General features: G+C 39.5%; 69 protein-coding genes, 2 rRNA genes and 2 other annotated features (1 of these 73 cut by a window edge). All 71 genes read left to right on the forward strand.

Annotated elements, in window-relative coordinates:
* A 23S ribosomal RNA gene (locus MHB70_RS26300) occupies nt 1–1678 on the forward strand (it extends 1244 nt beyond the left edge of the window).
* A 49-nt stretch (nt 1679–1727) separates the two neighbouring features.
* Nucleotides 1728–1843 (forward strand): 5S ribosomal RNA (rrf, locus tag MHB70_RS26305).
* A 208-nt stretch (nt 1844–2051) separates the two neighbouring features.
* Nucleotides 2052–2513 carry a transcriptional regulator CtsR gene (ctsR, locus tag MHB70_RS26310; RefSeq protein WP_001244560.1) on the forward strand — a complete coding sequence of 154 codons (462 nt, stop codon included), beginning with the start codon at nt 2052–2054 and terminating at the stop codon, nt 2511–2513.
* A 170-nt stretch (nt 2514–2683) separates the two neighbouring features.
* Nucleotides 2684–3232 (forward strand): UvrB/UvrC motif-containing protein, encoded by a 549-nt coding sequence (locus tag MHB70_RS26315; RefSeq protein WP_000128388.1) that lies wholly within the window; start codon nt 2684–2686, stop codon nt 3230–3232.
* A 4-nt stretch (nt 3233–3236) separates the two neighbouring features.
* Entirely contained in the window at nt 3237–4301 is a 1065-nt protein-coding gene (locus MHB70_RS26320) for a protein arginine kinase (RefSeq protein ID WP_000050835.1), read from the forward strand.
* Between the two features lie 22 nt (nt 4302–4323).
* The gene (gene clpC, locus MHB70_RS26325) at nt 4324–6759 is read left to right on the forward strand and encodes an ATP-dependent protease ATP-binding subunit ClpC (protein WP_000971171.1); all 2436 of its coding nucleotides are present in this window, start codon (nt 4324–4326) and stop codon (nt 6757–6759) included.
* Nucleotides 6760–6854: 95 nt separating this feature from the next.
* Nucleotides 6855–8231, forward strand: coding sequence for a DNA repair protein RadA (radA, locus tag MHB70_RS26330; protein WP_001085199.1), 1377 nt, complete (start codon nt 6855–6857; stop codon nt 8229–8231).
* A gap of 3 nt (nt 8232–8234) precedes the next feature.
* A complete protein-coding gene (gene disA / locus MHB70_RS26335) occupies nt 8235–9308 on the forward strand; it encodes a DNA integrity scanning diadenylate cyclase DisA (protein ID WP_000392164.1) in 1074 nt (357 codons plus the stop codon).
* 160 nt (nt 9309–9468) lie between these two features.
* Nucleotides 9469–10572 (forward strand): PIN/TRAM domain-containing protein, encoded by a 1104-nt coding sequence (locus tag MHB70_RS26340; RefSeq protein ID WP_000919680.1) that lies wholly within the window; start codon nt 9469–9471, stop codon nt 10570–10572.
* Between the two features lie 16 nt (nt 10573–10588).
* Nucleotides 10589–11269 carry a 2-C-methyl-D-erythritol 4-phosphate cytidylyltransferase gene (gene ispD, locus MHB70_RS26345; protein WP_000288308.1) on the forward strand — a complete coding sequence of 227 codons (681 nt, stop codon included), beginning with the start codon at nt 10589–10591 and terminating at the stop codon, nt 11267–11269.
* A gap of 116 nt (nt 11270–11385) precedes the next feature.
* Nucleotides 11386–11862, forward strand: a complete 477-nt coding sequence (ispF, locus tag MHB70_RS26350) for a 2-C-methyl-D-erythritol 2,4-cyclodiphosphate synthase (RefSeq protein WP_000488380.1) — start codon at nt 11386–11388, stop codon at nt 11860–11862.
* An 89-nt stretch (nt 11863–11951) separates the two neighbouring features.
* Nucleotides 11952–13409 carry a glutamate--tRNA ligase gene (gltX, locus tag MHB70_RS26355; protein ID WP_000415160.1) on the forward strand — a complete coding sequence of 486 codons (1458 nt, stop codon included), beginning with the start codon at nt 11952–11954 and terminating at the stop codon, nt 13407–13409.
* A gap of 47 nt (nt 13410–13456) precedes the next feature.
* Nucleotides 13457–13705 (forward strand) — a binding site (T-box leader).
* Nucleotides 13706–13851: 146 nt separating this feature from the next.
* The gene (cysE, locus tag MHB70_RS26360) at nt 13852–14517 is read left to right on the forward strand and encodes a serine O-acetyltransferase (protein WP_000476498.1); all 666 of its coding nucleotides are present in this window, start codon (nt 13852–13854) and stop codon (nt 14515–14517) included.
* A complete protein-coding gene (gene cysS, locus MHB70_RS26365) occupies nt 14498–15895 on the forward strand; it encodes a cysteine--tRNA ligase (RefSeq protein ID WP_000152285.1) in 1398 nt (465 codons plus the stop codon). Before cysE ends, cysS begins: the two co-directional genes overlap by 20 nt.
* 2 nt (nt 15896–15897) lie before the next feature.
* Nucleotides 15898–16305 (forward strand): Mini-ribonuclease 3, encoded by a 408-nt coding sequence (locus tag MHB70_RS26370; RefSeq protein WP_000564265.1) that lies wholly within the window; start codon nt 15898–15900, stop codon nt 16303–16305.
* Nucleotides 16302–17045: a 23S rRNA (guanosine(2251)-2'-O)-methyltransferase RlmB gene (gene rlmB / locus MHB70_RS26375; protein ID WP_000093760.1), complete on the forward strand. Its 744-nt coding sequence runs from the start codon at nt 16302–16304 to the stop codon at nt 17043–17045. The genes MHB70_RS26370 and rlmB overlap by 4 nt, the downstream gene beginning before the upstream one ends.
* A gap of 3 nt (nt 17046–17048) precedes the next feature.
* Nucleotides 17049–17561 carry an NYN domain-containing protein gene (locus MHB70_RS26380; RefSeq protein WP_000997879.1) on the forward strand — a complete coding sequence of 171 codons (513 nt, stop codon included), beginning with the start codon at nt 17049–17051 and terminating at the stop codon, nt 17559–17561.
* Nucleotides 17562–17628: 67 nt separating this feature from the next.
* The gene (locus MHB70_RS26385) at nt 17629–18288 is read left to right on the forward strand and encodes an RNA polymerase sporulation sigma factor SigH (RefSeq protein WP_000387198.1); all 660 of its coding nucleotides are present in this window, start codon (nt 17629–17631) and stop codon (nt 18286–18288) included.
* 130 nt (nt 18289–18418) lie between these two features.
* Complete coding sequence (gene rpmG, locus MHB70_RS26390; RefSeq protein ID WP_012260172.1) at nt 18419–18565, forward strand: 50S ribosomal protein L33; 147 nt, start codon at nt 18419–18421, stop codon at nt 18563–18565.
* 23 nt (nt 18566–18588) lie between these two features.
* A complete protein-coding gene (secE, locus tag MHB70_RS26395; protein ID WP_001241321.1) occupies nt 18589–18768 on the forward strand; it encodes a preprotein translocase subunit SecE in 180 nt (59 codons plus the stop codon).
* 131 nt (nt 18769–18899) lie between these two features.
* Nucleotides 18900–19433: a transcription termination/antitermination protein NusG gene (gene nusG, locus MHB70_RS26400; protein WP_000415793.1), complete on the forward strand. Its 534-nt coding sequence runs from the start codon at nt 18900–18902 to the stop codon at nt 19431–19433.
* Nucleotides 19434–19600: 167 nt separating this feature from the next.
* Nucleotides 19601–20026, forward strand: coding sequence for a 50S ribosomal protein L11 (rplK, locus tag MHB70_RS26405; RefSeq protein ID WP_001085872.1), 426 nt, complete (start codon nt 19601–19603; stop codon nt 20024–20026).
* Between the two features lie 179 nt (nt 20027–20205).
* Nucleotides 20206–20898: a 50S ribosomal protein L1 gene (gene rplA / locus MHB70_RS26410; RefSeq protein ID WP_002093855.1), complete on the forward strand. Its 693-nt coding sequence runs from the start codon at nt 20206–20208 to the stop codon at nt 20896–20898.
* 49 nt (nt 20899–20947) lie between these two features.
* Nucleotides 20948–21092 (forward strand) — a sequence feature (ribosomal protein L10 leader region).
* Nucleotides 21093–21131: 39 nt separating this feature from the next.
* Entirely contained in the window at nt 21132–21632 is a 501-nt protein-coding gene (gene rplJ, locus MHB70_RS26415; protein WP_000048718.1) for a 50S ribosomal protein L10, read from the forward strand.
* Between the two features lie 67 nt (nt 21633–21699).
* Nucleotides 21700–22059, forward strand: a complete 360-nt coding sequence (rplL, locus tag MHB70_RS26420; protein WP_000159737.1) for a 50S ribosomal protein L7/L12 — start codon at nt 21700–21702, stop codon at nt 22057–22059.
* A gap of 74 nt (nt 22060–22133) precedes the next feature.
* Complete coding sequence (locus tag MHB70_RS26425) at nt 22134–22733, forward strand: class I SAM-dependent methyltransferase (protein WP_000763276.1); 600 nt, start codon at nt 22134–22136, stop codon at nt 22731–22733.
* Between the two features lie 291 nt (nt 22734–23024).
* Entirely contained in the window at nt 23025–26558 is a 3534-nt protein-coding gene (gene rpoB / locus MHB70_RS26430) for a DNA-directed RNA polymerase subunit beta (protein WP_000147560.1), read from the forward strand.
* Nucleotides 26559–26595: 37 nt separating this feature from the next.
* Nucleotides 26596–30207: a DNA-directed RNA polymerase subunit beta' gene (gene rpoC, locus MHB70_RS26435; protein WP_000567945.1), complete on the forward strand. Its 3612-nt coding sequence runs from the start codon at nt 26596–26598 to the stop codon at nt 30205–30207.
* 112 nt (nt 30208–30319) lie between these two features.
* Complete coding sequence (locus tag MHB70_RS26440; RefSeq protein ID WP_000121831.1) at nt 30320–30568, forward strand: 50S ribosomal protein L7ae-like protein; 249 nt, start codon at nt 30320–30322, stop codon at nt 30566–30568.
* Between the two features lie 114 nt (nt 30569–30682).
* Complete coding sequence (gene rpsL / locus MHB70_RS26445) at nt 30683–31105, forward strand: 30S ribosomal protein S12 (RefSeq protein WP_001142341.1); 423 nt, start codon at nt 30683–30685, stop codon at nt 31103–31105.
* A gap of 29 nt (nt 31106–31134) precedes the next feature.
* Nucleotides 31135–31605 carry a 30S ribosomal protein S7 gene (gene rpsG, locus MHB70_RS26450; RefSeq protein ID WP_001137492.1) on the forward strand — a complete coding sequence of 157 codons (471 nt, stop codon included), beginning with the start codon at nt 31135–31137 and terminating at the stop codon, nt 31603–31605.
* Between the two features lie 206 nt (nt 31606–31811).
* Nucleotides 31812–33890, forward strand: coding sequence for an elongation factor G (gene fusA, locus MHB70_RS26455; RefSeq protein ID WP_000196385.1), 2079 nt, complete (start codon nt 31812–31814; stop codon nt 33888–33890).
* Between the two features lie 117 nt (nt 33891–34007).
* Entirely contained in the window at nt 34008–35195 is a 1188-nt protein-coding gene (tuf, locus tag MHB70_RS26460; protein ID WP_001029617.1) for an elongation factor Tu, read from the forward strand.
* A gap of 397 nt (nt 35196–35592) precedes the next feature.
* A complete protein-coding gene (gene rpsJ / locus MHB70_RS26465; protein ID WP_001040595.1) occupies nt 35593–35901 on the forward strand; it encodes a 30S ribosomal protein S10 in 309 nt (102 codons plus the stop codon).
* Nucleotides 35902–35935: 34 nt separating this feature from the next.
* Nucleotides 35936–36568, forward strand: a complete 633-nt coding sequence (gene rplC, locus MHB70_RS26470; protein WP_000160209.1) for a 50S ribosomal protein L3 — start codon at nt 35936–35938, stop codon at nt 36566–36568.
* 25 nt (nt 36569–36593) lie between these two features.
* A complete protein-coding gene (gene rplD / locus MHB70_RS26475; protein WP_001127258.1) occupies nt 36594–37217 on the forward strand; it encodes a 50S ribosomal protein L4 in 624 nt (207 codons plus the stop codon).
* Nucleotides 37217–37507 (forward strand): 50S ribosomal protein L23, encoded by a 291-nt coding sequence (gene rplW / locus MHB70_RS26480; protein WP_001205558.1) that lies wholly within the window; start codon nt 37217–37219, stop codon nt 37505–37507. Before rplD ends, rplW begins: the two co-directional genes overlap by 1 nt.
* Before the next feature lie 28 nt (nt 37508–37535).
* On the forward strand, nt 37536–38366 hold the full coding sequence (gene rplB, locus MHB70_RS26485; RefSeq protein ID WP_000511583.1) for a 50S ribosomal protein L2: 831 nt from the start codon (nt 37536–37538) through the stop codon (nt 38364–38366).
* 60 nt (nt 38367–38426) lie between these two features.
* Nucleotides 38427–38705 (forward strand): 30S ribosomal protein S19, encoded by a 279-nt coding sequence (rpsS, locus tag MHB70_RS26490; protein WP_000124454.1) that lies wholly within the window; start codon nt 38427–38429, stop codon nt 38703–38705.
* Between the two features lie 17 nt (nt 38706–38722).
* Nucleotides 38723–39064 (forward strand): 50S ribosomal protein L22, encoded by a 342-nt coding sequence (gene rplV / locus MHB70_RS26495; protein ID WP_001148024.1) that lies wholly within the window; start codon nt 38723–38725, stop codon nt 39062–39064.
* Between the two features lie 3 nt (nt 39065–39067).
* Nucleotides 39068–39727 (forward strand): 30S ribosomal protein S3, encoded by a 660-nt coding sequence (gene rpsC, locus MHB70_RS26500; protein ID WP_000529958.1) that lies wholly within the window; start codon nt 39068–39070, stop codon nt 39725–39727.
* A 1-nt stretch (nt 39728) separates the two neighbouring features.
* Nucleotides 39729–40163 (forward strand): 50S ribosomal protein L16, encoded by a 435-nt coding sequence (gene rplP / locus MHB70_RS26505; RefSeq protein WP_000928969.1) that lies wholly within the window; start codon nt 39729–39731, stop codon nt 40161–40163.
* Nucleotides 40153–40353 carry a 50S ribosomal protein L29 gene (gene rpmC, locus MHB70_RS26510; RefSeq protein ID WP_000855718.1) on the forward strand — a complete coding sequence of 67 codons (201 nt, stop codon included), beginning with the start codon at nt 40153–40155 and terminating at the stop codon, nt 40351–40353. Before rplP ends, rpmC begins: the two co-directional genes overlap by 11 nt.
* A 20-nt stretch (nt 40354–40373) precedes the next feature.
* Complete coding sequence (rpsQ, locus tag MHB70_RS26515) at nt 40374–40637, forward strand: 30S ribosomal protein S17 (protein WP_000004106.1); 264 nt, start codon at nt 40374–40376, stop codon at nt 40635–40637.
* A gap of 43 nt (nt 40638–40680) precedes the next feature.
* Nucleotides 40681–41049 carry a 50S ribosomal protein L14 gene (gene rplN / locus MHB70_RS26520; protein WP_000615912.1) on the forward strand — a complete coding sequence of 123 codons (369 nt, stop codon included), beginning with the start codon at nt 40681–40683 and terminating at the stop codon, nt 41047–41049.
* A 38-nt stretch (nt 41050–41087) separates the two neighbouring features.
* A complete protein-coding gene (gene rplX, locus MHB70_RS26525) occupies nt 41088–41399 on the forward strand; it encodes a 50S ribosomal protein L24 (protein ID WP_000558200.1) in 312 nt (103 codons plus the stop codon).
* Nucleotides 41400–41425: 26 nt separating this feature from the next.
* Nucleotides 41426–41965, forward strand: coding sequence for a 50S ribosomal protein L5 (gene rplE, locus MHB70_RS26530; RefSeq protein WP_001080829.1), 540 nt, complete (start codon nt 41426–41428; stop codon nt 41963–41965).
* A 33-nt stretch (nt 41966–41998) separates the two neighbouring features.
* Nucleotides 41999–42184, forward strand: coding sequence for a 30S ribosomal protein S14 (gene rpsN, locus MHB70_RS26535; protein WP_001085700.1), 186 nt, complete (start codon nt 41999–42001; stop codon nt 42182–42184).
* A gap of 29 nt (nt 42185–42213) precedes the next feature.
* Nucleotides 42214–42612 (forward strand): 30S ribosomal protein S8, encoded by a 399-nt coding sequence (gene rpsH, locus MHB70_RS26540; protein WP_000245511.1) that lies wholly within the window; start codon nt 42214–42216, stop codon nt 42610–42612.
* Between the two features lie 32 nt (nt 42613–42644).
* Entirely contained in the window at nt 42645–43184 is a 540-nt protein-coding gene (rplF, locus tag MHB70_RS26545) for a 50S ribosomal protein L6 (protein WP_000086552.1), read from the forward strand.
* Between the two features lie 31 nt (nt 43185–43215).
* Nucleotides 43216–43578 (forward strand): 50S ribosomal protein L18, encoded by a 363-nt coding sequence (gene rplR / locus MHB70_RS26550; protein WP_000628818.1) that lies wholly within the window; start codon nt 43216–43218, stop codon nt 43576–43578.
* 21 nt (nt 43579–43599) lie between these two features.
* On the forward strand, nt 43600–44100 hold the full coding sequence (gene rpsE / locus MHB70_RS26555) for a 30S ribosomal protein S5 (RefSeq protein WP_000554646.1): 501 nt from the start codon (nt 43600–43602) through the stop codon (nt 44098–44100).
* 13 nt (nt 44101–44113) lie between these two features.
* Nucleotides 44114–44296 carry a 50S ribosomal protein L30 gene (gene rpmD, locus MHB70_RS26560; protein WP_001085231.1) on the forward strand — a complete coding sequence of 61 codons (183 nt, stop codon included), beginning with the start codon at nt 44114–44116 and terminating at the stop codon, nt 44294–44296.
* 33 nt (nt 44297–44329) lie between these two features.
* Entirely contained in the window at nt 44330–44770 is a 441-nt protein-coding gene (rplO, locus tag MHB70_RS26565; RefSeq protein ID WP_000766083.1) for a 50S ribosomal protein L15, read from the forward strand.
* Nucleotides 44770–46071 carry a preprotein translocase subunit SecY gene (gene secY / locus MHB70_RS26570; protein ID WP_000490120.1) on the forward strand — a complete coding sequence of 434 codons (1302 nt, stop codon included), beginning with the start codon at nt 44770–44772 and terminating at the stop codon, nt 46069–46071. Before rplO ends, secY begins: the two co-directional genes overlap by 1 nt.
* 54 nt (nt 46072–46125) lie before the next feature.
* A complete protein-coding gene (locus MHB70_RS26575) occupies nt 46126–46776 on the forward strand; it encodes an adenylate kinase (RefSeq protein WP_001048990.1) in 651 nt (216 codons plus the stop codon).
* Nucleotides 46776–47522 carry a type I methionyl aminopeptidase gene (gene map / locus MHB70_RS26580; protein WP_000582534.1) on the forward strand — a complete coding sequence of 249 codons (747 nt, stop codon included), beginning with the start codon at nt 46776–46778 and terminating at the stop codon, nt 47520–47522. The genes MHB70_RS26575 and map overlap by 1 nt, the downstream gene beginning before the upstream one ends.
* A gap of 68 nt (nt 47523–47590) precedes the next feature.
* The gene (gene infA / locus MHB70_RS26585; RefSeq protein WP_001029884.1) at nt 47591–47809 is read left to right on the forward strand and encodes a translation initiation factor IF-1; all 219 of its coding nucleotides are present in this window, start codon (nt 47591–47593) and stop codon (nt 47807–47809) included.
* A gap of 35 nt (nt 47810–47844) precedes the next feature.
* Nucleotides 47845–47958 (forward strand): 50S ribosomal protein L36, encoded by a 114-nt coding sequence (rpmJ, locus tag MHB70_RS26590; RefSeq protein ID WP_000868344.1) that lies wholly within the window; start codon nt 47845–47847, stop codon nt 47956–47958.
* A gap of 21 nt (nt 47959–47979) precedes the next feature.
* Nucleotides 47980–48345: a 30S ribosomal protein S13 gene (gene rpsM, locus MHB70_RS26595; RefSeq protein WP_000090793.1), complete on the forward strand. Its 366-nt coding sequence runs from the start codon at nt 47980–47982 to the stop codon at nt 48343–48345.
* A 24-nt stretch (nt 48346–48369) separates the two neighbouring features.
* Complete coding sequence (gene rpsK / locus MHB70_RS26600; RefSeq protein WP_000101797.1) at nt 48370–48759, forward strand: 30S ribosomal protein S11; 390 nt, start codon at nt 48370–48372, stop codon at nt 48757–48759.
* Nucleotides 48760–48940: 181 nt separating this feature from the next.
* Complete coding sequence (locus tag MHB70_RS26605; protein WP_000569643.1) at nt 48941–49885, forward strand: DNA-directed RNA polymerase subunit alpha; 945 nt, start codon at nt 48941–48943, stop codon at nt 49883–49885.
* A gap of 35 nt (nt 49886–49920) precedes the next feature.
* On the forward strand, nt 49921–50283 hold the full coding sequence (gene rplQ / locus MHB70_RS26610) for a 50S ribosomal protein L17 (RefSeq protein ID WP_000331490.1): 363 nt from the start codon (nt 49921–49923) through the stop codon (nt 50281–50283).
* A gap of 103 nt (nt 50284–50386) precedes the next feature.
* The gene (locus MHB70_RS26615; protein WP_000711788.1) at nt 50387–51229 is read left to right on the forward strand and encodes an energy-coupling factor ABC transporter ATP-binding protein; all 843 of its coding nucleotides are present in this window, start codon (nt 50387–50389) and stop codon (nt 51227–51229) included.
* The gene (locus tag MHB70_RS26620; RefSeq protein WP_000406524.1) at nt 51205–52086 is read left to right on the forward strand and encodes an energy-coupling factor ABC transporter ATP-binding protein; all 882 of its coding nucleotides are present in this window, start codon (nt 51205–51207) and stop codon (nt 52084–52086) included. The genes MHB70_RS26615 and MHB70_RS26620 overlap by 25 nt, the downstream gene beginning before the upstream one ends.
* Nucleotides 52074–52868, forward strand: a complete 795-nt coding sequence (locus tag MHB70_RS26625) for an energy-coupling factor transporter transmembrane component T family protein (RefSeq protein WP_001186520.1) — start codon at nt 52074–52076, stop codon at nt 52866–52868. Before MHB70_RS26620 ends, MHB70_RS26625 begins: the two co-directional genes overlap by 13 nt.
* Before the next feature lie 14 nt (nt 52869–52882).
* On the forward strand, nt 52883–53626 hold the full coding sequence (gene truA / locus MHB70_RS26630) for a tRNA pseudouridine(38-40) synthase TruA (RefSeq protein WP_061529774.1): 744 nt from the start codon (nt 52883–52885) through the stop codon (nt 53624–53626).
* 152 nt (nt 53627–53778) lie between these two features.
* On the forward strand, nt 53779–54216 hold the full coding sequence (gene rplM / locus MHB70_RS26635; protein WP_001260795.1) for a 50S ribosomal protein L13: 438 nt from the start codon (nt 53779–53781) through the stop codon (nt 54214–54216).
* A 21-nt stretch (nt 54217–54237) separates the two neighbouring features.
* Complete coding sequence (rpsI, locus tag MHB70_RS26640; RefSeq protein WP_000079986.1) at nt 54238–54630, forward strand: 30S ribosomal protein S9; 393 nt, start codon at nt 54238–54240, stop codon at nt 54628–54630.
* Nucleotides 54631–54792: 162 nt separating this feature from the next.
* Nucleotides 54793–55221 carry a DUF2521 family protein gene (locus MHB70_RS26645; RefSeq protein WP_001101000.1) on the forward strand — a complete coding sequence of 143 codons (429 nt, stop codon included), beginning with the start codon at nt 54793–54795 and terminating at the stop codon, nt 55219–55221.
* Nucleotides 55222–55287: 66 nt separating this feature from the next.
* Entirely contained in the window at nt 55288–56001 is a 714-nt protein-coding gene (gene cwlD, locus MHB70_RS26650) for an N-acetylmuramoyl-L-alanine amidase CwlD (RefSeq protein ID WP_000822443.1), read from the forward strand.
* The last annotated feature ends 123 nt before the right edge of the window (nt 56002–56124 follow it).

A 56124-nucleotide genomic window follows, 5' to 3' on the forward strand; every position in this document is an offset into this window, starting at 1 on the left:
CTAAGTGCAGTGAAGTCAGACCGGAAGGACTGGTGGAGCGCTTAGAAGTGAGAATGCCGGTATGAGTAGCGAAAGACGGGTGAGAATCCCGTCCACCGAATGCCTAAGGTTTCCTGAGGAAGGCTCGTCCGCTCAGGGTTAGTCAGGACCTAAGCCGAGGCCGACAGGCGTAGGCGATGGACAACAGGTTGATATTCCTGTACCACCTCTTTATCGTTTGAGCAATGGAGGGACGCAGAAGGATAGAAGAAGCGTGCGATTGGTTGTGCACGTCCAAGCAGTTAGGCTGATAAGTAGGCAAATCCGCTTATCGTGAAGGCTGAGCTGTGATGGGGAAGCTCCTTATGGAGCGAAGTCTTTGATTCCCCGCTGCCAAGAAAAGCTTCTAGCGAGATAAAAGGTGCCTGTACCGCAAACCGACACAGGTAGGCGAGGAGAGAATCCTAAGGTGTGCGAGAGAACTCTGGTTAAGGAACTCGGCAAAATGACCCCGTAACTTCGGGAGAAGGGGTGCTTTCTTAACGGAAAGCCGCAGTGAATAGGCCCAAGCGACTGTTTAGCAAAAACACAGGTCTCTGCGAAGCCGTAAGGCGAAGTATAGGGGCTGACACCTGCCCGGTGCTGGAAGGTTAAGGAGAGGGGTTAGCGTAAGCGAAGCTCTGAACTGAAGCCCCAGTAAACGGCGGCCGTAACTATAACGGTCCTAAGGTAGCGAAATTCCTTGTCGGGTAAGTTCCGACCCGCACGAAAGGTGTAACGATTTGGGCACTGTCTCAACCAGAGACTCGGTGAAATTATAGTACCTGTGAAGATGCAGGTTACCCGCGACAGGACGGAAAGACCCCGTGGAGCTTTACTGTAGCCTGATATTGAATTTTGGTACAGTTTGTACAGGATAGGCGGGAGCCATTGAAACCGGAGCGCTAGCTTCGGTGGAGGCGCTGGTGGGATACCGCCCTGACTGTATTGAAATTCTAACCTACGGGTCTTATCGACCCGGGAGACAGTGTCAGGTGGGCAGTTTGACTGGGGCGGTCGCCTCCTAAAGTGTAACGGAGGCGCCCAAAGGTTCCCTCAGAATGGTTGGAAATCATTCGTAGAGTGCAAAGGCATAAGGGAGCTTGACTGCGAGACCTACAAGTCGAGCAGGGACGAAAGTCGGGCTTAGTGATCCGGTGGTTCCGCATGGAAGGGCCATCGCTCAACGGATAAAAGCTACCCCGGGGATAACAGGCTTATCTCCCCCAAGAGTCCACATCGACGGGGAGGTTTGGCACCTCGATGTCGGCTCATCGCATCCTGGGGCTGTAGTCGGTCCCAAGGGTTGGGCTGTTCGCCCATTAAAGCGGTACGCGAGCTGGGTTCAGAACGTCGTGAGACAGTTCGGTCCCTATCCGTCGTGGGCGTAGGAAATTTGAGAGGAGCTGTCCTTAGTACGAGAGGACCGGGATGGACGCACCGCTGGTGTACCAGTTGTTCTGCCAAGGGCATAGCTGGGTAGCTATGTGCGGAAGGGATAAGTGCTGAAAGCATCTAAGCATGAAGCCCCCCTCAAGATGAGATTTCCCATAGCGTAAGCTAGTAAGATCCCTGAAAGATGATCAGGTTGATAGGTTCGAGGTGGAAGCATGGTGACATGTGGAGCTGACGAATACTAATAGATCGAGGACTTAACCATATAATATGAAGCAAATGTTATCTAGTTTTGAAGGAATATGCCTTCATAGTTTGGTGATGATGGCAGAGAGGTCACACCCGTTCCCATACCGAACACGGAAGTTAAGCTCTCTAGCGCCGATGGTAGTTGGGACCTTGTCCCTGTGAGAGTAGGACGTCGCCAAGCAACTAAAACACGAGTCAAATGACTCGTGTTTTTTCGTGTTTTATTTTATAATCCATAGTAATAAAAAAATGTGTTTAAAGTATTAATATTTTGATTAAATACAGGAGAATGTGGCTAGGATAGTGAATAAGCAAAAGAGTTGCAAATTTTATTAATACGTATATAATTAAAGTCAAAGATAGTCAAAGTCAATAAAGGTGGCGGATAAATGAGAAATATATCTGATATCATTGAGCAATATCTAAAGCAAGTTATTGACTTAAGCAATAATAATGTGATTGAAATTAAGAGAAATGAGATTGCGGATCGGTTCGAGTGCGTACCATCTCAAATCAATTATGTAATCAATACCCGTTTTACGTTAGAAAGAGGATTTGTAGTAGAAAGTAAACGTGGTGGAGGAGGTTACATTCGCATTATAAAAGTCAAACTGCATGACGATATAGACATTATTGATCAAATGCTTCATATGATTGATCATAGTGTTGCGCAAGGGAATGCAGAAAGCATGATTATACGTTTAATAGAAGAGGGAATCATAACAAATCGTGAAGCGAAACTGATGTTAAGCGTAATAGATCGTTCTGTATTATCAATGGATGTTCCTTCTCGAGATGAACTTAGGGCTCGAATATTATGCGCAATGTTAAGAACACTGAAATATAAATAAATATAGCTTTTGTAAAAGAATGATGACTAAGATAAAGCAGTTAAATGTTGTAGAAGTTTTGAAAAAGAACATGCACTTTTATTTAAACGGATTCAGGAAAGCGAACAATCTAGTAATGTATGAAAAGTATCATGAGATAGAGCGTTCCTGTTGTAAAGGTGGGGATAGTGATGACTTGTCAAAACTGTAATATAAGACCAGCGACTTTACATTATACAAAAGTAATTAACGAGAAGAAGGCGGAAGTTCATCTTTGTGAGCAATGTGCAGAGCAAAGTGGCTATACGTCTTTCTTTCAATCATCGCAGTCTAACTTTTCATTTCATGATTTATTTGCTGGTTTATTACACGGTGAATCAACAATGTTTGAAGAAGGAAAAAATGGATTTTCAAATGCAAATATAGTAAGATGCCCAGATTGTAAGATGACATATGAACAATTTACAAAAGTGGGACGTTTTGGCTGTTCTTCTTGCTACGATACATTTAAGGAGCATTTAAAGCCACTATTAAAACGTCTTCATGGTGGGCATACAGATCATTGTGGAAAAATTCCGGAACGTATAGAAGGAAATATCCACTTAAAGAAAGAATTAGATGAACTAAAACTCATTCTGAAACAATGCGTACAGAAAGAGGAATTTGAGAAAGCTGCAGAGGTAAGAGATAAGATTCGAGGTCTTGAAATACATCTTAGTGAGCATAGAGAGGGGGAATAGTTCTATGTCACTGGACAAAATTATGAATGAAGCGATTAGTCCATGGATGAAGGGGGATGGCCCTGATTCTGATATTGTTTTAAGTAGTCGAATTCGTTTGGCTCGTAATTTTAAACAATATCAATTTTCTACTATGCAAAACGAAGAAGAAGCTAAACAGATTCATGAATTATTTAAAAAAAAATTTATAAATAAAGCAGTAGGGTCCTTTGGGGAGTTTGGACTATTAAAGATGAATGAATTAACCCCCCTTCAAAGGAGAGTTTTAGTCGAAAAGCATTTAATTAGTCCAAATCTTGCAGGGACAGAATATGGAGCATGTCTACTATCAGAAAGTGAACATATTAGTGTTATGCTTAATGAAGAAGACCATATTCGGATTCAGTGCCTATTTTCAGGATTACAGTTATCAGAGGCGCTTCAAAGCGCCAATCAAATAGATAATTGGATTGAGAAAGAAGTTGAATACGCTTTTGATGAATCACTTGGATATATTACAAGCTGTCCTACTAATGTTGGCACAGGGTTAAGAGCTTCTGTGATGATTCATTTACCGGGACTGGTTTTAACAAAAAGAATTAGCCGTATTATACAAGTAATTCAAAAATTAGGGTTAGTAGTAAGAGGAATATACGGTGAAGGTAGCGAAGCGTTAGGTAATATATTTCAAGTGTCAAATCAAATGACGCTAGGAAAGTCTGAAGAAGATATTATTGCAGATTTAAAAGGTGTCATTCAACAAATTATACAGCAAGAAAAAATGGCTAGAGAATTAATTGTACAAAATTCAAGTATTGAACTTGAAGATAAGGTTTATCGTTCTTACGGCATACTAGCAAACAGTCGTTTAATTCAATCTGCAGAAGCTGCTAATTGCTTATCAGATGTACGACTTGGTATTGATCTAGGATATATAAAAGGTATATCGAGAAATATTTTGACGGAGTTAATGGTTCTTACTCAACCGGGCATTTTACAACAATACGCAGGAGGACCTTTAGGGCCAGAAGAAAGAGATTATCGAAGATCAACCTTAATCCGTGAGCGATTACGTATTGAAAAAAACTAAGCGCAAGTAGGAGGCGATTTCTATGATGTTTGGAAGATTTACAGAAAGAGCACAGAAAGTATTAGCTTTATCTCAAGAGGAAGCAATTCGTATTGGGCATAATAATATTGGAACAGAACATATTTTACTTGGGCTTGTACGCGAAGGTGAAGGAATTGCAGCAAAAGCGTTAATTGCTCTTGGATTAAGTCCAGAGAAAGTTCAAAAAGAAGTAGAAGCGTTAATTGGGCGTGGAACAGAAGCTTCTCAAACTGTACATTATACACCTCGTGCTAAAAAGGTTATTGAATTATCTATGGATGAAGCGCGTAAGCTAGGCCATTCTTACGTTGGAACAGAACACATTTTACTCGGTTTAATCCGTGAAGGTGAAGGTGTAGCGGCACGTGTTTTAAATAATTTAGGTGTAAGTTTAAATAAAGCGAGACAACAAGTGTTACAACTTCTTGGAAGTAATGAAGCTAGTTCAGGTCATCAAGGTGGTTCAGCAACAAATGCAAATACACCGACACTTGACAGTTTAGCAAGGGACTTAACAGTTGTTGCACGTGAAAATCGCTTAGACCCTGTTATTGGACGTGGTAAAGAAATTCAACGTGTAATTGAGGTGTTAAGCCGTAGAACGAAAAACAACCCAGTATTAATCGGTGAGCCTGGTGTAGGTAAAACGGCAATTGCAGAAGGATTAGCACAGCAAATTGTAAATAATGAAGTTCCTGAAACTTTAAGAGATAAGCGTGTTATGACACTAGACATGGGTACAGTAGTAGCTGGAACGAAATATCGCGGTGAATTTGAAGACCGTTTAAAGAAAGTGATGGATGAAATTCGCCAAGCAGGCAATATTATTCTATTTATTGATGAGCTTCATACATTAATTGGTGCCGGTGGAGCAGAAGGTGCAATCGATGCATCGAATATTTTAAAACCATCTTTAGCACGAGGAGAGTTACAATGTATTGGGGCGACAACTTTAGATGAGTATCGCAAATATATTGAAAAAGACGCGGCTTTAGAAAGACGTTTTCAACCAATTCATGTTGATGAGCCAAGTTTAGAAGAATCGATTCAAATCTTGAAAGGTTTACGTGACCGTTATGAGGCGCATCACCGTGTATCTATTACAGATGACGCTATTGATGCAGCTGTAAAACTTTCAGATCGTTATATTACAGATCGCTTTTTACCGGATAAAGCAATTGATTTAATTGATGAAGCTGCTTCAAAAGTTCGCTTACGTTCTTATACAACACCACCAAACTTAAAAGAGCTTGAAGTGAAGCTTGAGGAGATTCGAAAAGAAAAAGATGCGGCTGTACAAAGTCAAGAATTTGAAAAGGCTGCATCTTTACGTGATATGGAACAACGCTTACGAGAGAAGTTAGAAGATACAAAACGTCAATGGAAAGAGCAACAAGGAAAAGAAAATTCAGAGGTTACGGTAGAAGATATTGCAAATGTCGTTTCTACATGGACGCGTATCCCAGTTTCTAAACTTGCACAAACAGAGACTGATAAATTATTAAACTTAGAATCCATTCTTCATGATCGTTTAATTGGTCAAGATGAAGCGGTAGTAGCTGTAGCAAAAGCTGTTCGTCGTGCGAGAGCAGGATTAAAAGATCCGAAGCGCCCAATTGGTTCATTTATTTTCTTAGGGCCAACAGGTGTAGGTAAAACAGAACTTGCAAGAGCACTAGCAGAATCTATGTTCGGTGATGAAGATGCAATGATTCGCATCGATATGTCAGAGTACATGGAGAAGCATTCTACTTCCCGTTTAGTTGGTTCTCCTCCAGGATATGTTGGATATGAAGAAGGTGGACAATTAACAGAGAAAGTTCGTCGCAAGCCATATTCAGTTGTCTTATTAGATGAGGTAGAGAAAGCTCATCCGGATGTGTTTAATATTTTACTACAAGTATTAGAAGATGGTCGTTTAACCGATTCTAAAGGACGTACAGTAGATTTCCGTAATACAATTGTTATTATGACATCTAACGTTGGGGCAGATGCATTAAAACGTAATAAGTATCTTGGATTTAACGTACAAGATGAGAGCCGCGATTATTCGGATATGAAAGGTAAAGTAATGGATGAACTGAAAAAAGCATTTCGTCCAGAATTCTTAAACCGTATCGATGAAATTATCGTATTCCATATGCTTGAGAAAAAACATATTCAAGAAATAGTAACTCTTATGGTAAATCAGTTAGTGAATCGCTTAAAAGAACAAGAAATCGAATTGCAATTAACAGAAGGGGCAATTTCTGCTATTGCTGATAAAGGATTTGATCGTGAGTACGGTGCTCGTCCGCTTCGTAGGGCAATTCAGAAGCATGTAGAAGATAGACTATCTGAAGAACTTTTAAAAGGTGCTATTGAGAAAGGACAAAAAGTTATCTTTGATGTAGAAGGAGAATCATTTGTCATTCATAGTGCGGAAAAGGTAAAATAAGTATAGACAAACAAAGAGGGCTACGCGATAGCCCTCTTTCTTGTACGAGAAGGATAAACGTTTATAGACGAAAGTGAAGTGAACTATAAAAAGGTATGGCTAAAAAGAAAACGAAATTTATATGTCAAGAGTGTGGTTATCAGTCACCGAAATATATGGGTAAATGTCCCGGATGTGGTCAATGGAATACACTTGTTGAAGAGATGGAACCAGTTGTATCATCAAGGCGCCTTAATTACGCGAATGCAATTCAAACGGAAGTAACAAAACCAAGACGTCTTACTGAAGTAGAAACAAAGTCTGAGGCACGTATTGAAACGGAATTTCAAGAGTTTAACCGTGTGCTTGGTGGCGGAATTGTAGATGGGTCCTTAGTACTTATTGGTGGAGACCCTGGGATTGGAAAATCAACATTACTATTACAGATTTCATCGCAATTAGCAGATTCTTCATATGATGTATTATACATATCGGGTGAGGAGTCGGCAAAGCAGATTAAACTTCGTGCAGATCGTTTGCATGTAAAGGGTAGCAATCTATTTGTTGTAGCAGAGACAGATCTGCAGCGTATTGCAGCACATATTGAAGAAATGAATCCAGCTTTTGTTGTTATTGATTCTATTCAAACGATACATTTACCTGAAGTGACGTCAGCACCAGGAAGTGTGGCACAAGTACGTGAATGTACAGCGGAATTAATGAAACTTGCAAAAACAAAAGGAATCCCTATTTTCATCGTCGGGCATGTGACAAAAGAAGGAGCAATTGCAGGACCTCGTATGTTAGAACATATGGTCGATGCAGTTCTCTACTTTGAGGGAGATCGACACCATACGTATCGTATTTTACGAGCTGTGAAGAACCGTTTTGGTTCCACGAATGAAATGGGTATCTTTGAAATGAAAGAGCTTGGTCTTGCGGAAGTTTTAAATCCTTCTGAAATCTTCCTTGAGGAAAGGCCGGTTGGTGTTGCAGGGTCAACAGTAGTTGCTTCAATGGAAGGAACAAGACCGGTTTTAGTAGAAATACAAGCTTTAATCTCCCCTACTAGTTTTGGAAATCCTCGAAGAATGGCGACGGGAATTGATCATAACCGTGTTTCGCTTATTATGGCAGTATTAGAAAAAAGAACAGGCTTACTATTGCAAAATCAAGATGCATATTTAAAAGTAGCTGGTGGTTTGAAATTAGATGAACCGGCAATTGATTTAGCAGTGGCTTTAAGTATAGCCTCAAGTTTTAGGGATAAATCTACGGCACCAACCGATGCAGTAATAGGAGAAGTAGGATTAACTGGAGAAATAAGAAGAGTATCAAGAATCGAACAACGTGTACAAGAAGCGGCTAAATTAGGATTTCAACGTGTTATTATTCCTAGAAAAAACTTAGGAGGATGGACAATTCCAGATGGGATTGAGGTTGTAGGTGTTTCTAATTTAGGAGAAGCGCTTCGTTTGACATTAGGAGGCTAGGCTATGGAAGAAAATAAGCAACGTGTCAAAAGTATGATTAATATTTTACAGCTCGTGGCCCCAGGGACACCACTGCGCGAAGGGATAGATAATGTACTTCGCGCACAAACAGGGGGACTAATTGTTCTTGGATATAATGAGCAGATTAAAAGTATTGTTGATGGCGGTTTTCACATTAATTGTGCATTCTCTCCTGCTAGTTTATATGAATTAGCAAAAATGGACGGGGCACTTATTTTAAATGAAACGGGAAGTAAAATTTTAATAGCAAATGCACAGTTAGTTCCAGAGGCATCTATTGATTCTATTGAAACAGGCATGCGTCACCGAACAGCAGAACGTGTAGCGAAGCAGACTGGTAGCCTTGTTGTAGCTATTTCACAAAGACGTAACGTAATTACGCTATATCAAGGGAACTTACGTTATACACTAAAAGATATAGGGGTTATTTTAACAAAGGCAAATCAAGCTATTCAAACGTTAGAAAAATATAAGGCTGTATGGAATGATGGTATTACGAATTTGGGCATTCTAGAATTTGAAGAGGTCGTTACAATGTCCGAGGTCGTTCACGTTTTACATAGTGTTGAAATGGTACTGCGTATTAAAAATGAAATATTGAGCTATATTCATGAGCTAGGAACAGAAGGTAGGTTAATCCGTTTACAACTTACAGAACTACTAGCTGATTTAGAGGCAGAGGCAGCATTATTAATCAAAGATTATCACCAAGAAAAAACACAAGACCATCATCAAATTTTGAAAAAGTTGCAGGACCTTGCAAATACACAACTTTTAGAGGATAGTGATTTAGTAAAATTACTTGGCTACCCAGGGCAAACGAGTTTAGAAGAAAGTGTGACGCCAAGGGGATATCGAATCACAAGCAAAATCTCTCGTGTTCCGCCACTTATCATTGAAAATTTAATTAATCGATTCAAAACGTTGCAAGGTGTTTGTCGCGCGACTATTCATGAATTGGATGATGTGGAAGGAATTGGAGAAGTAAGGGCGAAGAAAATACGAGAAGGCTTAAAAAGAATTCAAGAGCATCTCTATATGAGTAGACACAATTAAGAATATTACATTGATTCCATAATATAACGACACTAGAACATTTTTGGTATATGATATGATATATTGGTAAATAAAACTATTTATAAAAAAACACGTCCGCTTTTGCATTCGGCGTTTTGATTAGCGAAACAATGGTTAATAATGAGTAGGAGGTGGTTGGATGTTAAAACGGATCGTACAGCTCTTCTTTCTAGTAATTGGGGGAGCGTTAGGGATTTACTTAATCCCAAAAGTTATTAATGTATTAGACATCGGTGCTGTTCCTTTATTGGAAGGATCGTATGTTCGTGCAATTATTGGTGCAATTATTTTATTTTTAACAACATTTTGGCTTGTAGATTATATTGTTCAACTTATTAAGCATATTGAAGAGGCTCTTGTAAAGGCGCCTGTAGCAGATGTTTTATTTGGTACATTAGGTTTAATCTCTGGTCTCATTGTTGCATATTTAATTTTAATACCAATTCGTGAATTTACAATTCCGGTTATTAGCACAGTATTGCAAGTGTTCTTTACTCTTTTACTTGGATATTTAGGATTCCAAGTAGGATTTAAAAAGAGGAATGAATTGCTAGGATTATTTACATTACCCCAACGCGGAGGTAAGAAGAAAAACAATAGTGAGAACGAAGAGATAGAGGTAGAAAAATCTACGGCTCATTGGAAAATTCTCGATACGAGTGTAATTATTGATGGACGTATTGCTGATATTTGCCAAACGAAGTTTTTAGAAGGAACAATTGTAATTCCACAATTCGTATTAGAAGAGCTTCAGCATATTGCCGACTCCTCCGATGCTTTAAAGCGTAATCGTGGTCGCAGAGGACTAGACATTTTAAATCGTATTCAAAAAGAGATGCCGATTCCGGTAGAAATTTATGAAGGCGATTTCGAGGATATCCAAGAGGTGGATAGCAAACTTGTAAAGTTAGCTAAAATCACCGGTGGAACTGTAGTAACAAATGATTTTAACTTAAATAAAGTTTCTGAATTACAAGGAGTAACGGTGTTAAACATTAATGATTTAGCTAATGCAATTAAACCAGTTGTACTCCCTGGCGAAGAATTAAGTGTTTATGTTGTGAAAGATGGTAAAGAGCAAAACCAAGGTGTTGCGTACTTAGATGATGGTACGATGATTGTAGTAGAAGATGGTAGAGAGTATGTAGGTTCGCAACTTAATGTACTAGTTACTAGCGTATTACAAACATCGGCTGGTCGTATGATTTTCGCAAAACGTAAATTATTAGAAAAAGCATTATAGGTAGAGGATTATTAATATGTATACATTAATTATTCCGGCAGCCGGTCAAGGAAAGCGGATGGGTGCTGGCAAAAATAAGTTGTTCTTACTTATAAATGAAGTACCGATTATCGTGCATACATTACGTGCTTTTGAAAGAGATAAGGCGTGCAAAAGTATTGTTATGGCAATTAACGAAGAGGAACGCCCGTATTTTGAAGAATTAATGCAGAAGTATCCGATTGAAAAACAGGTGCAATTTATTCAAGGTGGGGCTGAAAGACAAGATAGTGTATATAACGCGATTCAGCATGCAAGTGATGTGGAATACGTTCTTGTGCATGACGGAGCGCGCCCATTCGTAACGAATAAAGTGATTCAAGATGTATTAACAGCAGCAGAAAAATATGGGGCTTCCATTTGTGCAGTGCCAGTAAAGGATACAGTGAAGAAAGTAGAGCAAGGTGTTGTTGTCGAAACGGTAGAACGATCTCAGCTTAAGGCTGTACAAACACCGCAAGGGTTCTCTGTTTCGCTTTTGTTAGAAGCTCATAGGAGTGCAAAACAGAGCTGTTTTCTTGGTACAGATGATGCAAGTCTCGTAGAACGCATTGGTAAGCAAGTAGGTGTAGTAGAGGGGAGTTACTATAATATTAAAGTGACGACTCCAGAGGATTTACTAATTGCTGAAAGTTTCCTTCATGTTCAGAAAAAATAGCCGTGATGGTGTATAACAAAGGAAAGCTCGGCAATAGCCGGGCTTTTCTTTGTAAGGATATCGATATAATATAGAGTCATAAAGCTCAGTGGTTTAGCTCAAGGAGGATGTAAAGAATGTTTCGAATTGGACAAGGTTTTGATGTACATGAATTTGCGGAAGGTAGACCGTTAATTATTGGCGGAATTACAATTCCTCATGAGAAGGGATTAATCGGTCACTCAGATGCGGATGTATTGTTACATACGATTGCTGACGCATGTCTAGGAGCAATTGCAGCAGGAGATATTGGAAAGCATTTTCCTGATACTGATCCTGCCTTTAAAGATGCAGATTCAGCTATATTACTACAAAAGGTTTGGGAATTTGTACGCGAACAAGGTTACGAGCTAGGAAATCTAGATTGTACAATTATTGCTCAAAAGCCAAAAATGGCACCGCATATTGAAAGTATGCGTAAACGTATTAGTGAACTGTTAGAAACGTCTATAGATAACATTAATGTAAAGGCAACAACAACGGAAAAATTAGGATTTACAGGTAGAGAAGAAGGAATTGCTTCTCAAGCAGTGGTATTATTACAGAAAAAATAATGGTTTTTAATTCGTAAGATGGATAATCACATTTTTTTGTTGTACAATTATAGAATGTGTTGACATTAAGAATGGAAGGTGTACCAATTATGGAAAAGCAAGTGAGAGTGCGCTATGCGCCAAGTCCAACAGGACACTTACATATCGGAAATGCGCGTACGGCATTATTTAATTATTTATTTGCTCGTCATCAAGATGGTAAGTTTATTATTCGTATTGAAGATACTGATGTAAAACGTAATGTTGCAGGTGGAGAAGAAAGCCAATTAAAATACTTGAAATGGCTCGGTATGGACTGGGATGAAGGTGTTGATGTTGGTGGTGAATTCGGACCATATCGTCAAACAGAGCGTTTAGATATTTATAAAAAATTATATCTAGATTTATTAGAGCGTGGTTTAGCTTACAAATGTTATATGACAGAAGAAGAGCTGGAAGCAGAGCGTGAAGGACAAATTTCTCGTGGTGAAACACCTCGTTATGCAGGTAACCATCGTGATTTAACTGAAGAACAAATGAAAGAATTTGAAGCTGAGGGACGTATTCCAAGTATTCGTTTCCGTGTACCAGCTGATCGTGATTACACATTCAAAGACATCGTAAAAGATGAAGTTGCATTCCATTCAAATGATTTCGGTGATTTTGTTATCGTGAAAAAAGATGGAATTCCAACTTATAACTTTGCGGTAGCAGTAGATGATCACTTAATGGAGATTACACATGTGCTTCGTGGCGATGATCATATTTCAAATACGCCAAAACAAATGATGATTTATGAAGCTTTCGGTTGGGACATCCCACAATTCGGTCATATGACCCTAATTGTTAACGAAAGCCGTAAAAAGTTAAGTAAACGTGATGAATCTATTATTCAATTTATTGAGCAATATAAAGAGCTAGGATATCTTCCAGAAGCAATCTTTAACTTTATTGCACTACTAGGTTGGTCGCCGGTAGGAGAAGAAGAGATCTTCTCTAAAGATGAGTTCATCAAAATGTTCGATGCAGCTCGTTTATCAAAATCACCTGCATTATTTGATTCTCAAAAATTAAAATGGATGAACAACCAGTATATGAAAAAGCAAGATTTAGATACGGTTGTAGAGTTAAGTTTACCGCATTTAGTGAAAGCTGGACGTGTGGGCGAAACTTTAAGTGAACAAGAACAAGCTTGGATTCGTGATGTAATTGCTTTATATCATGACCAAATGAGTTTCGGAGCTGAAATCGTAGAGCTTTCTGAAATGTTCTTTAAAGATCATGTTGATTATGAAGAAGAAGGACAAGAAGTATTAAATGGTGAACAGGTACCTGAAGTACTTCGTGCATTTGCTGGTCAAATAGAAGCTCTAGAAGCGATGGAGCCTGCAGCGATTAAGGCAGCTATTAAAGCAGTTCAAAAGGAAACAGGGCATAAAGGTAAAAACTTATTTATGCCAATCCGTGTTGCTACTACTGGTCAAACACATGGTCCAGAGCTTCCTAATGCGATTGCACTTCTTGGGAAAGAAAAAGTTTTAAATCGTCTTCAAAAAGTAATTGGTTAACATTTTCTAGGTTTAGAAATATAATAAGTATACTTAAAATCTAATAAGGAAAAGCGACGAGAAGGAGAAGTAGAAAATCAGGCTTTTTACAGAGAGAACCACCTTTAGGCTGGAAGTGGTTTATAAGCGGATTTTTGAAATGCCCCTTCGAGTCTTCTGCTGAACAACGAATTGTTTCGTGAAATGTCTTAGGGCGTAAAGTAAGCAGAAGCGGTGTACACCGTTATCATGGATGAGTTTGAGGCTTTTTTATTAGCCTAAACAGAGTGGAACCGCGCTTAAAAGGCGTCTCTGTCAATATGACAGAGGCGTCTTTTTTTATACCGTAAAAGTGGGTATAAGTATAAGTTTGATCTCCTTGTATAAAGATTTAGAGGATAAGTGGGGAGTTAAGGGAGTTAGTTCACTCGAAAAAGCAGCCCATAAAGGGGAGGGGACATCGATGTTTAAGAGGCTTCGGGAAGATATTGAAGTCGTTTTTGAACAGGATCCAGCGGCACGAAGTTATTTCGAAGTCATTTTGACTTACTCTGGATTACATGCAGTTTGGGCCCATCGAATTGCACATGCTTTTTATAAAAAGAATTTCTTTTTTATTGCACGTTGGATTTCACAAGTTAGTCGGTTTTTTACTGGCATTGAGATTCATCCAGGAGCAACAATTGGTCGTCATTTTTTCATTGACCATGGAATGGGGGTTGTAATTGGAGAAACGTGTGAGATTGGTGATAATGTAACAATTTATCAAGGTGTTACATTAGGTGGTACGGGAAAAGAAAAGGGAAAGAGGCACCCTACAATTCAGGATAATGTATTAATTGCAACAGGTGCTAAAGTACTAGGCTCAATTACTGTTGGAGAGAATTCTAAAATTGGAGCAGGATCCGTTGTATTAAAAGAAGTCCCTGCGCATTCTACAGTTGTAGGTATACCTGGCCGAGTCGTTATTCAAAATGGAGTGAAGATTGGTCAAGAGTTAAATCATTCCGATCTTCCGGATCCGATTTTTGATAAATTAAAGGTTATGGAAGCAGAACTTGATAAATTGAAAAAGCAACTTGAAGTAAAGGTAGAAAGGAAGGATAAAAATGACTATTCACATTTATAATACGCTAACACGTCAAAAGGAAAAGTTTATTCCATTAGAAGAAAATAAGGTAAAGATGTATGTTTGCGGTCCTACAGTATATAACTACATCCATATTGGGAATGCGAGACCCCCTATGGTGTTCGATACAGTACGCCGTTATTTAGAATACAAAGGGTACGAAGTGCAGTATGTATCTAACTTTACTGACGTAGATGATAAATTAATTAAAGCAGCAAATGAATTAGGTGAAGATGTACCGACAATTGCTGACCGTTTCGTTGAAGCATATTTTGAAGATGTAACCGCACTAGGTTGCAAACATGCAACAGTTCATCCGCGTGTAACAGAAAATATGGATATTATTATTGAATTTATTCAAGAACTTGTGAATAAAGGGTATGCATATGAATCAGAAGGTGATGTGTACTTTAGAACGAAAGAATTCGAAGGTTACGGTAAATTATCGCATCAGCCAATCGCTGATTTACGTCATGGTGCACGTATTGAAGTAGGAGAAAAGAAACAAGACCCTCTTGACTTTGCTTTATGGAAAGCTGCAAAAGAGGGAGAAATCTTCTGGGAAAGCCCTTGGGGGAAAGGACGTCCAGGGTGGCATATTGAATGCTCAGCGATGGCACGTAAGTACTTAGGGGATACAATTGACATTCATGCTGGTGGTCAAGACTTAGCATTTCCTCATCATGAAAATGAAATTGCACAGTCCGAGGCGTTGACTGGAAAAACATTTGCACGTTACTGGATGCATAATGGATATATTAATATTGATAATGAGAAGATGTCTAAGTCACTTGGAAACTTCATTTTAGTTCACGATATCATTAAGCAATATGATCCACAGTTAATTAGATTCTTTATGCTATCAGTACATTACCGTCATCCAATTAACTTTAGTGAAGAGTTATTACAAAGTACGAATAACGGGCTAGAAAGAATTAAAACAGCTTACGGTAACTTAAAGCATCGTATGGAAAGTAGCGCGAATTTAACAGATCATAATGAGAAATGGTTAGCTGAGATGGAAAAATTCCAGGCTGCATTTGAAGAAGCAATGGATGATGACTTCAATACTGCTAATGCGATTACTGAATTATATAATGTAGCAAATCACGCAAATCAATATTTATTAGAAGAACATACTTCTAAAGTTGTAATTGAAGCATACGTGAAACAACTTGAAACATTATTCGATATTTTAGGATTAGAATTAGCAAAAGAAGAATTGCTTGATGAGGAAATTGAGGCGCTTATCCAAAAGCGTATTGAAGCTCGTAAAAATCGTGATTTCGCATTATCTGATCAAATTCGCGATGATTTAAAAGAACGTAATATTATTTTAGAAGATACCGCACAAGGTACAAGATGGAAAAGAGGATAAGAATGATTGATGCAAAGCAATTAAACAGCTTAGCGTTAGCATATATGGGTGATGCGGTATATGAACAATATATCCGCTATCACCTCCTTCAAAAAGGAAAGGTTCGTCCTAATCAATTACATCGCTTAGGGACGAGCTTTGTTTCGGCAAAAGCACAGGCGAAAGTTGTTTATCATTTATTAGAGACGTCATTTTTGACAGAGGAAGAAGAGGCGGTATTAAGAAGAGGGCGTAATGCAAATTCAGGTACCGTTCCGAAAAATACGGATGTACAAACATATCGACATAGTACAGCCTTTGAAGCGCTAATTGGTTATCATCACTTATTAAATAATCGTGAAAGATTAGACGAAATTGTATATAAGGCAATTGCAGTTTTAGAAGAAAAGGAAGGGGGCACATCATCATGAGTAGTGAATATATTATCGGACGTAACCCTGTAATTGAAGCGTTACGATCAGGGAGAGATATTAATAAAATTTGGATCGCGGAAGGTGCTGCCAAAGGGCAAGTGCAGATTGTACTAGCATTAGCGAAAGAAAATAAGATTATTTTACAACATGCACCAAAGAAGAAGTTAGATCAATTAGTTGAGGGTAATCATCAAGGTGTAATTGCTCAAGTAGCTGCATACCAGTATGCTGAATTAGAAGATTTATTCAAAGTAGCAGAAAAACGTAATGAAGATCCATTCTTCTTAATCTTAGATGAAATTGAAGATCCGCACAACCTAGGTTCTATTATGCGTACTGCTGATGCCACAGGAGCTCATGGGGTTATTATTCCGAAAAGAAGGGCTGTAGGACTTACAGCATCAGTTGCAAAAGCATCAACAGGAGCAATTGAATATATTCCAGTTGCGCGCGTAACAAACTTATCTCGCACAATTGATGAATTGAAGGAACGCGGACTTTGGATTGCTGGTACAGATGCCAAAGGAAAAACGGATTACCGTAATATAGATGGTAAAATGCCGATTGGATTAGTAATTGGTAGTGAAGGAAAAGGTATGAGTCGTATTATTGGTGAAAAGTGTGATTTCTTAATTACTTTACCGATGGTTGGTAAAGTTACATCCTTAAATGCTTCAGTAGCCGCAAGTTTGTTAATGTATGAGGTATATCGTAAACGTCACGAAATTGGTAAATAAAAAATGAACGATATTTTAATCGTTGACGGTTACAACATTATCGGAGCTTGGGGAGACTTGAAAAAACTACGGGATGTAGATTTGCAATCATCAAGAGACGCGCTTATTGATAAGATGGCGGATTATCAAGGATATACAGGAACGAAAGTAATGATAGTCTTTGATGCCTATACAGTCCACGGTATTGAAAAAAAGATGAAACAATCGCGGGTGGAAGTAATATTCACGCGCAAAAATCAAACTGCGGACGAAAAGATAGAGAAACTTGCGATTGAGCTTAGAAATATAAATACACAAATATATGTTGCGACTTCTGATTATACGGAACAATGGGTTATATTTGCGCAAGGTGCCCTTCGGAAATCTGCGCGTGAATTAGAGTTAGAAGTACAAGCGATGGAACAACAAGTAAGAAGACGTACAAAAGACACGAAAGAAAAGCAACCTGCCATGCGAAAGATATTCAGTGAGGATATTACAGAAAAATTAGAAAAATTAAGAAGAGGAGAGCGTTGAAGCATTGACGCTCTTTGTCTTTTTACTGTATAATATTGCTAAATAAATAGCGGTCGGAGGGATCAAGGTGGAAGCAGGCTTCGTAAGTGTAGGCGACGTTACATTTCGTGATTTAGAGGATGAGGCAATCGTTGAGTTAGTTCGAAAAGGTAATACTGACGCTCTAGAATATTTAATTCATAAATATAAGAACTTTGTTCGCGCGAAATCAAGATCTTATTTCTTAGTGGGTGCCGATCGAGAAGATATTGTTCAAGAAGGTATGATTGGATTGTTTAAAGCAATTCGTGATTATAAAGAGGACAAGCTGTCTTCGTTCAAAGCATTTGCTGAACTGTGTATTACTCGACAAATTATTACCGCTATTAAAACAGCAACAAGACAAAAACATATTCCTTTAAATTCGTATGTGTCTTTAGATAAGCCGATTTACGATGAGGAATCTGATCGAACGTTATTGGATGTTATTTCCGAAGCGAAGGTGACTGATCCTGAAGAGATGATCATTAGTCAAGAAGAATATACCGACATAGAGTCTAAAATATCTGAATTATTAAGCGATTTAGAAAGAAAAGTACTTTCTTTATACTTAGATGGTCGCTCTTATCAAGAGATTTCGGAACAGTTAAACAGACATGTGAAATCTATTGATAACGCTTTACAGCGGGTGAAGAGGAAATTGGAACGATATATGGAAATGAGAGAGAGTACAACTTTAAATTCATAGAAAGTAACGCAGGTGTAAATTAATTCACCTGTTTTCTTTTTGTAAAGAGAGTGGGAGTCATGACATTGACATTGTCTTTTGTTGTATGATACATTTTTAGGGACATAATGTTACAAGGCTGGTGTAACTAATGAGGAAAAAAGTTGTACTCTCATGTGAAGAGTGTAAAAATCGAAACTACTCTACGATGAAAGATACGAGCTCAGTAGAGCGACTTGAGATAAAGAAGTTTTGTAAAACATGCAATAAGCATACAGTTCACAAGGAAACAAAATAAATAATACACTGGAGGTCCCGCAGATGCGTTTAACGAACTTTTTCGGCGATGTAGGTCGCGAAATGAAAAAAGTAAGTTGGCCTAAAAAAGATGAATTACTCCGCTCAACAGCGACTGTTATCGCTACAGTTGTGTTCTTTGCGATTTTCTTCGCAGTAGTTGATATGGGCATTTCTTCTTTAATTCGGTTAATTCTTGGTTAATTCTTGAATAAGAAGCACTTATCCATGATATAATGTTATTTATAAGAACTGTGTAAAAGCCCGGTGAACGGGTTTTTTCATTTGCGCAAAAAAATGTACGTCAGGGAGGGAAGGACGCTCGTCCTAAATGAATGGAAAAAAGTTGGTATGTTGTCCATACTTATTCTGGATATGAAAATAAAGTAAAGGCAAACCTAGAGAAACGTGTAGAATCAATGGGTATGCAAGATAAAATTTTCCGTGTTGTTGTCCCGGAAGAAGTAGAAGTAGAAATGAAAAATGGTAAAGAAAAAATAATGAAAAGAAAAGTGTTCCCAGGTTACGTATTAGTGGAACTAATCATGACTGATGACTCTTGGTATGTTGTTCGTAATACACCGGGTGTAACAGGTTTTGTTGGTTCTTCAGGTTCTGGATCTAAACCATCTCCTCTATTAGAAGAGGAAGTTGTTACCATTATGAAGCATATGGGAATGGACAATGAAGTGGTTGATTTCGACTTTGAACTTCATGAGACAGTACGTGTAAATGAGGGACCATTCGCAGATTATACAGGTGCTATTGAAGAAATTGATGTGGAGAAGAAGAAAGTTAGTGTGCTTGTAGATATGTTTGGTCGCGAGACTCCAGTTGAACTTGACTTCCATCAAATTGAAAAATTATAAAATGAAACTTGAAATGAATTGTAAAAAGTGATAATATCTTTTAAGTCAGTACGTCTTCGTTATCGGAGACGTTTTTTGAAAGATTTTATCGTTACAGATAAAATATGACGTGGGAGGGCAAATCACTGTCCAATTGACCACATCACGGACTTAAGGAGGTGTGTCTCGTGGCTAAAAAGGTAATTAAAATGGTAAAGCTTCAAATTCCTGCAGGTAAAGCTAACCCAGCTCCACCAGTTGGTCCAGCATTAGGACAAGCAGGTGTTAACATCATGGGCTTCTGTAAAGAGTTTAACGCTCGTACAGCAGATCAAGCTGGTCTTATCATCCCTGTTGAAATTACGGTATTTGAGGACCGTTCATTCACTTTCATTACTAAAACTCCTCCTGCTGCTGTTCTTCTTAAGAAAGTAGCTGGTATTGAGTCTGGTTCTGGTGAACCAAACCGTAATAAAGTGGCAACTGTTAAGCGTGATAAAGTACGCGAAATCGCTGAAACTAAAATGCCTGACCTAAACGCTGCTAGCGTAGAAGCTGCAATGCGTATGGTTGAAGGTACTGCACGCAGTATGGGCATCGTTATCGAAGACTAATTCGATTTGTTTTTAAAAAAGGTTGCGGGTCTGGAATTCCAATTCGCAACCTTTATTATCGTAAATGATTATCGTTTTTTAAAATAAAAGGATGGCGCGCATCCTCAGGTTATCCCTGGAAAAAAAGCGTAAACGTGGGAGGTTATTCCGCTAAAACCACATTCGAGGAGGAAATAAAAATGGCTAAAAGAGGTAAAAAGTACGTAGAAGCTGCGAAGCTTGTCGATCGTGCAACTGCTTACTCTGCAACAGAAGCAGTAGAATTAGTAAAGAAAACAAACACAGCTAAATTTGATGCAACTGTAGAAGCTGCATTCCGTTTAGGTGTTGACCCTAAGAAAGCTGACCAACAAATTCGTGGCGCAGTTGTTCTTCCACACGGTACTGGTAAAGTACAACGTGTATTAGTATTCGCTAAAGGCGAAAAAGCAAAAGAAGCTGAAGCTGCTGGCGCTGAATTCGTAGGCGATGCTGATTACATCGGTAAAATCCAACAAGGTTGGTTCGATTTCGATGTAGTAGTAGCAACTCCTGACATGATGGGTGAAGTTGGTAAACTTGGTCGCGTATTAGGACCTAAAGGTTTAATGCCAAACCCTAAAACTGGAACAGTTACTTTCGATGTAACTAAAGCTGTTAACGAAATCAAAGCTGGTAAAGTTGAATACCGCGTTGATAAAGCTGGTAACATCCACGTTCCAATCGGTAAAGTATCTTTCGAAGATGCTAAACTAGTAGAAAACTTCAAAACAATTGCTGACACGCTACAAAAAGCTAAGCCAGCTGCTGCAAAAGGTACTTACATGAAGAATGCAACTGTTGCTTCTACAATGGGACCTGGCGTACGCGTAGACGTTTCTACACTTGCGTAAAAATTGGAAGTTGACTTCATAAAGAAGTTTTAATATAATCATTTATGTTGTGAATTTAAATAGTGTACCGTAGACAGTAGGTGTCATTCGACTTAATTTCCTACCTAGGTGTTAATATACGAAGCGGAATTTTTTTTCTGTGACTATATGCCTCCATGTCTACAAGTTGGGCATGGAGGTTTTTAGTGCACTTTCGGTACATCTTCTATATAATCTACAGGAGGTGTAATAACATGAGCAAAGTAATCGAAACTAAACAACAAGTTGTAACTGAAATCGCGGACAAACTTCGCGCTAGTAAATCTACAATCGTTGTTGACTACCGTGGTTTAACAGTTTCTGAAGCAACAGAATTACGTAAGCAATTACGTGAAGCTGGCGTTGAGTTCAAAGTTTACAAAAACTCTTTAACTCGTCGTGCTGCAGAGTCTGCTGAAATGGCTGAGTTAAACGAATTCTTAACAGGACCAAACGCAATCGCGTTCAGTAACGAGGATGTAGTTGCTCCTGCGAAAGTATTAAACGACTTCGCTACAAAACATGAAGCTTTAGAAATTAAAGCGGGCGTAATCGAAGGTAAACTTGTAACACTTGATGAGGTTAAAGCTATCGCTACTCTTCCATCACGTGAAGGCTTACTTTCTATGCTTCTTAGCGTTCTTCAAGCTCCAATCCGTAACCTTGCACTTGCTACTAAAGCAGTTGCAGAACAAAAGGAAGAGCAAGGCGCTTAATTTTTTAAAAGATAATTACTTGTTATCTATAAAACAATACAAACCTATTTAAGGGAGGATATTTACAATGACTAAAGAACAAATCATTGAAGCAGTTAAATCTATGACTGTATTAGAACTTAACGACTTAGTAAAAGCTATCGAGGAAGAATTCGGCGTAACTGCTGCTGCTCCTGTAGCTGTAGCTGGTGGCGCTGGTGAAGCTGCTGCTGAGAAAACTGAATTTGACGTAGTACTTGCAAGTGCTGGCGCTCAAAAAATCAAAGTTATCAAAGCTGTACGTGAAATCACTGGTCTTGGCTTAAAAGAAGCTAAAGAATTAGTTGACAACACTCCAAAAGCAATCAAAGAAGGCGTTTCTAAAGAGGAAGCTGAAGAAATGAAAGCTAAACTTGAAGAAGTTGGCGCTGCTGTAGAAGTTAAGTAATTAACTTTTGATGCTTTAAAAAGCTCGCTCTCATGCGAGCTTTTTTTTTAACTGTAAAGAAAAGAGGTGGCCATATGGCAGACCATTATTTTTCTAACGACCCTTCTAGTAAGAGTGATCGTAAACGATGGGAATTTACGCTTCGTGAATCTCGATTTACTTTTTTATCTGACCATGGGGTGTTCTCGAAAAACGAAGTGGACTTTGGTTCTCGTCTTTTAATTGAAGCGTTTCAAATGCCAGATGTTAAAGGTAATGTGTTAGACGTAGGGTGTGGGTACGGTCCAATCGGTTTGTCGTTAGCGAAAGAGTTTCAAGATCGTGAAATTCACATGGTGGATGTGAATGAAAGGGCCTTGGGGCTTGCAAAAGAAAATGCCGCTAATAACAAAATTGAAAATGTACGTATTTTGCAAAGTAGTGTCTATGAAAATGTAGATGGCAAGTATGCTGTTATTCTATCTAATCCTCCAATTCGTGCTGGTAAAGATATCGTGCATGAGATTTTAGAAAAAGCTGTAGAGTATTTAGTTTCAGGTGGAGAATTGTGGATTGTTATTCAAAAGAAACAAGGTGCACCATCTGCGCTAAAAAAACTAGAAGAAGTATTTTCTGAAGTTGAAGTTGTAGAAAAGAAAAAAGGATATTATATCATAAAATCAAAAAAGCGTTGACGGTTATTTTTGGCTATGTTAACATTATACAATGCCAATATATGATTTTCTGCGTTGAGAAAAGATGTATATTTTTGTTTCTCTTGGAAAAGATAGTAAAATCAGCAGATTATGAAACAGAATGATGGTTTTCTTAAAGAAGCCATTTTTCTTTTTGAGCAGGTAGAAAGACTCAACGTATCTATCTTTAAGAGAAAAAAACTACGCTAATAGCAGTAGTTGTATTTATTTGTGATTTTGCACAAATTTTTTTGTGCATTTATAATACTCATGATTTGAGGGGTGAAGCAGTTGACAGGTCAACTAGTTCAATACGGACGCCACCGCCAACGAAGAAGTTATGCCCGTATTAGTGAAGTATTAGAGTTACCAAATCTTATCGAAATTCAAACCTCTTCTTATCAGTGGTTTCTTGATGAGGGTTTGCGAGAAATGTTCCAAGACATTTCTCCGATCGAAGACTTTACGGGAAATCTATCGCTTGAATTTATCGACTACAGCTTAGGTGAACCTAAATACTCTGTAGAAGAATGCAAAGAGCGTGATGTGACGTATGCAGCACCACTTCGTGTAAAAGTGCGTCTAATCAACAAGGAAACTGGTGAAGTAAAAGAACAAGATGTGTTCATGGGAGATTTCCCACTCATGACAGAGACTGGAACATTCGTAATTAACGGTGCAGAACGTGTTATCGTTTCCCAGTTAGTTCGCTCTCCAAGCGTATACTATAGTGGCAAAGTGGATAAAAACGGAAAACGTGGTTTTACTGCTACTGTAATTCCAAACCGCGGGGCTTGGTTAGAGTATGAGACAGATGCTAAGGATGTTGTATATGTACGTATTGACCGTACTCGTAAACTTCCTGTAACTGTTTTGTTACGCGCATTAGGGTTTGGCTCTGATCAAGAAATCACCGAGCTTTTAGGTGATAACGAATACTTAAGCAACACATTAGAAAAAGACAACACAGATAGCACAGAAAAAGCATTGCTTGAAATTTATGAGCGTCTACGCCCTGGTGAACCACCAACAGTAGAAAATGCAAAGAGCTTACTTGTGTCTCGTTTCTTTGATCCGAAGCGCTACGACTTAGCAAATGTAGGCCGCTATAAGATCAACAAAAAGCTACACATTAAAAATAGATTGTTTAACCAACGTTTAGCTGAAACACTGGTGGATCCAGAAACTGGTGAAATTTTAGCGGCAGAAGGAACAGTCTTAGATCGTCGTACGCTTGATCGCATTCTACCTTACTTAGAGAAAAACATTGGATTCAAAACAGCGAAACCAATGGGTGGAGTGGTAGCAGGCGATGTTGAGCTGCAATCTATTAAGATTTATGCTCCTGAGTCAGAAGGCGAACGCGTAATTAACGTAATTGGTAATGCAAATATTACTCGTGATATAAAACATATTACACCAGGTGATATCCTTGCTTCTATCAGCTACTTCTTCAACCTACTATACAAAGTAGGGGATACAGACGATATCGACCACTTAGGAAACCGTCGTTTACGTTCAGTAGGAGAGCTTTTACAAAACCAATTCCGTATCGGTCTTTCTCGTATGGAACGTGTTGTTCGTGAGAGAATGTCGATTCAAGATACAAATGCAATTACACCACAGGCGTTAATTAACATCCGTCCTGTTATTGCATCTATTAAAGAGTTCTTCGGAAGTTCTCAGTTATCTCAGTTCATGGACCAAACAAACCCATTAGCAGAGTTAACTCACAAACGAAGACTATCTGCATTAGGACCCGGTGGTTTAACGCGTGAGCGCGCAGGCTTTGAAGTGCGTGACGTTCACTACTCTCACTACGGTCGTATGTGTCCGATTGAAACACCAGAGGGACCAAACATCGGTTTGATTAACTCATTATCTTCGTTCGCGAAAGTAAATGAGTTTGGTTTCATTGAAACACCATACCGTCGTGTTGACCCAGAAACTGGTCTTGTAACAGGGCAGGTTGATTATTTAACAGCAGATGAAGAAGATAATTATGTTGTAGCCCAAGCGAATATGAAATTATCTGAAGAAGGAGAATTCCTTGATGAAGATATCGTAGCTCGTTTCCGTGGTGAAAACATTGTCACAAATAAAGAACGCATCGACTATATGGATGTATCTCCAAAGCAAGTAGTGTCGGCAGCGACAGCTTGTATTCCGTTCTTAGAAAACGATGACTCTAACCGCGCACTTATGGGAGCGAACATGCAACGTCAGGCGGTTCCGTTAATGAATCCGGAATCACCGATTGTAGGTACAGGTATGGAGTACGTATCAGCAAAAGACTCAGGTGCTGCAGTAATCTGTAAACACCCTGGTGTTGTTGAACGCGTAGAAGCACGTGAAGTTTGGGTACGTCGCTATGTAGAAGTTGACGGTCAAACAGTAAAAGGCGACTTAGATCGCTACAAAATGCAAAAATTCATTCGTTCTAACCAAGGAACTTGCTACAACCAACGTCCAATCGTAAGTGTTGGAAATGAAGTTGTAAAAGGTGAAATCCTTGCGGATGGTCCTTCTATGGAATTAGGTGAACTAGCACTTGGACGTAACGTGCTTGTTGGCTTCATGACATGGGACGGTTATAACTATGAGGATGCGATCATTATGAGTGAGCGCCTTGTAAAAGATGATGTGTACACTTCTATTCATATTGAAGAATATGAGTCAGAAGCTCGTGATACGAAGCTTGGACCAGAAGAAATTACACGTGATATTCCAAACGTCGGAGAAGATGCACTTCGTAACCTTGATGAGCGTGGTATTATTCGCGTCGGTGCTGAAGTAAAAGATGGAGATCTACTTGTTGGTAAAGTAACACCTAAAGGTGTAACAGAATTAACAGCAGAAGAACGTCTATTACATGCAATCTTCGGTGAAAAAGCACGTGAAGTACGTGATACATCACTACGTGTACCACATGGTGGTGGCGGTATTATCTTAGACGTAAAAGTATTCAACCGTGAAGATGGCGATGAATTGCCACCGGGCGTGAATCAACTTGTACGTGCGTATATCGTTCAAAAACGTAAAATTTCTGAAGGTGACAAGATGGCAGGACGTCACGGTAACAAAGGTGTTATCTCTCGTATTTTACCAGAAGAAGATATGCCTTACTTACCAGATGGTACGCCAATCGATATCATGTTAAACCCATTAGGGGTACCATCTCGTATGAATATCGGTCAGGTATTAGAGCTTCATCTTGGTATGGCAGCAAGATACCTTGGCATTCACATTGCAACACCAGTATTCGATGGTGCTCGTGAGGAAGATGTATGGGGCACAATTGAAGAAGCTGGTATGGCAAATGACGCGAAAACAATCCTGTATGACGGACGTACTGGTGAACCATTCGATAACCGCGTATCTGTTGGTGTCATGTATATGATCAAACTTGCGCACATGGTTGACGATAAACTTCATGCTCGTTCTACTGGACCATACTCACTTGTAACGCAGCAACCTCTTGGAGGTAAAGCTCAGTTCGGTGGACAGCGTTTCGGTGAGATGGAGGTTTGGGCACTTGAAGCTTATGGTGCTGCTTATACTCTTCAAGAAATCTTAACAGTGAAGTCTGATGATGTTATCGGACGTGTTAAGACGTATGAAGCAATTGTTAAAGGTGAAAATGTTCCAGAACCAGGCGTTCCTGAATCATTCAAAGTATTGATTAAAGAACTGCAAAGTTTAGGTATGGACGTTAAAATGATGTCTAGCGACGATAAAGAAATCGAAATGCGTGATACAGAAGATGACGACGATCATCAATCAGCAGATAAATTGAATGTCGAAGTTGAGACAACTAAGGAATAATTGGGATAACCTGTAGACTAAAAGGGAGGTAGGCCCCTTGATAGATGTAAATAACTTTGAATATATGAAGATTGGACTTGCTTCACCTGACAAGATTCGTTCTTGGTCATACGGTGAAGTTAAGAAACCAGAAACAATTAACTATCGTACGTTAAAGCCTGAAAAAGATGGCTTGTTCTGTGAGCGTATTTTCGGACCACAAAAGGACTGGGAATGTCATTGCGGAAAATACAAACGTGTACGTTATAAAGGTGTAGTTTGTGATCGATGTGGCGTTGAAGTAACGCGTGCAAAAGTTCGTCGTGAACGTATGGGTCATATCGAATTAGCTGCTCCTGTATCTCATATTTGGTATTTCAAAGGTATCCCGAGCCGCATGGGACTTGTCTTAGACATGTCCCCTCGCGCGCTTGAAGAAGTAATTTATTTCGCTTCTTATGTTGTAACAGAAAGTGGAGATACACCACTTGATAAGAAGCAATTACTTTCTGAAAAAGAATACCGTGCATATCGTGATCGATATGGTAGCACATTCCAAGCTGCTATGGGTGCAGAAGCGATTAAAAAGCTACTACAAGATATCGATTTAGATAAAGAAGTAGACTTCTTAAAAGAAGAATTAAAAACAGCACAAGGACAACGCCGTACTCGTGCTATTAAACGTCTAGAAGTATTAGAAGCATTCCGTAACTCTGGAAATCACCCATCTTGGATGATCCTAGATGTTCTTCCAGTTATCCCACCAGAACTACGCCCAATGGTACAGTTGGATGGTGGACGTTTTGCTACTTCTGATTTAAACGACTTATACCGTCGTGTAATTAACCGTAACAACCGTTTAAAACGTCTATTGGACTTAGGTGCACCAAGCATCATCGTTCAAAACGAAAAACGTATGTTACAAGAAGCTGTAGACGCATTAATCGATAATGGTCGCCGTGGCCGTCCAGTTACTGGACCAGGTAACCGTCCATTAAAATCTCTATCTCACATGCTTAAAGGTAAACAAGGACGTTTCCGTCAAAACTTATTAGGTAAACGTGTTGACTACTCTGGTCGTTCAGTAATCGTTGTAGGACCGAACTTAAAGATGTACCAATGTGGATTACCGAAAGAAATGGCGCTTGAACTGTTCAAACCTTTCGTTATGAAAGAGTTAGTTGAAAAAGGTTTAGCACACAACATTAAGAGTGCTAAACGTAAAATCGAGCGTGTACAACCTGAAGTTTGGGACGTTTTAGAATCTGTGATTAAAGAACATCCAGTACTTCTAAATCGCGCACCAACACTTCACCGTCTTGGTATCCAGGCGTTTGAACCTACACTAGTAGAAGGTCGTGCAATCCGTCTTCACCCACTTGTATGTACTGCATACAACGCGGACTTTGACGGTGACCAAATGGCGGTTCACGTTCCGTTATCATCAGAAGCACAAGCAGAAGCTCGTATTCTTATGTTAGCGGCACAAAACATCTTGAATCCAAAAGACGGAAAACCAGTTGTTACTCCATCTCAGGATATGGTATTAGGTAACTACTACTTAACACTTGAGCGTGAAGGTGCAATCGGTGAAGGTATGGTCTTCAAAGATGCCAACGAAGCAATACTTGCATACCAAAATGGATATGTACATCTGCACACGCGTGTTGCAGTTGCTGCAAGTTCAGTAAATAATGTAACGTTTACTGAAGAGCAAAAAGGTAAGCTTCTATTAACAACAGTTGGTAAATTAATATTTAACGAAATCTTACCAGAGTCGTTCCCTTATATTAACGAACCAACAAACTCAAACCTTGAAAAAGAAACACCAGCGGAATATTTCGTTGAAAAAGGTGCGAACATTAAAGAAATTATTGCTAGTCGCGAAGAAGTGGCACCATTTAGCAAGAAGATTCTTGGTAACATCATTGCGGAAGTATTCAAGCGTTTCAAAATTACAGAGACGTCTCGCATGCTTGACCGTATGAAGAACTTAGGATTTAAATACTCTACAAAAGCTGGTATTACAGTTGGGGTATCTGACATTCTTGTATTAGGTGAAAAAGATGAAATTCTCCACGAAGCACAAGCAAAAGTAGATAATGTAATTAAACAATTCCGTCGCGGTTTAATCACGGAAGAAGAACGTTACGATCGTGTTATCTCTATTTGGAGTAATGCAAAAGACGTTATCCAAGGAAAACTGATGAAGTCCTTGAATAAACGCAATCCAATCTTCATGATGAGTGATTCTGGTGCCCGTGGTAACGCATCTAACTTCACTCAGCTTGCTGGTATGCGTGGTCTGATGGCCAATCCATCTGGTCGTATCATTGAACTTCCGATCAAATCAAGTTTCCGTGAAGGTTTAACAGTACTTGAGTACTTCATCTCTACGCATGGTGCTCGTAAAGGTCTTGCCGATACAGCACTTAAGACTGCCGATTCTGGTTACTTAACACGTCGTCTTGTAGACGTTGCACAAGATGTAATTGTTCGTGAAGATGATTGTGGAACAGATCGCGGTTTACTAATTGGTGCGATTAAAGAGGGTAATGAAGTAATTGAGTCATTATATGATCGTCTTGTTGGACGTTTTGCAAGAAAAACTGTAAAACATCCTGAAACAGGTGAAGTATTAGTTGCTGAAAATCAATTAATTACTGAAGATATCGCTCATATCGTTGAAAATTCGGGTGTTGAAACTGTAAACATTCGTTCAGCGTTTACGTGTAACACTCGCCATGGTGTATGTAAGAAGTGTTACGGTCGTAACTTAGCAACTGGTACAGACGTAGAAGTAGGAGAAGCGGTAGGTATTATCGCGGCTCAATCTATCGGTGAGCCAGGTACACAGTTAACGATGCGTACGTTCCATACAGGTGGGGTTGCCGGTGATGATATCACACAAGGTTTACCTCGTATCCAAGAGATCTTTGAAGCTCGTAATCCGAAAGGTCAGGCAGTTATCAGTGAAATCGACGGTGTTATCGCAGCGATCAACGATGTTAAAGATCGCCAAGAAGTAGTTGTACAGGGTGAGGTTGAAGCTCGTACGTATGCTATTCCTTACGGTGCTCGTCTGAAAGTAACGCCAGGACAGCCAATTAGCCACGGTAAAGAGTTAACAGAAGGTTCTATTGATCCGAAAGAATTACTAAAAGTAACGGACATTACGGCAGTTCAAGAATACTTATTACGTGAAGTTCAAAAAGTATACCGTATGCAAGGGGTAGAAATTGGTGACAAACACGTAGAGGTAATGGTACGTCAAATGCTACGTAAAGTTCGTGTAAGTGATGCAGGTGAAACAGATGTATTACCAGGAACATTACTAGATATCCATCAGTTTACTGATGCGAATGCGAAGGTGTTACTGCAAGGTAAACAACCAGCAACGGCTAGACCTGTTCTACTTGGTATTACAAAAGCTTCACTTGAAACTGATTCATTCTTATCTGCAGCATCATTCCAAGAAACAACTCGTGTCTTAACTGATGCAGCAATTAAAGGTAAACGTGATGAGCTTCTAGGACTGAAAGAGAACGTTATTATCGGTAAACTTGTTCCTGCTGGAACAGGTATGAATCGTTATCGCAAAGTTGATCTTGTAAAAACAACACAAGATGACATGAATGTAGAAAACGATGAGATTTATGTGGAACAGTAAAATTTTCCGTGTGAATTTTGTATAAAAACATCTAATCCTAGTTGACATTGTATGAGTCAAAATGTTACTATAATCAAGGTTGCTCCTGAACGATGCTTTGGAGGATATTTATATGTCTTATCAAAAAGTGTCAAATGCTGAAAATGTAGTCGTTGGTCATAAACGAACATTGGAAGCAATCAAAAATGGTATAGTTAAAGAAGTTGTTATTGCAGAAGATGCTGATGTGCGGTTAACCCATATTATCATTCGCACTGCTTTGCAACATAACATACCCATAACCAAAGTTGAATCAGTTCGTAAGCTTGGAAAAGTTTCGGGGATTCAAGTGGGAGCTTCAGCAATAGGAATAATAAGTTAAAACTGTTTTTGTGAGGAGAGAGCATTTGCTCTTCCTTGCAAAAACTTTGTTTTCAACTAATAATGAACCACCTGGATATGTGGTCATACAAACATGCGAAGGGAGGATAATCAAATGCCTACTATTAACCAATTAGTGAGAAATGGTCGTACTGATAAAGTATGGAAATCTAAATCACCTGCGTTAAACAAAGGTTTTAACTCTTTAAAGAAAAAATCAACTGATATCTCTGCACCTCAAAAACGTGGTGTATGTACTCGTGTTGGTACAATGACTCCAAAGAAACCTAACTCAGCGTTACGTAAATACGCTCGTGTACGTTTAACAAACGGTATTGAAGTTACAGCTTACATCCCAGGTATCGGTCATAACCTACAAGAGCATAGCGTAGTATTAATTCGCGGTGGTCGAGTAAAGGATTTACCAGGGGTACGTTACCACATCGTTCGTGGAGCGCTTGATACAGCTGGTGTTGACAAACGTATGCAAGGACGTTCTAAATATGGTACTAAGCGACCAAAACCAGCTAAAAAATAATAAACTTATAATGAAAGGAGGAACTCAATATGCCTCGTAAAGGACCTGTTGCGAAACGTGACGTGTTACCTGATCCAATGTACAATTCTAAACTTGTAACACGCCTAATCAACAAAATGATGGTTGACGGTAAAAAAGGTAAATCTCAAACAATTCTTTATAACGCTTTCGATATCGTTCGTGAACGTTCAGATAAAGAACCAATGGAAGTATTCGAGCAAGCTCTTAAGAACATCATGCCTGTTCTTGAAGTACGCGCTCGTCGTGTTGGTGGTGCTAACTACCAAGTTCCAGTTGAGGTTCGTCCAGAACGCCGTACAACTTTAGGTCTTCGCTGGTTAGTAAACTATGCTCGTCTTCGTGGTGAAAAAACTATGGAAGAGCGTCTAGCTTACGAAATCTTAGATGCAGCTAACAACGCTGGTGCATCTGTTAAGAAACGTGAAGACACTCATAAAATGGCAGAAGCTAACAAAGCATTTGCTCATTACCGTTGGTAGGATTCAACGTAAAATAAATGTAAGCATAAACCGCTTTATTTGTCGCTTATGGAAGTGTGGAGAGGGAGAATGCCTCTCCCTTTCGTTGGGCGCTCGTTTTACATAATGAGGGTACTGGACACTGGCATATGTAACAATATAAAGTGGCTTTTTTGCTACTTAAAATAAAAAAATCCAATCCATATATGGAAGGAGCAAGACACCAAATGACAAGAGAGTTCTCTTTAGAAAACACTCGTAATATTGGTATCATGGCTCACATCGATGCTGGTAAAACTACAGCAACTGAGCGTATTCTGTATTACACAGGACGTATTCATAAAATCGGTGAAACTCATGAAGGTGCATCTCAGATGGACTGGATGGAGCAAGAGCAAGAGCGTGGTATCACAATTACTTCTGCTGCAACTACAGCTCAATGGAAAGGTCACCGTGTAAACATCATTGACACTCCAGGACACGTAGACTTCACAGTAGAAGTAGAACGTTCTTTACGCGTACTTGATGGTGCGGTAGCAGTACTTGATGCACAATCTGGTGTTGAACCACAAACAGAAACTGTTTGGCGTCAGGCTACTACTTACGGTGTACCTCGTATCGTATTCGTTAACAAAATGGATAAGATCGGTGCAGATTTCTTATACTCTGTAGGAACAATCCACGATCGTTTACAAGCAAACGCACATCCAATTCAGTTACCAATCGGTGCTGAAGATGAGTTCAATGGTATCATTGACCTTGTTGAAGAGTGTGCTTACATGTACGGTAACGATTTAGGAACAGACATCGAGCGTGTCGAAATTCCTGAAGAGCACAAAGAACTAGCTGAAGAATACCGTGGAAAGCTTATTGAAGCGGTAGCTGAGCTTGATGAAGAAATGATGATGAAGTACCTAGAAGGTGAAGAAATCACTGTAGAAGAGCTTAAAGCTGGTATCCGTAAGGCTACAACTTCTGTAGAATTCTTCCCAGTAATCTGTGGTTCTGCATTCAAAAACAAAGGTGTTCAAATTCTGTTAGACGCAGTTATCGACTACCTACCATCTCCATTAGATGTACCTGCTATTAAAGGTACTCTTCCGGATACAGAGGAAGAAGTAGAACGTAAGTCTAGCGATGAAGAACCATTTGCAGCTTTAGCATTCAAAATCATGACTGACCCTTATGTTGGTAAGTTAACGTTCTTCCGTGTGTACTCTGGTGTGTTAAACTCTGGATCATACGTGAAAAACTCAACTAAAGGTAAGCGTGAGCGTGTAGGTCGTATCCTACAAATGCACGCTAACAGCCGTGAAGAGATTTCAACAGTTTACGCTGGTGACATCGCTGCTGCTGTAGGTTTAAAAGATACTACTACTGGTGATACTCTTTGTGACGAGAAGAGCCTTGTTATCCTTGAGTCTATGGAATTCCCAGAGCCAGTTATCTCTGTAGCTATCGAACCAAAATCTAAAGCTGACCAAGATAAAATGGGTACAGCATTATCTAAGCTTTCTGAAGAAGATCCAACATTCCGTGCTCACACTGACCAAGAAACTGGCCAAACAATCATCGCTGGTATGGGTGAACTTCACCTTGATATCATCGTTGACCGTATGCGCCGTGAATTCAAAGTTGAAGCAAACGTTGGTGCTCCTCAGGTAGCATACCGTGAAACTTTCCGCGCTGCTGCGAAAGTTGAAGGTAAGTTCGCTCGTCAATCTGGTGGACGTGGACAATTCGGTCACGTTTGGATTGAGTTTGCACCTAACGAAGAAGGTAAAGGATTTGAATTCGAAAACAAAATCGTCGGCGGTGTAGTTCCACGTGAATACATCCCAGCTGTTGGAGCGGGTCTTGAAGACTCACTTAAAAATGGTGTACTAGCTGGTTACCCACTAGTTGACATTAAAGCAGCATTAGTTGACGGTTCTTACCATGATGTCGATTCATCTGAGATGGCGTTCAAAATCGCTGCATCTATGGCACTTAAAGCTGCGGTTTCTAAATGTAACCCAGTAATTCTTGAGCCAATGATGAAAGTTGAAGTTGTAATTCCTGAAGAATACATGGGAGACATCATGGGTGACGTAACATCTCGTCGTGGACGTGTAGAAGGTATGGAAGCTCGCGGTAACGCACAAGTTGTTCGCGCTATGGTTCCACTTTCTGAAATGTTCGGTTATGCGACAGCATTACGTTCAAACACTCAAGGACGCGGAACATTCTCAATGACATTTGATCATTATGAAGAAGTACCGAAGTCTGTTTCAGAAGAAATTATTAAAAAAAATAAAGGTGAATAATTGATTTTTATCGATTGTTCAAGTATAACTACTTATGTAAGCTTAGAAAGTGAGACTTCGGTTTCGCTTTCTAGTCTAAATATAAAATAACCTATATAAACTAAGGAGGAATTTAGAATGGCTAAAGCTAAATTCGAACGTTCTAAACCCCATGTTAACATCGGTACAATCGGCCACGTTGACCATGGTAAAACTACATTAACTGCTGCGATCACTACAGTTCTTGCAAAAGCTGGTGGTGCTGAAGCACGCGGATACGATCAAATCGACGCTGCTCCAGAAGAAAGAGAGCGCGGAATCACAATCTCAACTGCACACGTTGAGTACGAAACTGAAACTCGTCACTATGCACACGTTGACTGCCCAGGTCACGCTGACTATGTTAAAAACATGATCACTGGTGCTGCTCAAATGGACGGCGGTATCTTAGTAGTATCTGCTGCTGATGGCCCAATGCCTCAAACACGTGAGCACATCCTTCTTTCTCGTCAAGTAGGTGTACCTTACATCGTTGTATTCTTAAACAAATGCGACATGGTAGACGACGAAGAATTATTAGAATTAGTAGAAATGGAAGTTCGTGACCTATTATCTGAATACGGATTCCCAGGCGACGACATTCCTGTAATCAAAGGTTCTGCTCTTAAAGCTCTTCAAGGAGAAGCTGATTGGGAAGCAAAAATCATTGAATTAATGACTGAAGTTGATGCTTACATCCCAACTCCAGAACGTGAAACTGACAAACCATTCTTAATGCCTATCGAGGATGTATTCTCTATCACAGGTCGTGGTACAGTTGCAACTGGTCGTGTAGAGCGCGGAATCGTTAAAGTTGGTGACGTAGTAGAAATCATCGGTCTTGCTGAAGAGAATGCTTCTACAACTGTAACTGGTGTAGAAATGTTCCGTAAACTTCTTGACCAAGCTCAAGCTGGAGACAACATCGGTGCTCTTCTTCGTGGGGTTGCTCGTGAAGACATCCAACGTGGACAAGTTCTTGCTAAAACTGGCTCTGTAAAAGCACACGCTAAATTCAAAGCTGAAGTTTTCGTATTATCTAAAGAAGAAGGTGGACGTCACACTCCATTCTTCGCTAACTACCGTCCTCAGTTCTACTTCCGTACAACTGACGTAACTGGTATCATCCAATTACCAGAAGGTACTGAAATGGTAATGCCTGGTGACAACATCGAAATGACTATCGAACTTATCGCTCCAATCGCTATCGAAGAGGGAACTAAATTCTCTATTCGTGAAGGTGGACGTACAGTAGGTTACGGCGTAGTTGCAACTATCGTTGAGTAATCTTAACTGATATAAAAACCCAAGGGATTCTCCCTTGGGTTTTTTGTTTGTGTTTATATAATGAGTAAGATTATATTTTTATGTTTTGACGAGTTTCTTCTATATTAATATAAAACCATCAAAACAAAATCCAGAAACTGTAAAATGAATTCTGTTAGATGAAAACTTGAAATTCTTTAAAGTGCCATGTATAATAGCAAAAGTAGAGAAAAGCAGATGCAAACAAAAAGATGCTTGCATCTAGACGAATAACATTGTATAATAGACAATGTTGGTCTTTGACTGCGATGAAGTGGAAGGTTGCTGACACACCCGGCCGCTTTGCCATGGCATGGTGTGGGGAAATTTCCATGGAGAAGGTCTATTTTAGAAATAGGCGAACGAAGGAGGGAAAATAATGGCAAAAGAAAAAATTCGTATCCGTTTAAAAGCTTATGATCACCGTATTCTTGATCAATCAGCTGAGAAAATTGTAGAAACAGCTAAGCGTTCTGGGGCAACAGTTTCTGGTCCGATCCCATTACCAACTGAGAAGACTATTTACACAATTCTTCGTGCTGTTCATAAGTACAAAGATTCTCGTGAGCAATTCGAAATGCGCACACACAAACGTTTAATCGATATCGTGAGTCCTACTCCACAAACAGTAGATTCATTAATGCGTTTAGACTTACCGTCTGGTGTAGATATCGAAATCAAACTATAAATTATATAACTTAAAAATGTAGGAGGTGTAACTCATGACCAAAGGAATCTTAGGAAGAAAGATCGGTATGACTCAAGTATTTGCTGAGAACGGTGAGTTAATCCCAGTAACAGTTATCGCTGCTAATCCAAACGTTGTTCTTCAAAAGAAAACAACTGAAACTGATGGCTACAATGCAATCCAGTTAGGATTTGAAGATAAACGTGAAAAGTTAACTAACAAACCTGAACAAGGCCACACTGCTAAAGCATCTACAACTCCTAAGCGCTTCATTCGCGAAATCCGCGATGCAGACGTGGACGGATTAGAGGTTGGTCAAGAGGTAAAAGTTGAAGTTTTCGCTGCAGGTGAAATCGTTGACGTAACAGGAATTTCTAAAGGTAAAGGTTTCCAAGGTGTTATCAAACGCCACGGACAATCTCGCGGACCTATGTCTCATGGTTCTCGCTATCACCGTCGTCCAGGTTCAATGGGCCCAGTTGCTCCGAACCGTGTATTCAAAGGCAAAAAACTTGCTGGACGTATGGGTGGAGACCAAGTTACTATCCAAAACTTAGAAATCGTTCAAGTTGACACTGAGCGCAACTTATTACTAGTAAAAGGTAACGTTCCAGGTGCTAAGAAATCTCTTGTAGTTGTTCAAGGCGCTGTGAAGGTTAGCAAATAATTCACAATAGGAAGGAGGAATTCCAATGCCAAAAGTTACTGTATATAACCAAACTGGTTCACAGGTTGGTGAAATCGAATTAGCTGAAGCTATTTTCGGTATCGAACCAAATGAAGCTGTACTTTTCGAAGCTGTAATGATGCAACGTGCATCTTTACGTCAAGGTACACACAAAGTAAAAACTCGTTCTGAAGTTCGCGGTGGTGGTCGTAAACCATGGCGTCAAAAAGGAACTGGACGTGCTCGTCAAGGGTCTATCCGCTCTCCTCAATGGCGTGGTGGTGGTACGGTATTCGGACCTACACCAAGAAGCTATGCGTACAAACTTCCTAAGAAAGTTCGTCGTTTAGCAATCAAATCTGCATTAGCTACTAAAGTAGTTGAGAACAACATTGTAGTTCTTGAAGACCTAGTGTTAAATGCACCAAAAACAAAAGATATGCTAGCAGTACTTAAAGGATTAACTGTTGAGAAGAAAGCTCTTATCGTAACTGCTGATGCAAACGAATCTGTAGAGTTATCTGCTCGCAATATCCCTGGAGTAACAGTAATCACTGCTGATGGCGTAAACGTTTTAGACGTGCTTCATCATGATAAGCTAATCATGACAAAAGCGGCAGTGGAAAAAGTAGAGGAGGTGCTTGCATAATGAGAGATCCTCGTGATATCATTAAGCGCCCAGTTATCACTGAACGTTCTATGGAAATGATGGCTGAAAAAAAATACACGTTCGATGTGGACGTTAAATCTAATAAAACAGAAGTTAAAGATGCTCTTGAAGCGATCTTTGGTGTTAAAGTAGAAAAAGTGAACATCATGAACTACAAGCCGAAAGCAAAACGCGTTGGTCGTCACGCTGGTTTTACTAGCCGTCGTCGTAAAGCAATCGTTAAGCTAACTGCTGACAGCAAAGAAATCGAAATCTTCCAAGGCGTTTAATTCTTACTAAAGAAGGAGGGAAATTGAGATGGGAATTAAAAAGTATAATCCAACTACTAACGGTCGTCGTAATATGACTACGAATGATTTCGCTGAAATCACGACTGACAGACCCGAAAAGTCATTACTTGCTCCTTTAAGCAAGAAGGCGGGTCGTAATAACCAAGGTAAAATTACTGTACGTCATCAAGGTGGCGGACATAAGCGTCAATACCGTATCATCGACTTTAAGCGTAACAAAGATGGAATTCCAGGACGCGTTGCTACGATCGAATACGATCCAAACCGCTCTGCGAATATCGCATTAATTAACTACGTTGACGGTGAAAAACGTTACATTCTTGCTCCTAAATCTTTAGAAGTAGGTATGGAAGTTATGTCTGGCCCAGAAGCTGACATTAAAATCGGTAACGCATTACCATTAATCAACATTCCAGTAGGTACTGTTGTTCATAACATCGAGCTTAAGCCTGGTCGTGGCGGACAATTAGTTCGTTCTGCTGGTACATCTGCTCAAGTACTTGGTAAAGAAGGTAAATACGTACTTGTACGTTTAACTTCTGGTGAAGTACGTCTTGTATTATCTGCTTGTCGCGCTTCAATCGGTCAAGTTGGTAACGAACAACACGAACTTATCAAAATCGGTAAAGCAGGTCGCTCTCGCTGGTTAGGTAAACGCCCAACAGTTCGTGGTTCTGTAATGAACCCGGTTGATCACCCACACGGTGGTGGTGAAGGACGTTCTCCAATCGGACGTAAGTCTCCAATGTCTCCATGGGGTAAACCAACTCTTGGATTCAAGACTCGTAAGAAAAATAAAGCGTCTGATAAATTTATCGTTCGTCGTCGTAAAAAATAATGGGATTGTAGTACGGTTCATTTCTAGAACCGTACGCCAATCACGAAGGGAGGCACCAAAATGGCTCGTAGCTTAAAAAAAGGACCATTTGTCGATGATCACTTAATGAGCAAAATGGAAAAATTAGTTGCATCTGAGCAAAAACAAGTTGTTAAAACTTGGTCTCGCCGTTCAACAATCTTCCCTCAGTTCATCGGACACACAATCGCTGTATATGATGGTCGTAAACACGTACCTGTGTACATCACTGAGGATATGGTTGGCCATAAGTTAGGTGAATTCGCACCAACTCGTACGTATAAAGGTCACCTTGCTGACGATAAGAAAACTAGAAGATAATGAGAGGAGGCACTTCAATGCAAGCTAAAGCAGTAGCGAGAACAGTTCGTATTGCTCCTCGTAAAGTTCGTTTAGTAGTAGACTTAATCCGAGGTAAGCAAGTGGGTGAAGCGATTGCTATCCTTAACCACACACCAAAAACTGCTTCTCCAGTTGTAGAAAAAGTTTTAAAATCTGCAATCGCAAATGCAGAGCACAATTATGAGATGGATATTAACAACCTAGTTGTTGAAAAAGTTTTCGTTGACGAAGGTCCAACGTTGAAACGTTTCCGTCCACGTGCAATGGGTCGTGCAAGCCAAATTAACAAACGCACAAGCCACATCACAGTTGTGGTATCAGAAAAGAAGGAGGGATAATCGATGGGTCAAAAGGTTAATCCAATTGGTCTTCGTGTCGGTGTTATCCGTGACTGGGAATCTCGTTGGTTCGCTGAGAAAGATTACGCTACATTATTACATGAAGACATCAAAATCCGTGAGTACATTACTGTACGCTTAAAAGATTCTGCTGTTGCTAAAGTAGAAATCGAACGTGCAGCAAATCGTGTAAATGTTACAATTCACACTGCAAAACCTGGTATGGTAATTGGTAAAGGTGGTACTGAAGTTGAAGCACTTCGTAAAGCTCTTAACCAATTAACAGGCAAGCGTGTACACATCAACATTTTAGAAGTTAAGAGAGCTGATCTTAACGCTAAATTAGTAGGCGAAAACATCGCTCGTCAATTAGAAAACCGTGTATCATTCCGTCGTGCACAAAAGCAAGTTATTCAACGTGCTATGCGTGCAGGTGCTAAAGGTATTAAAACACAGGTTTCTGGTCGTCTTGGCGGAGCTGATATCGCTCGTGCAGAATCTTACAGTGAAGGAACTGTTCCACTTCATACACTTCGCGCTGATATTGACTATGCAGCAGTTGAAGCTGATACAACATACGGTAAATTAGGCGTAAAAGTATGGATCTACCGTGGAGAAGTCCTTCCTACAAAAAAGAAAGCTTCTGAGGAAGGAGGAAAATAATATGTTAATGCCAAAACGCGTAAAATATCGTAGAGAGCATCGTGGTAAAATGCGTGGTCGTGCAAAAGGTGGAACTGAAATTGCTTTCGGTGAATTCGGTTTACAAGCACAAGCTGCTTCATGGATTACAAACCGTCAAATCGAAGCTGCTCGTCGTGCAATGACTCGTTACATGAAACGTGGCGGTAAAGTATGGATTAAAATTTTCCCTTCTAAGCCTTACACTGCAAAACCTCTAGAAGTACGTATGGGTTCCGGTAAAGGGGCACCAGAAGGCTGGGTAGCAGTAGTAAAACCTGGGAAAATTATGTTCGAAATCGCGGGTGTGTCTGAAGAGGTAGCACGCGAAGCATTACGTCTTGCAGCTCACAAGTTACCTGTGAAATGTAAATTCGTAAAACGTGAAGAAAATGGTGGTGAATCTAATGAAAACTAATGATATTCGTGAATTAACCACTGCCGAAATCGAAACAAAAGTTAAAGCTTTAAAGGAAGAGTTGTTTAATCTTCGCTTCCAACTTGCTACAGGACAATTAGAGAATCCAACTCGCATTCGTGAAGTGCGTAAAGCAATTGCTCGTATGAAAACTGTAGTTCGTGAAAGAGAGATCGGAATTAATCGATAAATTGAGGGGAGGTTTGCATAGTGAGCGAACGTAACCAACGCAAAGTTTATACTGGTCGTGTAGTGTCTGACAAAATGGACAAAACGATTACAGTTTTAGTTGAAACTTACAAAACTCATTCCTTGTACGGAAAACGTGTTAAGTATTCTAAGAAGTACAAAGCCCATGATGAGCAAAACCAAGCGAAACTTGGCGATATCGTTAAAATCATGGAAACTCGCCCGCTTTCTGCTACTAAGCGTTTCCGTTTAGTTGAAATCGTTGAAGAAGCGGTTATTATCTAAATAGACGAATCGGAATTTTTAGTCCGAAGGGAGGTTTCATAACATGATCCAACAAGAATCTCGTTTGAAAGTTGCTGACAACTCTGGTGCACGTGAACTTTTAACAATTAAAGTATTAGGCGGCTCTGGTCGTAAATATGCTAACATTGGTGATATTATCGTTGCTACGGTAAAACAAGCAACACCAGGTGGCGTTGTTAAAAAAGGTGACGTTGTTAAAGCAGTAGTAGTACGTACGAAGAGCGGAGCTCGTCGTCCGGACGGTTCTTACATCAAATTTGATGAAAACGCAGCGGTTATCATTAAAGACGATAAGAGCCCACGTGGTACTCGTATCTTCGGACCAGTAGCTCGTGAATTACGTGATAGCAACTTCATGAAGATCGTTTCTTTAGCTCCAGAAGTTCTATAATTTAAGGTATTGCCTTGCTAAGGAGGTGCAGAATTAAGATGCATGTAAAAAAAGGTGATAAAGTACAGGTAATCACTGGTAAAGACAAAGGAAAACAAGGCGTTATCCTTGTGGCTTTCCCAAAGCAAAACCGTGTTATCGTTGAGGGTGTCAATATCGTTAAGAAGCACTCTAAGCCATCTCAATTAAATCCACAAGGTGGAATTATTACTAAAGAAGCACCTATTCACGTTTCTAACGTTATGATTTTAGATCCGAAAACAGGTGAACCTACTCGTGTAGGCTTCAAAGTAGAAGATGGTAAAAAAGTTCGTATTGCAAAAAAATCTGGTGAATTATTAGATAAATAATTTTCTTAAGAAAGGAGGTCACTTCATTGAATCGCCTTAAAGAGAAGTTCCAAAAGGAAATTACTCCTGCTCTAGTGAGCAAGTTTAACTATAAATCTGTGATGGAAGTACCGAAAATCGAAAAGATCGTAATCAACACTGGTGTTGGTGACGCGGTATCTAACTCAAAAGCTTTAGACAATGCAGTAGAAGAATTAACACAAATCGCAGGTCAAAAACCTGTTGTAACTCGTGCTAAAAAATCAATCGCTGGTTTCCGTCTTCGTGAAGGTATGCCAATCGGTGCGAAAGTAACTTTACGCGGCGAGCAAATGTATGAGTTCTTCGACAAATTAGTGTCAGTTTCTTTACCACGTGTACGTGATTTCCGTGGTGTTTCTAAGAAATCATTCGATGGTCGTGGGAACTACACATTAGGTGTTAAAGAGCAACTTATCTTCCCTGAGATCGATTATGATAAAGTAAGCAAAGTCCGCGGTATGGACATCGTAATCGTTACTACAGCGAAAACTGATGAAGAAGCTCGTGAACTTTTAACACAATTCGGTATGCCATTCCAAAAATAATGGAAGCCAACGCTAAGTAGAGGAGGCGAAAACGTGGCTAAAAAATCTATGATAGCGAAACAAAAGCGTACTCCTAAGTTTAAAGTACAAGAGTATACACGTTGCGAACGCTGCGGTCGTCCGCATTCTGTATACCGCAAATTTAAACTTTGCCGTATTTGTTTCCGTGAACTTGCATATAAAGGTCAAATTCCTGGTGTTAAAAAAGCTAGTTGGTAAAACCCACAAATGGGAAGGAGGTAAAACACATGGTGATGACAGATCCAATTGCAGACATGCTTACTCGCATCCGTAATGCGAACATGGTACGTCATGAGAAATTAGAGGTTCCTGCTTCTAAAATCAAAAAAGAGATCGCTGAACTTTTAAAACGTGAAGGTTTCATTCGTGATGTAGAATACATCGAGGATAACAAACAAGGTATCCTTCGTATTTTCCTGAAATATGGTGCAAACAATGAACGTGTAATCACTGGATTAAAACGTATCAGTAAACCTGGCTTACGCGTTTACGCTAAAGCTGATGAAGTACCACGTGTACTTAACGGATTAGGTATCGCTCTTGTTTCTACATCTAAGGGAGTAATGACAGACAAAGATGCTCGTCAATTACAAACTGGTGGAGAAGTAGTAGCATACGTTTGGTAATATATATTTAAAACGAACGGAGGTGTGACCACATGTCTCGTATTGGTAAAAAGATTCTTGAAATCCCTGCAGGTGTTACTATTACAATTGCAGAAGACAATACTGTAACAGTAAAAGGCCCTAAAGGTGAATTAACTCGTAAATTCAATGCTGATATGTCTATCAAAATTGAAGAAAATACACTAACAGTTGAGCGTCCATCTGAACAGAAGGAACACCGTGCATTACACGGTACAACTCGTGCTTTAATCGGAAACATGGTTGAAGGTGTAACTACAGGTTTCGCACGCGGACTTGAATTAGTCGGTGTTGGTTACCGTGCTCAAAAACAAGGAGATAAACTTGTATTAAGCGTAGGTTATTCTCATCCAGTAGAAATGACTCCGGAAGCAGGTATCGAAGTTGAAGTACCTGCACCAACTAAAATCGTAATTAAAGGTATCGACAAGCAACGTGTTGGCGAATTTGCTGCTAACATCCGTGCTGTACGTGCTCCTGAGCCATATAAAGGTAAAGGTATTCGTTACGAAGGCGAAGTTGTTCGTCGTAAAGAAGGTAAAACTGCTAAGTAAACCCGTTAGGTGAGAGAAAGGAGTGACAAGAATGATCACTAAAGCTGATAAAAATGCGACTCGTAAGAAAAGACATGCACGTGTACGTGCTAAACTTACTGGTACTGCAGAACGTCCACGTTTAAACGTGTTCCGTTCTAACCAACATATTTACGCTCAAGTTATTGATGATGTGAATGGTGTAACGTTAGTAAGTGCATCTACTCTTGATAAAGACCTTGCTCTTAACGGTACTAGCAATACTGAAGCTGCTACGAAAGTTGGAGAATCAGTTGCTAAGCGTGCTGTAGAGAAAGGCGTTAAAGAAGTAGTATTCGATCGCGGTGGTTACTTATACCATGGCCGTGTTAAAGCTCTAGCTGAAGCTGCTCGTGAGGCTGGATTACAATTTTAATGGTCAAAGGAGGGAAAATTGATGCATCGCATTGACCCAAGTAAATTAGAACTTGAAGAACGTGTAGTTACGATAAATCGTGTCGCGAAAGTTGTTAAGGGTGGTCGTCGTTTCCGCTTTGCTGCACTAGTTGTAGTTGGCGATAAAAACGGTCATGTTGGATTCGGTACTGGTAAAGCACAAGAGGTACCAGACGCAATTCGCAAAGCTATCGAAGACGCTAAGAAAAACTTAATCGCTGTACCATTAGTTGGTACAACAATTCCACACACAATCAACGGTCATTTTGGAGCTGGTGAAGTATTCTTAAAACCTGCTGCTGAAGGTACTGGTGTTATTGCTGGTGGACCTGTTCGTGCGGTACTTGAATTAGCTGGTGTACAAGATATTCTTTCGAAATCTCTTGGTTCTAACACACCAATCAACATGATTCGCGCTACTGTGAACGGATTAAGCGAACTTAAGCGCGCTGAAGATGTTGCAAAATTACGCGGTAAATCTGTAGAAGAGCTACTAGGTTAAGGAGGGAAAACAAATGGCGAAAAAGTTAGAAATTACCCTCACTCGTAGTGTAATTGGTCGTCCACAAGATCAACGTGCGACGGTAGAAGCTTTAGGTCTTAAAAAGTTGAATTCAACTGTAGTTAAGGAAGAAACTCCTGCTATTCTTGGTATGATCAACAAAGTTTCTCACCTTATAACTGTAAAAGAAGCTTAAGGATAACTCATTAATATAAGGAGGTGCCTGGGAATGAAACTTCATGAATTAAAACCTGCAGAAGGTTCTCGTAAAGTACGTAACCGTGTCGGTCGTGGTATCGGTTCTGGTAACGGTAAAACTGCTGGTAAAGGTCATAAAGGACAAAACGCACGTTCTGGTGGCGGTGTTCGTCTTGGCTTCGAAGGTGGTCAAACTCCATTATTCCGTCGTTTACCAAAACGCGGCTTCACAAACATTAACCGTAAAGAGTTTACTATTGTAAACTTATCAACGTTAAATCGTTTTGAAGATGGTACAGAAGTAACACCTGAATTATTGCTGGAAACTGGCGTTATCAGCAAGTTAAACGACGGTGTTAAAATTCTTGCAAGCGGAGCAGTAGAGAAAAAATTAACTGTTAAAGCGCACAAGTTCTCTTCAAGTGCTAAAGAAGCAATTGAAGCAGCTGGCGGATCAGTTGAGGTGATCTAATGTTTCGTACAATCTCCAACTTTATGCGCGTTGCTGAGATAAGACGTAAAATATTATTCACTTTAGCGATGTTAATCGTATTCAGGATTGGCACGTTTATCCCAGTGCCATTTACAAATGGAGACGTACTGAAAGCACAAGATCAATTAAATGCCTTAGGTATCCTAAATACATTTGGCGGTGGCGCCTTGAAAAACTTCTCCATCTTCGCGATGGGAATCATGCCGTATATTACAGCATCCATCATCGTGCAATTATTGCAGATGGATGTTGTTCCTAAATTTTCGGAATGGTCGAAGCAAGGTGAAATGGGCCGTCGTAAACTAACGCAATTCACGCGTTACTTTACAATTGTTCTTGCGTTTATTCAGGGGTTTGGTATGTCAATCGGTTTTAACGGTATGGTAGGTGGGCAATTAATTTTGAATCCTGGTTGGAGCACTTATTTATACATTGCTACGGTACTGACTGCTGGTACTGCATTTTTAATGTGGTTAGGTGAACAGATTACAGCTAAAGGTGTAGGTAATGGTATTTCCATCCTTATCTTTGGTGGTATTGCCGCAGCGATCCCAAGTGTTATATCTCAAGTGTATCAACAACAGTTTCAAAATATCGGAGATCAATTGTTCATGAGTATCGTTAAAGTTGTATTGATCTTACTAGCTGTGCTAGCGGTTATTGTTGGTGTTATTTTCATTCAACAGGCTGTTAGAAAGATCCCAATTCAATATGCGAAGCGTGTAACAGGAGCGAATGGGAATCATGCTGGAGCACAAAACACTCATTTACCACTTAAGGTAAATAGTGCGGGTGTTATTCCAGTCATTTTTGCTGTTTCATTCTTAATTACACCTCCAACTATTGCACAGTTCTTCCCGAAACATGATGTATCGCAGTGGATTATTGCAAACTTTAACTATTCTCACCCAGTGGGAATGATCATATATGTTGCGCTCATTGTAGCCTTCACATATTTCTATGCATTTGTTCAGGTTAATCCAGAGCAAATGTCAGAGAATCTAAATAAGCAAGGTGGATATGTTCCAGGTATTCGTCCGGGTAAGAATACGGAACAATATTTAACAAAAATCTTGTATCGTTTGACCTTTGTAGGATCAATTTTCCTAGCAGCGATTGCAATCTTACCAGTTATCTTTACGAAATTGGGAAATCTTCCTCCATCTGCACAGATCGGTGGAACGAGTATGTTAATCGTTGTCGGCGTTGCTTTAGAAACAATGAAGCAGCTAGAAAGCCAACTGGTAAAACGCCATTACAAAGGGTTTATCAAGCAATGAGTAAGTGGGAAGGCTTGTCTTCCCTACATGCTCATGTACTGAGGGGGAACAAGGATGAACTTAATTTTAATGGGGCTTCCTGGTGCTGGTAAAGGTACACAAGCCGAACAGATTGTTGCCAAGTATAACATCCCTCACATCTCAACAGGAGATATGTTCCGTGCAGCTATGAAGGCTGAAACTGAAATGGGTTTACAAGCAAAATCTTTTATTGATAAAGGTGCTCTTGTTCCAGATGAAGTTACAATCGGAATCGTTCGTGAACGTTTAAGTCAAGAAGACTGTGTAAAAGGATTCTTATTAGATGGTTTCCCACGAACTGTTGCACAAGCATCAGCTCTTGAAGAGATTATGAAAGATCTTGGCAAAAAAATCGACTATGTTTTAAACATTAATGTGGATTCAGGGTTGTTATTAAAACGCCTTACAGGCCGTCGCATTTGTAAAGAGTGCGGTGCGACTTACCACTTAGAATTCAATCCACCAGCAAACGCTGATGTGTGCGATAAATGTGGTGGCGATTTATATCAACGCTCTGATGACAATGAAGAAACTGTAGCAAATCGTTTAGATGTAAATATTAAGCAAACAAAACCTTTGCTTGATTTCTATGAGGAGCTTGGTTACTTGCAAAGCATTAATGGTGAGCAAGACATCAATAAAGTATTTGCTGATATCGATGTTCTCATCGGAGGCTTAGCGTAATGATCATCTGCAAAACTCCTCGCGAGATAGAAATCATGCGAGAAGCTGGCAGGATCGTTGCTTTAACTCATCAAGAGTTGAAACAGCATATTACTCCAGGAATTACAACGAAAGAGCTCGATCAAATAGCGGAAAAGACGATTCAAAAATATGGTGCTACGCCATCTTTTAAAGGATACAACGGATTTCCGGGGAGCATATGTGCTTCTGTAAATGAAGAGCTTGTACACGGAATTCCAGGGAAGCGAAAGCTCGAAGAGGGCGATATCATCAGTATCGATATTGGTGCGAAATACAATGGGTACCATGGAGATTCTGCATGGACGTATCCAGTTGGAAACATTTCTGAATCTGTTCAAAAGCTACTTGATGTCACAGAAAAATCGTTGTATCTTGGTTTAGAACAAGTAAAACCAGGCGAAAGATTATCAAATATCTCACATGCGGTTCAAACCCATGCTGAAGAGAACGGATTCTCGATCGTTAGGGAGTATGTTGGTCACGGAATCGGGCAAGACTTACATGAGGACCCTCAAATCCCGCACTATGGTCCTCCAAATAGAGGCCCTAGATTAAAGCCGGGAATGGTCATCTGTGTTGAGCCGATGGTGAATCAAGGAAGACGATATGTAAAAACACTATCTGATGACTGGACAGTGGTAACGGTAGATGGTAAATGGTGTGCCCATTTTGAGCACACGATTGCTCTTACAGAAGCAGGATACGAAATCCTTACCACTTTATAAGTAGCTGGCTCTCCGGAATTTCAGAGCAGTGTAAAATGTTACTGATTTGAAGAAGGGAGAACTATTGAATGGCTAAAGATGATGTAATTGAAGTCGAAGGTACCGTTCTTGAAACGTTGCCAAATGCTATGTTCAAAGTAGAATTAGAGAATGGGCATGTCGTATTGGCTCACGTTTCTGGTAAAATCCGTATGAACTTCATTCGTATTTTACCAGGAGACAAAGTTACGGTAGAATTATCTCCGTACGATTTAAATCGTGGTCGTATTACGTACCGTTTTAAATAATATAGCACTCCGTAATCTTTAAGGAGGTTCGAGACATGAAAGTAAGACCGTCAGTTAAACCAATCTGCGAAAAATGTAAAGTTATTCGTAGACGTGGAAAAGTAATGGTTATTTGTGAAAACCCTAAACATAAACAAAAACAAGGTTAATCAGAAGGAGGTGCATTCAGAATGGCACGTATCGCAGGTGTAGATATTCCTCGAGACAAACGCGTTGTTATTTCTTTAACTTACGTATTCGGCATTGGTCGCACAACTGCTGAAAAAATTCTTACTGAAGCTGGTATTTCTTCAGAAACACGAGTTCGTGATTTAACGGAAGACGAACTAGGACGTATCCGTGATGTTATCGATAGCATTAAAGTTGAGGGAGACCTTCGTCGTGAAGTATCTCTTAACATTAAACGTCTAATGGAGATCGGTTCTTACCGTGGTCTTCGTCACCGTCGTGGTTTACCAGTTCGTGGTCAAAACTCTAAAAACAATGCTCGTACACGTAAAGGTCCACGTCGTACAGTAGCAAATAAAAAGAAATAATAAGTAAAGGAGGTTGAACTAACAATGGCACGTAAAACAAACACTCGTAAAAAACGTGTGAAAAAGAATATTGAAGCTGGTATAGCTCATATTCGTTCTACTTTCAACAACACAATCGTAACACTTACAGATACTCATGGTAACGCACTTTCTTGGTCTAGTGCTGGTGCACTTGGTTTCCGTGGATCTCGTAAGTCTACTCCATTCGCTGCGCAAATGGCTGCTGAAGCTGCTGCTAAAGTTGCAATGGAGCACGGTTTAAAAACTTTAGAGGTTACTGTTAAAGGTCCTGGTGCTGGTCGTGAAGCTGCAATTCGTGCTCTTCAAGCTGCAGGTCTAGAAGTAACAGCAATTAGAGATGTTACTCCAGTTCCTCATAATGGATGTCGTCCACCAAAACGTCGTCGTGTGTAATTTTTCTGTATAGAATTTTCCCTTTTGTCTATAATGGATATGATGCATTATCGAGAAATTTCGTACAGAAACATCGCTTGTTGTGCACAATCGGGAACTGCCTAAGGGGGACTTTCGGTTAATCAAAGGGGTATACCTTTGTTTAACCGGGGTTTCGACGTTTTGAAGGAGGGTTTAGTTAATGATTGAAATCGAAAAGCCGAAAATCGAAACGGTTGAACTTAACGAAGATGCTAAATATGGTAAATTCGTAATTGAACCGCTTGAGCGTGGATATGGTACTACTTTGGGTAACTCCTTACGTCGTATTCTTTTATCCTCACTCCCTGGTGCCGCTGTTACTGCTATCCAAATCGATGGCGTATTACATGAATTTTCAACAGTTGAGGGCGTAGTAGAAGACGTTACGACGATCATCTTAAACTTGAAAAAGTTAGCTCTTAAAATCTACTCTGAAGAAGAGAAGACGTTGGAAATTGATGTGCAGGGCGAAGGTATTGTCACAGCTGCTGATATTACTCACGATAGTGATGTAGAAATCTTAAATCCAGATTTACACATTGCAACGTTAGCAAAGGATGCGCATTTCCGCGTGCGTTTAACTGCAAAGCGTGGCCGTGGGTATACGCCAGCTGATGCAAATAAAAGCGAAGATCAACCAATAGGAGTAATTCCTATTGATTCTATTTATACTCCAGTATCACGTGTAACTTACCAAGTGGAAAAGACACGTGTCGGACAAGTGGCTAATTATGATAAGCTTACGCTTGATGTATGGACGGATGGAAGCATCGGGCCAAAAGAAGCTATCTCTTTAGGGGCCAAAATCTTAACTGAGCATTTAAATATCTTTGTTGGTTTAACTGATGAAGCACAAAATGCTGAGATTATGGTCGAGAAGGAAGAAGATCAAAAAGAGAAAGTTCTTGAGATGACTATCGAAGAACTAGATCTTTCTGTTCGTTCTTATAATTGCCTAAAACGTGCAGGAATTAATACTGTACAAGAGCTTGCGAACAAAACAGAAGAAGATATGATGAAAGTTCGTAACTTAGGACGTAAATCCTTAGAAGAAGTTAAACATAAACTTGAGGAATTAGGTTTAGGTTTACGTAAAGACGACTGAGGATTTAAACCCATCAACAAAGGAGGGAACTACGAATGGCATACAGAAAATTAGGCCGTACAAGTGCGCAACGTAAAGCTATGTTACGTGATTTAGCTACTGATTTAATTATCAACGAGCGCATCCAAACGACAGAAACTCGTGCAAAAGAACTTCGTTCTGTAGTGGAAAAAATGATCACTTTAGGTAAACGCGGAGATCTTCACGCTCGTCGTCAAGCAGCAGCTTTCATTCGCAATGAAGTTGCTAACGCTGAGACTGGTCAAGATGCACTTCAAAAATTATTCGCTGATGTAGCTCCACGCTATGCTGAGCGCCAAGGCGGATACACTCGTATTGCAAAAATTGGTCCACGTCGCGGAGACGCAGCACCAATGGTAATTATCGAGTTAGTATAATGATAATTAAAAGGGCAGGACAGTTCTTTTCAAGTAACTGGTCATGGCCCTTTTTTTTTAAATATAAAAAAGGCTAACTTGGCGAAGGAAAGGGTGCCTTGTATTGAAAAAAGAGAAACTTCGGACAGAAAATGTATCATTTCAATATCCTGGGGCAGCCTCGTATGCATTAAAAGATGTTTCGTTTTCCTTATATGAAGGAGAATGGGTATCTGTTATCGGACAAAATGGTTCAGGTAAATCTACACTTGCAAAATTATTGAATGGTTTGTTTTTGCCGGAATCAGGGACAATTACTGTAAATGATACAATGGTTTTATCAGAAGAAACGGTATGGGATGTTCGAAAACAAATTGGAATGGTATTTCAAAATCCAGATAATCAATTTGTTGGAACGACAGTACAAGATGACGTTGTATTTGGCTTAGAAAATATCGGAATGCCAAGGGAACAGATGGTAGAAAGATTAGAACAAGCCCTGCGACTTGTCCGTATGGAAGATTTTCTTAATGATGAGCCCCATTCGTTATCTGGTGGGCAAAAGCAGCGAGTTGCAATAGCAGGTGTTTTAGCACTTCAGCCATCTATTTTAATACTAGATGAAGCAACGTCAATGTTAGACCCTCAAGGGAGACGTGAAGTAGTAGAAACGGTTAGACAGCTTGTTAATCAAAAAGGTATTACCGTATTATCAATTACGCACGATTTAGAAGAAGCGGCACAGTCAGACCGTGTCATTATTTTAAACAAGGGAGAAATATTAGAGGAAGGGACCCCAAAGCAAATTTTCAAGTCCTCTCATATGCTCCAAGAAATTGGGTTAGATGTACCTTTTTCAGTAAAAATAGCAGAATTATTAAAAAGAAGTGAAATTCTTTTGCAAAATACGCATCTTACAATGGAAAGTTTGGTGAACGAACTTTGGAGATTACATTCCAAAAAGTAGAACATCGTTATCAATATAAAACTCCATTTGAAAGACGCGCGCTTTATGATGTAGACGTGTCGTTTCCAAGTGGAGGCTATTATGCCATTATCGGTCATACTGGTTCAGGTAAGTCGACGATGATTCAACATTTAAATGGTTTATTGCAGCCGACAAATGGTACGGTTCAAATTGGTGAACATTTAATTTCAGCAGGGAAGAAAGAGAAGAAGCTTAAGCCACTACGAAAAAAAGTAGGGGTTGTCTTTCAGTTCCCAGAACATCAGTTATTTGAAGAGACAGTGGAGAAAGATATTTGTTTTGGGCCTACTAATTTCGGTTTATCTGAAGAAGTGGCAAAGCAAAAGGCAAAAGATGCCATTCAGCTTGTTGGATTGGATATAGAGTTATTAGCACGTTCTCCGTTTGAATTAAGCGGTGGGCAAATGAGGCGTGTTGCAATAGCGGGCGTACTTGCGATGGAACCCGAAGTACTTGTATTAGATGAACCTACAGCGGGGCTTGATCCGAAAGGACAGCACGAGCTTATGGAGATGTTTTATAGTTTGCATAAGGAGCAGGGGCTTACAGTCATTCTTGTTACCCATAATATGGAGGATGCCGCTAAGTATGCAGATCAAATTGTGGTCATGCATAAAGGAACGGTCTTTTTGCAAGGAAGTGCAGAGGAAGTATTTTCACATGCTGATGAACTAGAACAAATTGGTGTGGACCTTCCGATGTCTTTAAAGTATAAACGTGCAATTGAAGAGAAGTTTGGTATTTCAATTCCAAAGGCTACCTTATCTTTAGAGGATCTTACTCATGAAGTTGTACAGGTGTTACGAAAAGGTGGTCATGAATCATGCAGCAGTTGATTATTGGGAGATACATTCCAGGTAAGTCACTCATTCATCAACTTGATCCTCGTACGAAGCTGTTGATTGTCTTTTTATATGTATTTGTTGTTTTCTTAGCAAATAATGCGATTTCATATGGATTTTTATTTTTATATGCACTCATTGCTTTATTTTTTGCAAAAGTGCCGATTCGTTATGTACTTTCGGGCTTAAAACCAATTTTATGGATTTTTCTTTTTACATTTTTCCTGCATATCTTCACAACTAAAGAAGGGGATGTACTATTCCAGCTTGGTTGGTTTTCAATACATGAAAAGGGATTAGAGCAAGGGATATACATTTCTATACGATTCTTTGTTATTATTTTAATGACGACATTATTAACGTTAACAACGACACCTATTGAGATTACAGATGGTTTGGAGACGTTATTAAAGCCGTTGAAGCGTATAAAGGTTCCTGTTCATGAAATCGCATTAATGATGTCTATTTCTCTTCGTTTTATTCCGACATTAATGGATGAAACGAGTAAAATTATGAAAGCACAAGCGTCACGTGGTATTGATTTTGCTGGAGGTCCGATAAAAGATAGGATGAAGGCAATTATTTCACTACTCGTTCCACTTTTTATTAGTGCTTTTAAGCGTGCTGAGGATTTAGCAATTGCGATGGAAGCACGTGGATATCGAAATGGTGAAGGACGAACTAAATTTAGGCAACTACGCTGGAAAATGAGCGATACAGTAACAATTATAAGTTTACTTTGTTTAGCTTGTATTTTAGTATGGTTGCGATTGTAATGGAGAACGGAAAGATGGAAAGAATAAAATGTACAGTTGCATATGATGGCATGCATTTTTGTGGTTACCAAATTCAACCACAGCATCGTACTGTTCAACAAGAAATAGAGAAGGCATTACAGAAATTGCATAAGGGTGAACTTGTTCGTGTTCAGGCATCAGGCAGAACGGATTCTACCGTTCATGCGAAAGGACAAGTCATACACTTTGATACACCTTTGTCTCTTGAAGAGTGGCAATGGAGTAATGCTTTAAACACAATGTTGCCAGATGATATTGTTATCAGGCAAGTAGAGAAGAAAACAGAAGAATTTCATGCACGTTACGGTGTTGAGAGAAAAGAATATCGTTATCGTGTATTATTATCAAAGACTGCGGATGTATTCCGTAGAAATTACGTATATCAATATCCATATCCGCTTGAAATAAGCTCTATAAGAAAAGCGATTCCTTATTTTATTGGAACGCATGATTTCACTTCTTTTTGTTCGGCAAAAACTGACAAAAAAGATAAAGTGCGAACAATTTTTGAAATCGAGTTAATTGAGCAAGATGATGAATTAATTTTTCGTTTTGTAGGTAATGGATTTTTATATAATATGGTCAGAATTATTGTTGGTACGTTACTTAACGTAGGGCAAGGAAAGCTTGATCCTGATAGCATTCCAGAGATTTTAGCAAAACAAAATCGCCAGTTTGCTGGAAAGATGGCTCCAGGTCATGGACTTTACTTATGGCAAGTAAACTATAACAACTAATCCTGGTGTAACATTTGCTTGACATTAGAAACTCAAAAGTATATCATAACATATGGTATTGTTTCTAAAACCACGATTAGCCCCGGAAGGAAATCGTGTTTAAGATAAACAATAGATTTTTTCTATGGAAAAGATAACGAGGAGGGAAACACATGCGTACGACTTTTATGGCAAAAGCTAACGAAGTTGAGCGTAAATGGTATGTGGTTGATGCTGAAGGTCAAACTTTAGGTCGCCTATCTACTGAAGTAGCATCCATTTTACGTGGTAAAAACAAACCTACATTTACACCACACGTTGACACGGGTGATCATGTAATTATTATTAACGCTGAGAAAATTCATTTAACAGGTAATAAATTAAACGATAAAATTTACTACCGTCACACTAACCACCCAGGTGGACTTAAGCAAAGAACAGCTCTAGAAATGCGTACAAACTACCCTGTACAAATGTTAGAGCTTGCAATTAAAGGGATGCTTCCAAAAGGACGTTTAGGACGTCAAGTATCTAAGAAATTAAACGTGTATGCTGGAGCAGAGCATCCACACCAAGCACAAAAACCAGAAGTTTACGAACTTCGCGGATAATTAATTAAAGGAGGGCTTACTTTGGCACAGGTTCAATACTATGGCACTGGACGTCGTAAGAGTTCAGTAGCGCGCGTACGCCTAGTTCCAGGCGAAGGACGCGTTATCATTAACGGTCGTGATTTTGAAAACTATATCCCATTTGCTGCATTACGTGAAGTAGTTAAACAACCTCTAGTTGCAACAGAAACTTTAGGTAACTACGATGTACTTGTAAACGTAAATGGTGGTGGATACACTGGTCAAGCTGGTGCTATTCGTCACGGTATTTCTCGCGCTTTATTAAAAGCTGATCCAGAATACCGTCTAACACTAAAACGTGCAGGTCTATTAACTCGTGACGCACGTATGAAAGAGCGTAAAAAATACGGTCTTAAAGGCGCACGTCGTGCACCTCAGTTCTCAAAACGTTAATTTTTGCGAACTACAAACCTCAACCATTTTGGTTGGGGTTTTTTTATATTTAATTCCTCTTATTTATTTTTGAGGTTTGGAATATTTTAGTGCTACCGTCCCGCGTATGCTTCTTCTTTAGAAGTTTAGACTAATACGTATTAGGGAGGTTTTATAAGTACTATGAATGTCATTGTCAGCTTAAAAGAAAAACAAAAAGAAAAGCAATTAAAATACGAGCGGAAGATGCTACGAGAATTATCATTAAAAACGTTGCGTTCAAATATTCGTGATGCCTTTCACATGCAAGAGCTTCATCGTCAGTATGAAGATTACTGTATTGAACTAGGAATAGAATCTTATTTATTAGGAGCGAGATACAGTAAGTTTGGTTATTATGGCGAATCGTTCTTTGATGTGAAATATAGGGCTTTAGAAGAAGAGCAACAATTAACGGAAACACTATTTCAATTTTTAACGAGTATGACTATACGAGAAATTAAGTTAAAAGATGAGGAATTACTTTTTGAATCTTGTCAGCAGTTTATCGGATTGTGGTGGCAGGAAGGATATGAAAAAGGTGAAAGAAGATATCGTTTAAAGCTACATTAAGATAAGCATAAACTTTCCTCTTGTCCCATATAAGTAATTAGAGGGACTAGCTGGAGGAGGAAAGGTATGAAGAGAATTCGAATTATCTCTTTTGCGCTCGCTGCGGTTGTTTTGTTTTTTTTAGTCAAACAAGAATTTCAAATTACAAAATCGTGGCGAGCGTGGAATTTACCCTTATCAGGGAAAGTAATTGTATTAGACGCAGGGCATGGTGGACCAGACGGAGGAGCTGTTGGTGGAAAGGATATTATAGAAAAAGACATAACTCTTGAAATTACAAAAAAAGTGCAAGATTATTTGCAAGAGCAAGGTGCATTAGTTATTTTGACACGTGAAGGAGATTATGATTTAGCTAACAAAGATACAAAGTCGTACAGTAGACGTAAAGCAGAGGATTTAAGAAGACGTGTGGAGATTATTAATAAGCCAGATGTCGATTTCTTTGCAAGTATTCATTTAAATGCATTAACTAGTAGTGGTTCTAAAGGAGCACAAACGTTCTACTACCGTTCTTTAACTGAAAATGAACGTGCTGCGAAGTTTATACAAGCTGAATTGAGAACGAGTTTAGAAAATACGAACCGTTCTGCTAAAACGATTTCTCATGTGTATTTATTAAAGTATGCGAAAACACCAGGCGCTTTAATTGAAGCTGGATTTTTATCGAATGTGAACGAAAGGTATATGTTAAATTCGGAAAAATATCAGCAAAAGGTAGCGGCTGCCGTATATCGAGGTATATTGCGTTATTTCACGGAAAAAGGAAATCCTCCAGAATAAGGGGGATTTTTTGAGTTTCTCTCGTTAACGAAGTTTTCGGAAAATATGTTATACTGAAAATGTAAACGCATTTATTTCAAGGATAAAGAGAGATAAATTCAATTAACATTACGTTATTTTTCA

The sequence above is a fragment of the Bacillus sp. FSL M7-1020 genome (genome assembly GCF_038050415.1).
Taxonomy (GTDB): Bacteria; Bacillota; Bacilli; order Bacillales; family Bacillaceae_G; genus Bacillus_A; species Bacillus_A toyonensis.

Bases quoted from the DNA above. Each gene is read 5' to 3' on its own strand.
- ctsR (WP_001244560.1), top strand. From the start codon at position 2,052: ATGAGAAATATATCTGATATCATTGAGCAATATCTAAAGCAAGTTATT.
- MHB70_RS26315 (WP_000128388.1), top strand. From the start codon at position 2,684: ATGACTTGTCAAAACTGTAATATAAGACCAGCGACTTTACATTATACA.
- MHB70_RS26320 (WP_000050835.1), top strand. From the start codon at position 3,237: ATGTCACTGGACAAAATTATGAATGAAGCGATTAGTCCATGGATGAAG.
- clpC (WP_000971171.1), top strand. From the start codon at position 4,324: ATGATGTTTGGAAGATTTACAGAAAGAGCACAGAAAGTATTAGCTTTA.
- radA (WP_001085199.1), top strand. From the start codon at position 6,855: ATGGCTAAAAAGAAAACGAAATTTATATGTCAAGAGTGTGGTTATCAG.
- disA (WP_000392164.1), top strand. From the start codon at position 8,235: ATGGAAGAAAATAAGCAACGTGTCAAAAGTATGATTAATATTTTACAG.
- MHB70_RS26340 (WP_000919680.1), top strand. From the start codon at position 9,469: ATGTTAAAACGGATCGTACAGCTCTTCTTTCTAGTAATTGGGGGAGCG.
- ispD (WP_000288308.1), top strand. From the start codon at position 10,589: ATGTATACATTAATTATTCCGGCAGCCGGTCAAGGAAAGCGGATGGGT.
- ispF (WP_000488380.1), top strand. From the start codon at position 11,386: ATGTTTCGAATTGGACAAGGTTTTGATGTACATGAATTTGCGGAAGGT.
- gltX (WP_000415160.1), top strand. From the start codon at position 11,952: ATGGAAAAGCAAGTGAGAGTGCGCTATGCGCCAAGTCCAACAGGACAC.
- cysE (WP_000476498.1), top strand. From the start codon at position 13,852: ATGTTTAAGAGGCTTCGGGAAGATATTGAAGTCGTTTTTGAACAGGAT.
- cysS (WP_000152285.1), top strand. From the start codon at position 14,498: ATGACTATTCACATTTATAATACGCTAACACGTCAAAAGGAAAAGTTT.
- MHB70_RS26370 (WP_000564265.1), top strand. From the start codon at position 15,898: ATGATTGATGCAAAGCAATTAAACAGCTTAGCGTTAGCATATATGGGT.
- rlmB (WP_000093760.1), top strand. From the start codon at position 16,302: ATGAGTAGTGAATATATTATCGGACGTAACCCTGTAATTGAAGCGTTA.
- MHB70_RS26380 (WP_000997879.1), top strand. From the start codon at position 17,049: ATGAACGATATTTTAATCGTTGACGGTTACAACATTATCGGAGCTTGG.
- rpmG (WP_012260172.1), top strand. From the start codon at position 18,419: ATGAGGAAAAAAGTTGTACTCTCATGTGAAGAGTGTAAAAATCGAAAC.
- secE (WP_001241321.1), top strand. From the start codon at position 18,589: ATGCGTTTAACGAACTTTTTCGGCGATGTAGGTCGCGAAATGAAAAAA.
- nusG (WP_000415793.1), top strand. From the start codon at position 18,900: ATGGAAAAAAGTTGGTATGTTGTCCATACTTATTCTGGATATGAAAAT.
- rplA (WP_002093855.1), top strand. From the start codon at position 20,206: ATGGCTAAAAGAGGTAAAAAGTACGTAGAAGCTGCGAAGCTTGTCGAT.
- rplJ (WP_000048718.1), top strand. From the start codon at position 21,132: ATGAGCAAAGTAATCGAAACTAAACAACAAGTTGTAACTGAAATCGCG.
- rplL (WP_000159737.1), top strand. From the start codon at position 21,700: ATGACTAAAGAACAAATCATTGAAGCAGTTAAATCTATGACTGTATTA.
- MHB70_RS26425 (WP_000763276.1), top strand. From the start codon at position 22,134: ATGGCAGACCATTATTTTTCTAACGACCCTTCTAGTAAGAGTGATCGT.
- MHB70_RS26440 (WP_000121831.1), top strand. From the start codon at position 30,320: ATGTCTTATCAAAAAGTGTCAAATGCTGAAAATGTAGTCGTTGGTCAT.
- rpsL (WP_001142341.1), top strand. From the start codon at position 30,683: ATGCCTACTATTAACCAATTAGTGAGAAATGGTCGTACTGATAAAGTA.
- rpsG (WP_001137492.1), top strand. From the start codon at position 31,135: ATGCCTCGTAAAGGACCTGTTGCGAAACGTGACGTGTTACCTGATCCA.
- fusA (WP_000196385.1), top strand. From the start codon at position 31,812: ATGACAAGAGAGTTCTCTTTAGAAAACACTCGTAATATTGGTATCATG.
- tuf (WP_001029617.1), top strand. From the start codon at position 34,008: ATGGCTAAAGCTAAATTCGAACGTTCTAAACCCCATGTTAACATCGGT.
- rpsJ (WP_001040595.1), top strand. From the start codon at position 35,593: ATGGCAAAAGAAAAAATTCGTATCCGTTTAAAAGCTTATGATCACCGT.
- rplC (WP_000160209.1), top strand. From the start codon at position 35,936: ATGACCAAAGGAATCTTAGGAAGAAAGATCGGTATGACTCAAGTATTT.
- rplD (WP_001127258.1), top strand. From the start codon at position 36,594: ATGCCAAAAGTTACTGTATATAACCAAACTGGTTCACAGGTTGGTGAA.
- rplW (WP_001205558.1), top strand. From the start codon at position 37,217: ATGAGAGATCCTCGTGATATCATTAAGCGCCCAGTTATCACTGAACGT.
- rplB (WP_000511583.1), top strand. From the start codon at position 37,536: ATGGGAATTAAAAAGTATAATCCAACTACTAACGGTCGTCGTAATATG.
- rpsS (WP_000124454.1), top strand. From the start codon at position 38,427: ATGGCTCGTAGCTTAAAAAAAGGACCATTTGTCGATGATCACTTAATG.
- rplV (WP_001148024.1), top strand. From the start codon at position 38,723: ATGCAAGCTAAAGCAGTAGCGAGAACAGTTCGTATTGCTCCTCGTAAA.
- rpsC (WP_000529958.1), top strand. From the start codon at position 39,068: ATGGGTCAAAAGGTTAATCCAATTGGTCTTCGTGTCGGTGTTATCCGT.
- rplP (WP_000928969.1), top strand. From the start codon at position 39,729: ATGTTAATGCCAAAACGCGTAAAATATCGTAGAGAGCATCGTGGTAAA.
- rpmC (WP_000855718.1), top strand. From the start codon at position 40,153: ATGAAAACTAATGATATTCGTGAATTAACCACTGCCGAAATCGAAACA.
- rplN (WP_000615912.1), top strand. From the start codon at position 40,681: ATGATCCAACAAGAATCTCGTTTGAAAGTTGCTGACAACTCTGGTGCA.
- rplX (WP_000558200.1), top strand. From the start codon at position 41,088: ATGCATGTAAAAAAAGGTGATAAAGTACAGGTAATCACTGGTAAAGAC.
- rpsH (WP_000245511.1), top strand. From the start codon at position 42,214: ATGGTGATGACAGATCCAATTGCAGACATGCTTACTCGCATCCGTAAT.
- rplF (WP_000086552.1), top strand. From the start codon at position 42,645: ATGTCTCGTATTGGTAAAAAGATTCTTGAAATCCCTGCAGGTGTTACT.
- rplR (WP_000628818.1), top strand. From the start codon at position 43,216: ATGATCACTAAAGCTGATAAAAATGCGACTCGTAAGAAAAGACATGCA.
- rpsE (WP_000554646.1), top strand. From the start codon at position 43,600: ATGCATCGCATTGACCCAAGTAAATTAGAACTTGAAGAACGTGTAGTT.
- rpmD (WP_001085231.1), top strand. From the start codon at position 44,114: ATGGCGAAAAAGTTAGAAATTACCCTCACTCGTAGTGTAATTGGTCGT.
- rplO (WP_000766083.1), top strand. From the start codon at position 44,330: ATGAAACTTCATGAATTAAAACCTGCAGAAGGTTCTCGTAAAGTACGT.
- secY (WP_000490120.1), top strand. From the start codon at position 44,770: ATGTTTCGTACAATCTCCAACTTTATGCGCGTTGCTGAGATAAGACGT.
- MHB70_RS26575 (WP_001048990.1), top strand. From the start codon at position 46,126: ATGAACTTAATTTTAATGGGGCTTCCTGGTGCTGGTAAAGGTACACAA.
- map (WP_000582534.1), top strand. From the start codon at position 46,776: ATGATCATCTGCAAAACTCCTCGCGAGATAGAAATCATGCGAGAAGCT.
- infA (WP_001029884.1), top strand. From the start codon at position 47,591: ATGGCTAAAGATGATGTAATTGAAGTCGAAGGTACCGTTCTTGAAACG.
- rpmJ (WP_000868344.1), top strand. From the start codon at position 47,845: ATGAAAGTAAGACCGTCAGTTAAACCAATCTGCGAAAAATGTAAAGTT.
- rpsM (WP_000090793.1), top strand. From the start codon at position 47,980: ATGGCACGTATCGCAGGTGTAGATATTCCTCGAGACAAACGCGTTGTT.
- rpsK (WP_000101797.1), top strand. From the start codon at position 48,370: ATGGCACGTAAAACAAACACTCGTAAAAAACGTGTGAAAAAGAATATT.
- MHB70_RS26605 (WP_000569643.1), top strand. From the start codon at position 48,941: ATGATTGAAATCGAAAAGCCGAAAATCGAAACGGTTGAACTTAACGAA.
- rplQ (WP_000331490.1), top strand. From the start codon at position 49,921: ATGGCATACAGAAAATTAGGCCGTACAAGTGCGCAACGTAAAGCTATG.
- MHB70_RS26625 (WP_001186520.1), top strand. From the start codon at position 52,074: ATGCAGCAGTTGATTATTGGGAGATACATTCCAGGTAAGTCACTCATT.
- truA (WP_061529774.1), top strand. From the start codon at position 52,883: ATGGAAAGAATAAAATGTACAGTTGCATATGATGGCATGCATTTTTGT.
- rplM (WP_001260795.1), top strand. From the start codon at position 53,779: ATGCGTACGACTTTTATGGCAAAAGCTAACGAAGTTGAGCGTAAATGG.
- MHB70_RS26645 (WP_001101000.1), top strand. From the start codon at position 54,793: ATGAATGTCATTGTCAGCTTAAAAGAAAAACAAAAAGAAAAGCAATTA.
- cwlD (WP_000822443.1), top strand. From the start codon at position 55,288: ATGAAGAGAATTCGAATTATCTCTTTTGCGCTCGCTGCGGTTGTTTTG.